The 51,562-nt window shown below is 74.0% G+C and carries 51 protein-coding genes; 29 read left to right on the top strand and 22 right to left on the bottom strand.

What is annotated here, in order from left to right; translation table 11 throughout:
- From ACFP3R_RS33815 to ACFP3R_RS33800, 4 genes are all read left to right on the top strand, one after another.
- Nucleotides 1-1,561: LuxR C-terminal-related transcriptional regulator (locus ACFP3R_RS33815; protein ID WP_380642362.1), on the top strand; the 1,561-nt coding region annotated here is incomplete at its 5' end.
- A 176-nt stretch (nucleotides 1,562-1,737) separates the two neighbouring features.
- A complete protein-coding gene (locus ACFP3R_RS33810) occupies nucleotides 1,738-2,154 on the top strand; it encodes an acyl-CoA thioesterase (protein ID WP_380642360.1) in 417 nt (138 codons plus the stop codon).
- A complete protein-coding gene (locus ACFP3R_RS33805; protein ID WP_380642358.1) occupies nucleotides 2,151-3,251 on the top strand; it encodes a zinc-binding dehydrogenase in 1,101 nt (366 codons plus the stop codon). The genes ACFP3R_RS33810 and ACFP3R_RS33805 overlap by 4 nt, the downstream gene beginning before the upstream one ends.
- Before the next feature lie 30 nt (nucleotides 3,252-3,281).
- Nucleotides 3,282-4,121 (top strand): cyclase family protein, encoded by an 840-nt coding sequence (locus ACFP3R_RS33800; protein WP_380642356.1) that lies wholly within the window; start codon nucleotides 3,282-3,284, stop codon nucleotides 4,119-4,121.
- A gap of 74 nt (nucleotides 4,122-4,195) precedes the next feature.
- Here ACFP3R_RS33800 and ACFP3R_RS33795 read toward each other — a convergent pair whose 3' ends face one another.
- Nucleotides 4,196-5,707 carry a diguanylate cyclase domain-containing protein gene (locus ACFP3R_RS33795; RefSeq protein WP_380642354.1) on the bottom strand — a complete coding sequence of 504 codons (1,512 nt, stop codon included), beginning with the start codon at nucleotides 5,705-5,707 and terminating at the stop codon, nucleotides 4,196-4,198.
- A gap of 59 nt (nucleotides 5,708-5,766) precedes the next feature.
- Between ACFP3R_RS33795 and ACFP3R_RS33790 the strand changes: the two genes are divergently transcribed.
- The gene (locus ACFP3R_RS33790; RefSeq protein ID WP_380642352.1) at nucleotides 5,767-6,285 is read left to right on the top strand and encodes a MarR family winged helix-turn-helix transcriptional regulator; all 519 of its coding nucleotides are present in this window, start codon (nucleotides 5,767-5,769) and stop codon (nucleotides 6,283-6,285) included.
- Between the two features lie 109 nt (nucleotides 6,286-6,394).
- Here ACFP3R_RS33790 and ACFP3R_RS33785 read toward each other — a convergent pair whose 3' ends face one another.
- The 5 genes from ACFP3R_RS33785 to ACFP3R_RS33765 all read right to left on the bottom strand — a co-directional run bounded on the left by ACFP3R_RS33785 (nucleotide 6,395) and on the right by ACFP3R_RS33765 (nucleotide 14,720).
- Nucleotides 6,395-7,846 carry a glutamate synthase subunit beta gene (locus tag ACFP3R_RS33785; protein ID WP_380642350.1) on the bottom strand — a complete coding sequence of 484 codons (1,452 nt, stop codon included), beginning with the start codon at nucleotides 7,844-7,846 and terminating at the stop codon, nucleotides 6,395-6,397.
- Nucleotides 7,839-12,344 (bottom strand): glutamate synthase large subunit, encoded by a 4,506-nt coding sequence (gene gltB / locus ACFP3R_RS33780; protein ID WP_380642348.1) that lies wholly within the window; start codon nucleotides 12,342-12,344, stop codon nucleotides 7,839-7,841. Before gltB ends, ACFP3R_RS33785 begins: the two co-directional genes overlap by 8 nt.
- 388 nt (nucleotides 12,345-12,732) lie before the next feature.
- Entirely contained in the window at nucleotides 12,733-12,945 is a 213-nt protein-coding gene (locus ACFP3R_RS33775; protein ID WP_380642346.1) for a hypothetical protein, read from the bottom strand.
- Nucleotides 12,946-13,086: 141 nt separating this feature from the next.
- On the bottom strand, nucleotides 13,087-13,791 hold the full coding sequence (locus ACFP3R_RS33770; protein ID WP_380642345.1) for a VIT1/CCC1 transporter family protein: 705 nt from the start codon (nucleotides 13,789-13,791) through the stop codon (nucleotides 13,087-13,089).
- Nucleotides 13,792-14,186: 395 nt separating this feature from the next.
- Nucleotides 14,187-14,720, bottom strand: a complete 534-nt coding sequence (locus tag ACFP3R_RS33765; protein ID WP_380642343.1) for a hypothetical protein — start codon at nucleotides 14,718-14,720, stop codon at nucleotides 14,187-14,189.
- 211 nt (nucleotides 14,721-14,931) lie between these two features.
- Here ACFP3R_RS33765 and ACFP3R_RS33760 point away from each other — a divergent pair, with 211 nt between their 5' ends.
- The 3 genes from ACFP3R_RS33760 to ACFP3R_RS33750 all read left to right on the top strand — a co-directional run bounded on the left by ACFP3R_RS33760 (nucleotide 14,932) and on the right by ACFP3R_RS33750 (nucleotide 17,865).
- The gene (locus ACFP3R_RS33760; RefSeq protein ID WP_380642341.1) at nucleotides 14,932-15,612 is read left to right on the top strand and encodes a response regulator transcription factor; all 681 of its coding nucleotides are present in this window, start codon (nucleotides 14,932-14,934) and stop codon (nucleotides 15,610-15,612) included.
- Nucleotides 15,609-16,886, top strand: a complete 1,278-nt coding sequence (locus ACFP3R_RS33755; protein WP_380642339.1) for a HAMP domain-containing sensor histidine kinase — start codon at nucleotides 15,609-15,611, stop codon at nucleotides 16,884-16,886. The genes ACFP3R_RS33760 and ACFP3R_RS33755 overlap by 4 nt, the downstream gene beginning before the upstream one ends.
- A gap of 241 nt (nucleotides 16,887-17,127) precedes the next feature.
- Nucleotides 17,128-17,865, top strand: coding sequence for a CAP domain-containing protein (locus ACFP3R_RS33750; protein WP_380642337.1), 738 nt, complete (start codon nucleotides 17,128-17,130; stop codon nucleotides 17,863-17,865).
- Here ACFP3R_RS33750 and ACFP3R_RS33745 read toward each other — a convergent pair.
- Nucleotides 17,847-18,323 (bottom strand): Lrp/AsnC family transcriptional regulator, encoded by a 477-nt coding sequence (locus tag ACFP3R_RS33745; RefSeq protein ID WP_380642335.1) that lies wholly within the window; start codon nucleotides 18,321-18,323, stop codon nucleotides 17,847-17,849. The genes ACFP3R_RS33750 and ACFP3R_RS33745 overlap by 19 nt on opposite strands.
- Before the next feature lie 132 nt (nucleotides 18,324-18,455).
- Between ACFP3R_RS33745 and ACFP3R_RS33740 the strand changes: the two genes are divergently transcribed.
- Genes ACFP3R_RS33740 through ACFP3R_RS33720 form a run of 5 tightly spaced genes read left to right on the top strand, consistent with a single transcriptional unit; the run spans nucleotide 18,456 to nucleotide 22,699 of the window.
- A complete protein-coding gene (locus ACFP3R_RS33740) occupies nucleotides 18,456-19,529 on the top strand; it encodes a thiamine pyrophosphate-dependent dehydrogenase E1 component subunit alpha (RefSeq protein ID WP_380642333.1) in 1,074 nt (357 codons plus the stop codon).
- Nucleotides 19,526-20,518 carry an alpha-ketoacid dehydrogenase subunit beta gene (locus ACFP3R_RS33735; protein WP_380642331.1) on the top strand — a complete coding sequence of 331 codons (993 nt, stop codon included), beginning with the start codon at nucleotides 19,526-19,528 and terminating at the stop codon, nucleotides 20,516-20,518. Before ACFP3R_RS33740 ends, ACFP3R_RS33735 begins: the two co-directional genes overlap by 4 nt.
- The gene (locus ACFP3R_RS33730) at nucleotides 20,511-21,779 is read left to right on the top strand and encodes a dihydrolipoamide acetyltransferase family protein (protein WP_380642329.1); all 1,269 of its coding nucleotides are present in this window, start codon (nucleotides 20,511-20,513) and stop codon (nucleotides 21,777-21,779) included. The genes ACFP3R_RS33735 and ACFP3R_RS33730 overlap by 8 nt, the downstream gene beginning before the upstream one ends.
- 46 nt (nucleotides 21,780-21,825) lie before the next feature.
- Nucleotides 21,826-22,437, top strand: a complete 612-nt coding sequence (locus ACFP3R_RS33725; protein WP_380642327.1) for a GNAT family N-acetyltransferase — start codon at nucleotides 21,826-21,828, stop codon at nucleotides 22,435-22,437.
- A 7-nt stretch (nucleotides 22,438-22,444) separates the two neighbouring features.
- The gene (locus ACFP3R_RS33720) at nucleotides 22,445-22,699 is read left to right on the top strand and encodes a hypothetical protein (RefSeq protein WP_380642326.1); all 255 of its coding nucleotides are present in this window, start codon (nucleotides 22,445-22,447) and stop codon (nucleotides 22,697-22,699) included.
- Nucleotides 22,700-22,807: 108 nt separating this feature from the next.
- Here the strand turns inward: ACFP3R_RS33720 and ACFP3R_RS33715 are convergent, their stop codons facing one another.
- Genes ACFP3R_RS33715 through ACFP3R_RS33695 form a run of 5 tightly spaced genes read right to left on the bottom strand, consistent with a single transcriptional unit; the run spans nucleotide 22,808 to nucleotide 28,385 of the window.
- Nucleotides 22,808-23,545: a phosphotransferase gene (locus tag ACFP3R_RS33715; protein WP_380642324.1), complete on the bottom strand. Its 738-nt coding sequence runs from the start codon at nucleotides 23,543-23,545 to the stop codon at nucleotides 22,808-22,810.
- Nucleotides 23,546-23,576: 31 nt separating this feature from the next.
- Nucleotides 23,577-24,620 carry a GDSL-type esterase/lipase family protein gene (locus tag ACFP3R_RS33710; protein WP_380642322.1) on the bottom strand — a complete coding sequence of 348 codons (1,044 nt, stop codon included), beginning with the start codon at nucleotides 24,618-24,620 and terminating at the stop codon, nucleotides 23,577-23,579.
- A gap of 6 nt (nucleotides 24,621-24,626) precedes the next feature.
- Nucleotides 24,627-25,271 carry an ABC transporter ATP-binding protein gene (locus tag ACFP3R_RS33705; protein WP_380642320.1) on the bottom strand — a complete coding sequence of 215 codons (645 nt, stop codon included), beginning with the start codon at nucleotides 25,269-25,271 and terminating at the stop codon, nucleotides 24,627-24,629.
- The gene (locus tag ACFP3R_RS33700; protein WP_380642318.1) at nucleotides 25,268-25,933 is read right to left on the bottom strand and encodes an ABC transporter ATP-binding protein; all 666 of its coding nucleotides are present in this window, start codon (nucleotides 25,931-25,933) and stop codon (nucleotides 25,268-25,270) included. Before ACFP3R_RS33700 ends, ACFP3R_RS33705 begins: the two co-directional genes overlap by 4 nt.
- The gene (locus tag ACFP3R_RS33695) at nucleotides 25,926-28,385 is read right to left on the bottom strand and encodes an ABC transporter permease (protein ID WP_380642316.1); all 2,460 of its coding nucleotides are present in this window, start codon (nucleotides 28,383-28,385) and stop codon (nucleotides 25,926-25,928) included. The genes ACFP3R_RS33700 and ACFP3R_RS33695 overlap by 8 nt, the downstream gene beginning before the upstream one ends.
- 172 nt (nucleotides 28,386-28,557) lie before the next feature.
- Here ACFP3R_RS33695 and ACFP3R_RS33690 point away from each other — a divergent pair, with 172 nt between their 5' ends.
- On the top strand, nucleotides 28,558-28,752 hold the full coding sequence (locus ACFP3R_RS33690) for a hypothetical protein (protein WP_380642315.1): 195 nt from the start codon (nucleotides 28,558-28,560) through the stop codon (nucleotides 28,750-28,752).
- A 28-nt stretch (nucleotides 28,753-28,780) separates the two neighbouring features.
- Here ACFP3R_RS33690 and ACFP3R_RS33685 read toward each other — a convergent pair whose 3' ends face one another.
- Entirely contained in the window at nucleotides 28,781-28,915 is a 135-nt protein-coding gene (locus ACFP3R_RS33685) for a DUF3072 domain-containing protein (protein ID WP_380642364.1), read from the bottom strand.
- A 206-nt stretch (nucleotides 28,916-29,121) separates the two neighbouring features.
- On the opposite strand from ACFP3R_RS33685, the gene ACFP3R_RS33680 reads away from it, so the two are divergent.
- Complete coding sequence (locus tag ACFP3R_RS33680; RefSeq protein ID WP_380642313.1) at nucleotides 29,122-30,627, top strand: chitinase; 1,506 nt, start codon at nucleotides 29,122-29,124, stop codon at nucleotides 30,625-30,627.
- Nucleotides 30,628-30,680: 53 nt separating this feature from the next.
- On the opposite strand, the gene ACFP3R_RS33675 is transcribed toward ACFP3R_RS33680, so the two are convergent.
- A complete protein-coding gene (locus ACFP3R_RS33675; RefSeq protein WP_380642311.1) occupies nucleotides 30,681-31,271 on the bottom strand; it encodes a DedA family protein in 591 nt (196 codons plus the stop codon).
- Between the two features lie 83 nt (nucleotides 31,272-31,354).
- On the opposite strand from ACFP3R_RS33675, the gene ACFP3R_RS33670 reads away from it, so the two are divergent.
- Complete coding sequence (locus ACFP3R_RS33670; RefSeq protein ID WP_380642309.1) at nucleotides 31,355-32,146, top strand: hypothetical protein; 792 nt, start codon at nucleotides 31,355-31,357, stop codon at nucleotides 32,144-32,146.
- A gap of 69 nt (nucleotides 32,147-32,215) precedes the next feature.
- On the opposite strand, the gene ACFP3R_RS33665 is transcribed toward ACFP3R_RS33670, so the two are convergent.
- Both ACFP3R_RS33665 and ACFP3R_RS33660 read right to left on the bottom strand, forming a co-directional pair.
- The gene (locus tag ACFP3R_RS33665) at nucleotides 32,216-32,989 is read right to left on the bottom strand and encodes a glycoside hydrolase family 71/99 protein (RefSeq protein ID WP_380642307.1); all 774 of its coding nucleotides are present in this window, start codon (nucleotides 32,987-32,989) and stop codon (nucleotides 32,216-32,218) included.
- 103 nt (nucleotides 32,990-33,092) lie between these two features.
- A complete protein-coding gene (locus ACFP3R_RS33660) occupies nucleotides 33,093-33,713 on the bottom strand; it encodes an L-threonylcarbamoyladenylate synthase (protein ID WP_380642305.1) in 621 nt (206 codons plus the stop codon).
- A gap of 344 nt (nucleotides 33,714-34,057) precedes the next feature.
- On the opposite strand from ACFP3R_RS33660, the gene ACFP3R_RS33655 reads away from it, so the two are divergent.
- Nucleotides 34,058-34,852, top strand: a complete 795-nt coding sequence (locus tag ACFP3R_RS33655) for a beta-propeller fold lactonase family protein (RefSeq protein ID WP_380642303.1) — start codon at nucleotides 34,058-34,060, stop codon at nucleotides 34,850-34,852.
- A 90-nt stretch (nucleotides 34,853-34,942) separates the two neighbouring features.
- Entirely contained in the window at nucleotides 34,943-35,752 is an 810-nt protein-coding gene (locus ACFP3R_RS33650) for a siderophore-interacting protein (protein ID WP_380642301.1), read from the top strand.
- A 13-nt stretch (nucleotides 35,753-35,765) separates the two neighbouring features.
- Here the strand turns inward: ACFP3R_RS33650 and ACFP3R_RS33645 are convergent, their stop codons facing one another.
- A complete protein-coding gene (locus ACFP3R_RS33645) occupies nucleotides 35,766-36,383 on the bottom strand; it encodes a TetR/AcrR family transcriptional regulator (RefSeq protein WP_380642299.1) in 618 nt (205 codons plus the stop codon).
- A gap of 88 nt (nucleotides 36,384-36,471) precedes the next feature.
- On the opposite strand from ACFP3R_RS33645, the gene ACFP3R_RS33640 reads away from it, so the two are divergent.
- Together ACFP3R_RS33640 and ACFP3R_RS33635 are read left to right on the top strand one after the other, a co-directional pair.
- Complete coding sequence (locus ACFP3R_RS33640) at nucleotides 36,472-37,401, top strand: NAD(P)-dependent alcohol dehydrogenase (RefSeq protein WP_380642298.1); 930 nt, start codon at nucleotides 36,472-36,474, stop codon at nucleotides 37,399-37,401.
- Nucleotides 37,402-37,533: 132 nt separating this feature from the next.
- The gene (locus tag ACFP3R_RS33635; RefSeq protein ID WP_380642296.1) at nucleotides 37,534-38,469 is read left to right on the top strand and encodes a hypothetical protein; all 936 of its coding nucleotides are present in this window, start codon (nucleotides 37,534-37,536) and stop codon (nucleotides 38,467-38,469) included.
- A gap of 1 nt (nucleotide 38,470) precedes the next feature.
- On the opposite strand, the gene ACFP3R_RS33630 is transcribed toward ACFP3R_RS33635, so the two are convergent.
- Together ACFP3R_RS33630 and ACFP3R_RS33625 are read right to left on the bottom strand one after the other, a co-directional pair.
- Nucleotides 38,471-39,652, bottom strand: coding sequence for an MFS transporter (locus tag ACFP3R_RS33630; RefSeq protein ID WP_380642294.1), 1,182 nt, complete (start codon nucleotides 39,650-39,652; stop codon nucleotides 38,471-38,473).
- On the bottom strand, nucleotides 39,649-40,428 hold the full coding sequence (locus ACFP3R_RS33625; protein WP_380642292.1) for a DeoR/GlpR family DNA-binding transcription regulator: 780 nt from the start codon (nucleotides 40,426-40,428) through the stop codon (nucleotides 39,649-39,651). The genes ACFP3R_RS33630 and ACFP3R_RS33625 overlap by 4 nt, the downstream gene beginning before the upstream one ends.
- Before the next feature lie 139 nt (nucleotides 40,429-40,567).
- Between ACFP3R_RS33625 and ACFP3R_RS33620 the strand changes: the two genes are divergently transcribed.
- From ACFP3R_RS33620 to ACFP3R_RS33595, 6 genes are all read left to right on the top strand, one after another.
- Nucleotides 40,568-41,041: a SigE family RNA polymerase sigma factor gene (locus ACFP3R_RS33620; protein ID WP_380642290.1), complete on the top strand. Its 474-nt coding sequence runs from the start codon at nucleotides 40,568-40,570 to the stop codon at nucleotides 41,039-41,041.
- Between the two features lie 232 nt (nucleotides 41,042-41,273).
- Complete coding sequence (locus tag ACFP3R_RS33615; protein ID WP_380642288.1) at nucleotides 41,274-43,232, top strand: endo-1,4-beta-xylanase; 1,959 nt, start codon at nucleotides 41,274-41,276, stop codon at nucleotides 43,230-43,232.
- Nucleotides 43,233-43,332: 100 nt separating this feature from the next.
- The gene (locus ACFP3R_RS33610) at nucleotides 43,333-43,902 is read left to right on the top strand and encodes a TetR/AcrR family transcriptional regulator (protein WP_380642286.1); all 570 of its coding nucleotides are present in this window, start codon (nucleotides 43,333-43,335) and stop codon (nucleotides 43,900-43,902) included.
- 50 nt (nucleotides 43,903-43,952) lie between these two features.
- Complete coding sequence (locus ACFP3R_RS33605; RefSeq protein ID WP_380642284.1) at nucleotides 43,953-45,128, top strand: GDSL-type esterase/lipase family protein; 1,176 nt, start codon at nucleotides 43,953-43,955, stop codon at nucleotides 45,126-45,128.
- Between the two features lie 82 nt (nucleotides 45,129-45,210).
- Nucleotides 45,211-46,158, top strand: a complete 948-nt coding sequence (locus ACFP3R_RS33600) for a HAMP domain-containing sensor histidine kinase (RefSeq protein WP_380642282.1) — start codon at nucleotides 45,211-45,213, stop codon at nucleotides 46,156-46,158.
- On the top strand, nucleotides 46,155-46,799 hold the full coding sequence (locus ACFP3R_RS33595; protein WP_380642280.1) for a response regulator: 645 nt from the start codon (nucleotides 46,155-46,157) through the stop codon (nucleotides 46,797-46,799). The genes ACFP3R_RS33600 and ACFP3R_RS33595 overlap by 4 nt, the downstream gene beginning before the upstream one ends.
- A gap of 27 nt (nucleotides 46,800-46,826) precedes the next feature.
- Here ACFP3R_RS33595 and ACFP3R_RS33590 read toward each other — a convergent pair whose 3' ends face one another.
- The 3 genes from ACFP3R_RS33590 to ACFP3R_RS33580 all read right to left on the bottom strand — a co-directional run bounded on the left by ACFP3R_RS33590 (nucleotide 46,827) and on the right by ACFP3R_RS33580 (nucleotide 49,218).
- On the bottom strand, nucleotides 46,827-48,110 hold the full coding sequence (locus tag ACFP3R_RS33590; protein WP_380642278.1) for an ArsB/NhaD family transporter: 1,284 nt from the start codon (nucleotides 48,108-48,110) through the stop codon (nucleotides 46,827-46,829).
- A 179-nt stretch (nucleotides 48,111-48,289) separates the two neighbouring features.
- Nucleotides 48,290-48,748: a CBS domain-containing protein gene (locus ACFP3R_RS33585; protein ID WP_380642276.1), complete on the bottom strand. Its 459-nt coding sequence runs from the start codon at nucleotides 48,746-48,748 to the stop codon at nucleotides 48,290-48,292.
- 170 nt (nucleotides 48,749-48,918) lie between these two features.
- Complete coding sequence (locus tag ACFP3R_RS33580; RefSeq protein ID WP_380642274.1) at nucleotides 48,919-49,218, bottom strand: GNAT family N-acetyltransferase; 300 nt, start codon at nucleotides 49,216-49,218, stop codon at nucleotides 48,919-48,921.
- 155 nt (nucleotides 49,219-49,373) lie between these two features.
- On the opposite strand from ACFP3R_RS33580, the gene ACFP3R_RS33575 reads away from it, so the two are divergent.
- From ACFP3R_RS33575 to ACFP3R_RS33565, 3 genes are read left to right on the top strand one after another with little or no spacing between them, the layout of a single operon-like run.
- Nucleotides 49,374-49,979, top strand: a complete 606-nt coding sequence (locus tag ACFP3R_RS33575; protein ID WP_380642272.1) for a superoxide dismutase — start codon at nucleotides 49,374-49,376, stop codon at nucleotides 49,977-49,979.
- A gap of 32 nt (nucleotides 49,980-50,011) precedes the next feature.
- A complete protein-coding gene (locus ACFP3R_RS33570) occupies nucleotides 50,012-50,458 on the top strand; it encodes a transporter substrate-binding domain-containing protein (protein ID WP_380642270.1) in 447 nt (148 codons plus the stop codon).
- Complete coding sequence (locus ACFP3R_RS33565; protein ID WP_380642268.1) at nucleotides 50,455-51,417, top strand: cation diffusion facilitator family transporter; 963 nt, start codon at nucleotides 50,455-50,457, stop codon at nucleotides 51,415-51,417. The genes ACFP3R_RS33570 and ACFP3R_RS33565 overlap by 4 nt, the downstream gene beginning before the upstream one ends.
- Nucleotides 51,418-51,562: the final 145 nt, after the last annotated feature.

Here is a 51,562-nt window from a genome sequence, read left to right as displayed (position 1 = left end):
CGACGCGCGGGCCCGCGACCTGGTCGCCGCCGCCACCGACCACTGGGCGCACGGCGCGCCCCGCCGGGCCCGAGCCGCCCTGCGCACCGCCGTCCGCCTCACCGACGACCCCGGCCTGCGCGCCCGCGCCGAACTGCTGCGCGGCGGACTGGACCTCGGCCACGGGCTGCCGGACGTGGCCGCCCGCCGCCTGCTGCACGCGGCCGGCGAGCTGGTCGGCACGCACCGCGCGCTGGCCATCACCGCCCTGGGTTTCGCGGGCGAGGCGGCCAGCATCGCCGGCGACCACCGCCGCTACGCCGAGACCGCCGCCTTCGCCGACCGCCTGCGCCTGCCCGACGAGCCCGACGACACGCGCGTCACCCTCGACCACCTCACCGGCATGGCCGCCACGTTCGCCGGCCGCCACCAGGAGGCCCTGCCCGCCCTCCGCTCGGTGGTGGACCTGGCCGAGCGCCTGCCGCACCCGCAGGCCAAGATCTGGGGCGGTCAGGCCGCCTACACCCTGGGCGAGGCGACCAAGGCCCACGAGCTGGCCACCAGCGCGGTCACCGCCGCCCACGAGCACGGCCTGACCGGGCTGGTGCCGTGGGCGCTGGTCTACCGGGCGCTGTCGGCGCTGCTGCTCGACCAGCACTCGGTGGCGCTGTCGGCGGCCTACGAGGGCGTGCACGCGGCCACCTCCATGGGCCAGCACAACGCCGTGGTGGACCACCTGACGATCCTCGCCCTGCTCTCCGCCCTGCGCGGCGACACCGAGACCGCCGTGCACCGCATCGACGCCGCCGCCGAGCAGATCGCCCAGCGCGGCCTCGGCCGGTCCGGCGCGTTCGGCGCGTGGGCGTTCGCCTGCGTCGACCTGGTGCTGGACCGCCCGGCCGACGCGCTGGACCGGCTGCGCCTGATGGCGCCCGGCACGGGCGGCGTGCACGCGGGCATCAAGGTGCTGGCCGCGCCGCACGTGGTGGAGGCCGCGGTCGGCTGCGGCCGCCCCGCCGCCGGGGACCGGGCGCTGCGCCGCTACGAGAAGTGGGCCGGCGCCACCGGCAGCGCCGCCCGGCTCGCGCTGTCGCACCGCTGCCGCGGCATGCTGTCCGACGGCGCCCGCTCCGACGAGCACTTCCGCGAGGCCATCCGGCTGCACCGGGCCAGCGGCACCGCCATGGAGCTGGCCAAGACCGAGCTGTTCTACGGCCACCGGCTGCGGCGCGGGCGCAGCCCCCGGGCCGCGCGGGAGCTGCTGCGCGACGCGGTGAAGATCTTCGAGAGCTACGAGGCCGACCGCTGGGTCGCGCGGGCCCGCGCCGAGCTGCGCGCGGCGGGCGACACCGTCGGCGTCGCCCCCGGCGGTCCGGCCGGCGGGCTGCCCGGCGCGCAGCGGGCCGCCGAGCTGACCGCGCAGCAGGTGCGGATCGCCCGCCTGGTCGACGAGGGCGCGACCAACCGGGAGGTCGCGTCCCGCCTGTTCCTGAGCCACCGCACCGTCGAGCACCACCTGCGCAACATCTTCGCCAAGCTCGGCGTGCGGTCCCGGGTCGAGTTGAGCAGGGTGCTCGACTGAGGACCGGTCCGGCGGGACCGGCCCCGCGACCCGGCCCCGCGACCCGGTCCGGCGGGACCGGCCCCGCGACCCGGCCCCGCGACCCGGCCCCGCGACCCGGCCCCGCGACCCGGCAGCTCGACCAGGCCCCGCGACCCGGCCCGACGACCCGTCAGTTCGACAGGACAGGAGTGCGCGTGCGCGAGGACTACCGCCACTGGCAGCGGATCCCCACCCGGTGGCACGACAACGACGTGTACGGGCACGTCAACAACGTCGTGCACTACGCGTTCATGGACACGGTGATCAACACCTGGCTCATCGGCGAGGGCGGGCTGGACATCCACCGCGGGCGGGCGATCGGGCTGTGCGTGGAGTCGCACTGCGACTACCGCTCGTCCGTCGCCTTCCCCGAGGCCCTCGACGCGGGCCTGCGCATCGGCCACCTGGGTCGCTCCAGCGTCCGCTACGAGCTCGGCTTCTACCCCGAGGGCCGCGACGACGTGGTGGCCGAGGGCCACTTCGTGCACGTGTTCGTCGACCGGGAGACGCGCAAGCCGGTGGAGATCCCGGTCGACCTGCGCGGCGCGATGGCGGGACTGGTGGTCGCGTGAGGACGCGCGGTGCGGTGCTGACCGAGGTCGGCGGGCCGCTGGAGGTCGTCGACCTGGAACTGGACCCGCCGGGTCCCGGCGAGCTGCTGGTGCGGGTGCGCGCCACCGGGCTGTGCCACTCGGACCTGTCGGTCATCGACGGCTCCCGGATCCGGCCGCTGCCCATGGTGCTCGGCCACGAGGCCGCGGGCGAGGTCGTGGGCACCGGGCCCGGCCCGTCGGAGTTCGCGGTGGGCGACCGGGTCGTGCTGTCGTTCGTGCCCGCGTGCGGGTCGTGCCGGTGGTGCGTGGCGGGCAGGCAGGCGCTCTGCGAGCCGGGTGCCGCGGCCAACCGGGCGGGCACGCTGCTCGGCGGCGAGCGGCGGCTGCGGCTGCCCGACGGCACTCGTCCGCACCACCACCTGGGCGTGTCCGGGTTCGCCGAGCACGCCGTGGTGTCGGCGAGGTCCGCCACCCGCGTGCCCGACGACCTGCCGTTCGACGTGGCCGCGCTGTTCGGCTGCGCGGTGCTCACCGGCGCGGGCGCGGCGTTCTACAGCGCGGGCGTCGTGCCGGGGGACCGGGTCGCGGTGTTCGGGCTCGGCGGCGTCGGCCTGGCCGCCCTGCTGGCCGCGCGGGCGGCGGGCGCGACGCAGGTCGTCGCGGTGGACGTGGTGGCGGGCAAGCGGGAACTGGCGCTCGCGCTCGGCGCGACCGACCAGGTGGAGGGCGGCCCGGACGCGGTCGAGGCGGTGCGGTCGCTCACCGGCGGCGGCGCGGACAAGGTCATCGACACGACCGGCGTGGCCGCCGTGCTGGAGCAGGCGTACCTGGCCACCGGCGCGGGCGGCACCACGGTCACGGTCGGCCTGCCGCACCCGGACCGCAGGGTGTCGCTGCCCGCGCTGAGCCTGGTCGCCGAGGAGCGCACGCTCAAGGGCAGCTACCTCGGCTCGTGCGTGCCCCGGCGGGACGTGCCGCGGTTCGTGGCGCTGTACCGGGCGGGGCGGCTGCCCGTGCACGAGCTGCTGTCGGGCCGGTTGGCGCTGGACGAGGTGAACACCGGGTTCACCCGTTTGGCATCCGGGGAAGCCGTCCGACAGGTTGTCGTGCCGTGATCACCCGGCCGGTACGGTTACCCGGATCGGGTGACAGCTGAGCGGATGGAGTGGTCGTCGGTGCGCAGGCGGTCGATGCTCGCGGGTGTGGTTTCGGCGGTGGGCGGCGCGGTGGCCGCGGGCGGTGGTTCGGCTCGGGCCTCGGGCCGGCCGCTGGGCCTGGGCGACTACCGGCTGGTGAACCTGGCGCACGTCAACGACCCGGACCGGACCAACGTCTACCCGGGCGACCCGGAGTTCACCCTCACCACGGTCACCACCGTGCCCGAGCACGGCTTCTACCTCCAGTACGTGTCGCAGGGCGAGCACACCGGCACGCACTGGGGCGCGCCCGCGCACTTCAACGCCGACCAGCCCCACGCCGACGAGCTGGACCCGGAGGACCTGTTCCTGCCCGCGGTCAGGGTCGACGTGCGCGAGCGGGCGGCGCGCGACGCCGACTACGAGGTGACCGTCCAGGACCTCCAGCGCTGGGAGAAGCGGCACGGCCGCATCCCGCGCGAGGCGGCGGTGGTGCTGTGGACCGGCTGGCAGGACCGCTGGGGCACCCCGGCGTTCTACAACTTCGACGAGCACGGGCAGATGCACCAGCCGGGGTTCTCCCCGGCCGCGGTGGAGTGGCTGGTGAGCACCGGCCGGCTGGGCAGGCGCGGGGCGCTCGGCACCGACACGTTCAGCCCGGAGCGGGCGCTGGACGCGGAGTACCGGGTGTCCAAGCTGCTCTACCGGGAGCACCGGATCAGCCTGGAGGTCCTGACCAACCTGGACCGGTTGCCCGAGCAGGGCGCGCACGTCCTGGTCGGCGGTGTGGTCAACCGGCGCGGGTCCGGGTCGCCGGCGAGCGTGTACGCGTTCGTGCCCAGGCGCTGAGGAGTTCCCCCGGCAGCGCGGTGGCCGCCACCGACCTCGGCGGGCGGGTGGGCACCCGGTGACCGCGGCCGCCCTCACCGGTGGACGACCAGCCCGCGCCCGCCCTCCCGCTTGGCCTCGTACATGGCCTTGTCCGCGCGCTTCAGCACCGACGCCGCGGTGGTCTCCGGGTCGCGGTCCGCGCAGACCACCACCCCCACCGACGCGCTGATCTCCTCACCGAGGCTGTCCAGCACCCGGAAGGCCACCTCGCGCGGCTCGCCCACCCCCTCCACCAGCACGCCGAACTCGTCGCCGCCCAGCCGGGCCACCACGTCGGTGTCGCGGACGCACCCGCGCAACCGCCGGGCCACCCGCTCCAGCAGCGCGTCGCCGTGCGCGTGGCCCGACACGTCGTTGACCGCCTTGAAGTCGTCCAGGTCCACGAACAGCAGCCCGAACGGCGTGCCGTCGCGGTGGTGGCGGGCCAGCGCCTCGTCCAGCCTGCCCTCGAACAGCGCCCGGTTGGCCAGGCCGGTGAGCGGGTCGTGGTGCGCCTGGTGGGCCAGCGTGCGCTCGGACTCCCGCAGCATCAGGACCAGCCTCGCGTTGTCCACGATGGTCACCAGCTGCCGCAGGACCACCGCGACGAACACGGTGAAACCGCACCCGATCTCCACCCCGTCCAGCGGCTCCACCTCGCCGATGGCGGTGCGCCGCAGCACCAGCACGGTGCAGACCAGCAGCGGCACGTACGGCATGAGCAGGTAGGCCCACTGCCACGGCCGCCGGCTGCGCCCGGGGCCGCCGACCGGGGTCGGGGTCGGCGCGAGGGCGGCCAGGGCGATCAGCGCGGGACCGAGCACGAAGCCCGCGTTGGCCGCCGGCGGCACCTCCGGCGCCTGGATGCTGACCAGGTAGGCGAACGCCAGGTCCGACGCCGCCAGCGCGGCCAGCCCCAGGCCGAGCAGCCGCAGCTGCGGCCGGAGCACCACCTTGCGGTCGGCGCCGAGCACGACCACGACGACCAGCAGCACCAGGTCGGTGACCGGGTAGGCGACGGCCACCAGGAACGCCGCCGTGCTCGGGTTGCCCACCGCCACGAGGCCGCCCAGCGCCGTGGTCCAGGTGAGCGCGAACAGCGACCCGACCACGATCACGCCGTCCAGCAGCAGCACCAGGCGGGTGCTGCCCGACCGGTGGTCCAGCAGCGCGTCCGGGGTGTCCGACCGCCGGTGGCCGCCGATGACCAGCAGCGCGACGAACGCGAACGGCACGATGCTCAGGTACCCCGCGTCGGCGGGCGACGGCGAGGGCACGGCCCGCTCCTCGGCCAGCTGGTACCAGGTCCACAGCGCCATGCCGACCGTCCAGCCGAACGTGCCGCAGCCCATGGCGACGCGCCACCGGCGGTCCGGCCCGCCGCGCCGGCGCGCCGTCCACCAGCAGCAACCGGTGGCGAGCAGGCCCGCGGCGAGCTGGGCGAGGTTGTCGAGCACGACCGAGGCCCGGCCCTCGACGAGGTCGAGACCGGGCGCCACCCACGCGGCCGCGGCGAGCACCAGCACCGCCGTGGCGGTGACGGCGAAGCGCCTCGTCCCGATCACGCGGCCAAGTGTGCCCGATTTCCGCCCCACCGGCGGGGTGGCCCTGCGAGGATCGGCGGGTGGCAGAGCACGAGGTCCCGGCTGCGGACGACGTGGTGACGGAGCAGGACTACGAGCGCTTCGCGCGGCACCGGATCGCCGGGATGGGCGGTGACGCCGGGGCGTTCAGCCTCTCGTACAACGTGCTGCACCTGGCGTACGTGATGATCACCGACTACGAGGCGCTCGTGCACCGCGAGCAGGGCTGGACGATGCCGGGGTTCCGGCTGATGTTCAAGCTGTGGGTACTCGGCCCCACGCAGCCCGCGCGGCTGGCCGACCTGTCCGGCACCACCAGGTCGGCGATGTCGAACCTGATCAACACGCTGGAGCGGGGCGGGCTGGTCGAGCGCACCAGGGACGGCCAGGACCGGCGCGTGGTGTTCGTCGCGCTGACCGAGGAGGGCCGCGCGGCCGTGGCGGGCGTCTTCCCGGTGCAGAACGCGCGCGAGTCGCGGTGGTTCGACGCCCTGGACGACGAGGAGCGCGCGTACGTGGTGCGGCTGATCCGGCGGGTGGTGGCGGCGCGGCCGCAGTAGCACGCCCCCGGCACCCGGACCACGCTGTCCGGGTGCCGGGGGCGCCGTGCGCGGCGGCGGGAGGACGTCCCCGGTGGCCGGACCACGCTGTCCGGCCACCGGGGACAGCTCAGGTGAGCGGCCGGTCCGTCGGCTCGATCGGCCGGGGCAGCACGTCCCGCCCCATCAGGTAAGCGTCGACACCCGCGGCGGCCGAGCGGCCCTCCGCGATCGCCCACACGATCAGCGACTGCCCGCGCCCCATGTCACCGGCCACGAACACGCCGTCCACCGAGGTGGCGAACGACGCGTCCCGGGCGACGTTGCCCCGCGCGTCCAGCTCCACCCCCAGGTCGGTGACCAGCCCCTCCTTCTCGGGCCCGACGAACCCCATGGCCAGCGTCACCAGCTGCGCCGGGACCTCGCGCTCGCTGCCGGGCACCGGCTCGAAGCGCCCACCGGCCGCCCGCACCTCGACCAGCCGCAGCGCCCGCACCGCGCCGTCGTCGTCGCCCAGGAACTCCGCGGTGGACACCGAGTACAGGCGCTCGCCGCCCTCCTCGTGCGCCGACGTCACCCGGTACAGCATCGGGTAGGTCGGCCACGGGTGGGCCTCCGACCGCAGCTCCGGCGGCCTCGGCATGATCTCCAGCTGCGTCACCGACAGCGCGCCCTGGCGGTGGGCCGTGCCCACGCAGTCCGCGCCCGTGTCACCGCCGCCGATGACCACGACGTGCTTGCCCTCCGCCGTGATCGGCGGCGACGCCAGCTCGCCGCGCGCCACCCGGTTCGCGCCCGGCAGGTACTCCATCGCCTGGTGCACCCCGCGCAGCGACCGGCCGGGGATCGGCAGGTCCCGCCACGCCGTGGCGCCGCCGGCCAGCACCACCGCGTCGAAGGAACCGCGCAGCTCCTCGACCGTGACGTCCGCGCCGACGTCCACGCCCGTCCGGAACTCCGTGCCCTCCGCGCGCATCTGCTCCAGCCGCCGGTCCAGGCGCCACTTCTCCATCTTGAACTCGGGGATGCCGTACCGCAGCAGGCCGCCGATCGCGTCGGCCCGCTCCAGCACCACCACGGAGTGCCCGGCCCGGGTCAGCTGCTGCGCCGCGGCCAGCCCGGCCGGACCGGAGCCGACCACCGCGACCTTCCGGCCGGTCCGGGTGGCGGGCACCTGCGGGGTCACCCAGCCCTCGTCCCAGGCCCGGTCGACGATGGAGATCTCCACCCGCTTGATGGTCACCGGATCGCCGTTGATCCCGACCACGCAGGCGGCCTCGCACGGCGCGGGGCACAGCGTCCCGGTGAACTCCGGGAAGTTGTTGGTGGCGTGCAGCCGCTCCGACGCCTTCCGCCAGTCCTCCCGCCACACCAGGTTGTTCCACTCGGGGATCAGGTTCCCCAGCGGACAGCCCTGGTGGCAGAACGGGATGCCGCAGTCCATGCACCGCCCGGCCTGCTCCTCCAGCCGCGGCCGCTCGAACTCCTCGTAGACCTCGCGCCAGTCGCGCAGCCGCAGGAACACCGGCCTGCTGCGCGGCACCTCGCGCTCGGTGGTGAGGAAGCCCCGGGGGTCAGCCATGAGACGCCTCCATGATCGCTTCGTTGACGTCCCGGCCTTCCCGCTCGGCCAGGGCGCGGGCGGCCAGCACCCGCTTGTAGTCCTTGGGCATGACCTTGGTGAACCGGTCGACCGCGAGGTCCCAGTCCGCCAGCAGCGCGTGCGCCACCGCCGAGCCGGTCTCCGCGTAGTGCTCCTCCACCGCGGACCGCAGGAACTCCCGGTCGGCGGTGTCCAGCGGGTCCAGGTCCACCATCTCGGCGTTCACCCGGCCGACCAGCGCGTCGAGCAGGTAGGCGGTCCCGCCCGACATGCCCGCCGCGAAGTTGCGCCCGGTCGGCCCGAGCACGACCACCCGACCACCGGTCATGTACTCGCACCCGTGGTCGCCCACGCCCTCGACCACGGCCAGCGCGCCGGAGTTGCGCACGCAGAACCGCTCGCCGACGCGCCCGCGCAGGAAGATCTCCCCGGACGTGGCGCCGTAGCCGATCACGTTGCCCGCGACCACCTGCTGCTCGGCCGCGAACTGCGCGTCCGGCACCGGCCGCAGCGTGATCCGGCCGCCGGACAGGCCCTTGCCGAGGTAGTCGTTCGCGTCACCGACGAGCCGCAGCGTGATGCCGCGCGGCACGAACGCGCCGAACGACTGCCCGGCGGTGCCGGTGAACGTGATGTCGATCGTGTCGTCGGGCAGGCCCCGGCCACCCCACTTCCGGGTCACCTCGGACCCGAGCATGGTGCCCACGGTCCGGTTGACGTTGCGCACCGGCAGCTCCAGCCGGACCCGGTCGCCCGAGGCGATGGCGCCCTCGGCCAGCTGGATCAGCGTGTTGTCCAACGCCTTCTCCAGCCCGTGGTCCTGCGCCACCACCCGGTGCCGCGCCGCGCCCTCCGGCAGCTCGGGCACGTGGAAGATCGGCGACAGGTCGAGCCCGGCCGCCTTCCAGTGGTCCACCGCCTTGCGCGTGTCGAGCAGGTCGGCCTGGCCCACGGCCTCGGCCAGGGTGCGGAAACCGAGGCGCGCCAGCAGCTCCCGCACCTCCTGCGCGACGAACTTGAAGAAGTTCACCACGTGCTCGGCCTTGCCCGCGAACTTCGCGCGCAGCACCGGGTTCTGCGTGGCCACGCCCACCGGGCAGGTGTCCAGGTGGCACACCCGCATCATGATGCAGCCCGACACGACCAGGGGAGCGGTGGCGAAGCCGAACTCCTCCGCGCCCAGCAGCGCCGCGATCACCACGTCCCGGCCTGTCTTGAGCTGGCCGTCGGTCTGCACCACGATCCGGTCCCGCAGCCGGTTCGCCAGCAGCGTCTGCTGCGTCTCGGCCAGGCCCAGCTCCCACGGGCCGCCCGCGTGCTTGATCGAGGACAGGGGCGAGGCGCCGGTGCCGCCGTCGTGGCCGGAGATCAGCACGACGTCCGCGTGCGCCTTGGACACGCCCGCCGCGACCGTGCCCACGCCGACCTCGGAGACGAGCTTCACGTGCACGCGCGCCGCCGGGTTGGCGTTCTTCAGGTCGTGGATGAGCTGCGCCAGGTCCTCGATCGAGTAGATGTCGTGGTGCGGCGGCGGCGAGATCAGGCCCACGCCCGGCGTGGAGTGCCGGGTCTTGGCGATCCACGGGTACACCTTCGCGCCGGGCAGCTGGCCGCCCTCGCCGGGCTTCGCGCCCTGCGCCATCTTGATCTGGATGTCGTCGGCGTTGACCAGGTACTCGCTGGTCACGCCGAACCGGCCGGACGCGACCTGCTTGATCGCGGACCGCCGCGAGTCGCCGTTGGCGTCGGGCACGAACCGCTCCGGGTCCTCGCCGCCCTCGCCGGTGTTGGACTTCGCGCCCAACCGGTTCATCGCGATCGCCAGCACCTCGTGCATCTCCTGCGAGATGGACCCGTAGGAGATGGCGCCGGTGGCGAACCGCTTGACGATCGACGAGACCGGCTCGACCTCCTCGACCGGCACCGACGGCCGCACGCCCTCCCGGAACTCGAACAGCCCGCGCAGCGTCATCAGCCGCCCGGCCTGCTCGTCGACCGCGTGCGTGTACTCCTTGAAGACGTCGTAGCGGCCGCTGCGGGTGGAGTGCTGGAGCTTGAACACCGTCTGCGGGTTGAACAGGTGCGCCTCGCCCTCGCGGCGCCACTGGTAGTCGCCGCCGGTCTCCAGCTCCCGGTGGTGCGGCCGGACGCCGTCGGCGGGGAACGCGGTGCGGTGCCGCCGGGCGACCTCCTCGGCGACGACGTCGAACCCGATGCCGCCCAGCCGCGAGGTGGTGCCGGTGAAGCAGGAGTCGACGACCTCGTCACCCAGGCCGATGGCCTCGAAGATCTGCGCGCCCGTGTAGGAGGCGACGGTCGACACGCCCATCTTGGACATGGTCTTGCGCACGCCCTTGCCCAGCGCCTTGATCAGGTTGCGGGCGGCGACCTTCGGCTCGACGTCCGGCAGCTCCTCCACCGAGGCCATCGCCAGGTACGGGTTGACCGCCTTGGCCCCGTAGCCGACCAGCAGCGCGATGTGGTGCACCTCGCGGGCGTCGCCCGCCTCCACGATCAGGTCCACCTGGGTGCGGGTCTTCTCCCGCACCAGGTGGTGGTGCACCGCGCCGGTGAGCAGCAGCGACGGGATCGGCGCGTGGTCGGCGTCGATGCCCCGGTCGGACAGCACGACCAGCCGCGCGCCGTCCCGGATGGCCGCCGACACCTCGGCGCGGACCTCGTCCAGGCGCCGCACCAGGGCCGCGCCGCCGCCCGCCACCTCGTAGAGGCCGCGCACGGTGAAGGTGCGGAACTCCGGCAGGGTGCCGTCGTCGTCGACGTGCACCAGCTTGGCCAGCTCGTCGTTGTCCAGCACCGGGAACGGCAGCGAGATGCGCCGGCAGGAGTTCTCGTCCGAGAGCAGCAGGTTGGGCTCCGCGCCGAGGGTGGCGTGCAGCGAGGTCACCAGCTCCTCGCGGATCGCGTCCAGCGGCGGGTTGGTCACCTGGGCGAACAGCTGGGTGAAGTAGTCGAACAGCTGCCGCGGCCGGTTCGACAGCGGCGCGAACGGGGCGTCGTTGCCCATCGAGCCGATCGGTTCCGCGCCGGTGCGGGCCATCGGGCCCAGCAGCAGCGCCAGCTCCTCCTCGGTGTAGCCGAACGCCTGCTGGCGGCGCACCAGCGACGAGTGCGTGGGCACCTCGCGCGCCCGCACCGGCAGGTCGGCCAGGCGCAGCACGCCCCGGGCGACCCACTCCTGGTACGGGTGCTCCGCGGCCAGCTGCCCCTTGATCTCCTCGTCGTCGATGATCCGCCCCTGGGCGGTGTCGACCAGGAACATCCGGCCCGGCTCCAGCCGGCCCTTGCGCACGATGGTGGTCGGGTCGAGGTCGAGCACGCCCGCCTCGCTGCCGAGCACCACCAGTCCGTCCTCGGTGACCCAGTACCGGGCGGGGCGCAGGCCGTTGCGGTCGAGCACCGCGCCGATCAGCGTGCCGTCGGTGAACGACACCAGCGCCGGGCCGTCCCACGGCTCCATGAGCGTGGAGTGGAACTCGTAGAACGCCCGCCGCGCGGGGTCCATCTCGGTGTGGTTCTCCCACGCCTCGGGGATCATCATCAGCACCGCGTGGGGCAGGCTGCGGCCGCCCAGGTGCAGCAGCTCCAGCACCTCGTCGAAGGTGGCCGAGTCGCTGGCGCCGCGCGTGATGACCGGGAACACCCGGGACAGGTCGCCGGGGATCAGGTCGGTGGCCAGCACCGACTCCCGGGCGTCCATCCAGTTGCGGTTGCCGCGCAGGGTGTTGATCTCGCCGTTGTGCGCCACGTACCGGTACGGGTGGGCCAGCGGCCACGACGGGAACGTGTTGGTGGAGAAGCGCGAGTGCACCAGGCCGATGGAGCTGGTCACCCGCTCGTCGGTGAGGTCCGGGAAGAACCTCTCCACCTGCGGCTCGGTGAGCATCCCCTTGTAGACCACCGTGCGGCCCGACAGGCTCGGGAAGTACGCGTCGGTGGCGTGCTCCACGCGCTTGCGGACCACGAACGCCAGGCGCTCCAGCTCCAGCCCTCCGGTGCCCTCCGGCCCGGCGAGGAAGAGCTGGCGGAACGCCGGCATGGTCGTCCGCGCGGTCGGCCCGACGTGGTCGGTGTCCACGGGCAGCTCGCGCCAGCCCAGGACGGTGGCGCCCTCCTCGGCGGCGATGCGCTCGACCTCGGCCTTGACCTCGTCCTGCCCGTCGTGCGGCAGGAACGCGGTGCCGACGGCGTAGTGGCCCGGTCCGGGCAGCGCGAAGTCGACGACCTCCCGGTAGAACGCGTCGGGCACCTGGATCAGGATGCCCGCGCCGTCGCCGGTTTCGGGCTCCGCACCGCGGGCACCCCGGTGTTCGAGGTTGCGCAACGCGATCAGGGCCTGGCGCACGATCGCGTGGTTCCTACGCCCGGCCAGGTCGGCCACGAACGCGACGCCACAGGCGTCGTGCTCGTACCGCGGGTCGTAGAGGCCGCCTTGCGGCTGGTTGTGGTGGTGGGTCACAACGGGCCCTCCCGTACGTCGTCTGTTCGCCCTGTTTTCGGGCAAACGGATGCGGCCGAGCGCCCGCGCGCGGCTTTACGCGGACAGGTCGGCCTGCAGGTGCTGGCTGGGGAACCACGCCGGGAGATCATCGGCGTGGGGACCGCACTCCGTTGTGCGGGAGAACTGCACTTCCTGGTGCGTGCGTTCCGTGACCGGATGGGGTCGTGGGAGCACGCTGGGCGGTGCACCGGGGTTGCCGGGGTCTTGTGACGATAGTGTGAATTCGGGGTTATGGCGCTAGTCCGAGAGGGCGGCGTGGCGAAGACCACCCCTACTTGACGCCGTTCGGGTCAGCGGAGTGCACCCTTTCGGGTCAGATTTTCGGGGGTTCCGGCCGCGGTGGAGATCAGCCCCTCGCTCCGCGCGCCGCTCTGACGCAGGCGCCGGCGGTGGTCAGGAACAGGATCGCGACGACACCCTGCCACCAGGCGGCCTCGCTCGCGGCCAGGAGCACGTTGACGCTCGCCACCAGTGCGAACAGGGCGGCGAGCAGGGTCCACACCCGGCGTTCGCCCTTCTCCGAACGGGGTACCAGGACGTAGGTCGGCGGGTGGGTCATGGCGGGCACCTCCAGTCGGGCGCTCATCGCGACCGGCGGCGACGAAGCGGTCCGGAGTACCCGCAGTTTGCGTAGATCACACCTCGGCGGGTGGCCTTCTTTCGCCGCCCGACGAACCTCGTGCACGCTGCGTGATAGGGGTTACCCCGCGGTTACGCCGAACAGGAGACCCACGCCGTAGGTGACGGCCATCGTCAGCGACCCGACCACGACGTTGCGGCGCACCGCCCGCCCGGCCGGGCTGCCGCCGAGCCGGGCGCTGACCACGCCGGTGAGCACCAGCCCGACCAGCACCGCCGCCGCGCACGCCCAGACCCGCCACGCCGTCGGCGGCAGCACGATCGCCGCCAGCGGGATCACCGAACCCGCGGCGAACGCCCCCAGCGAGGCCCACGCGGCGTGCCACGGGTTGGTCAGGTGGTCCGGGTCGATCTGGAGCTCGGCCTCGGCGTGGGCGCGCAGGGCGTCCTTCTCGGTCAGCTCGTGCGCGACCCGGGCGGCCAGGTCCTCGGTCAGGCCCTTGTCCCGGTAGATCCCGGCCAGCTCGCGCTCTTCCTCCTCCGGCATCTCCCGCAGCTCCCACGCCTCCCGGCGCAGCGCGGCCCGCTCCGTGTCCCGCTGGGTGCTCACCGAGGCGTACTCGCCGCCCGCCATCGACAGCGAGCCCGCGACCAGGCCGGCCACCCCCGCGGCGAGGATCGCGGTGCCGTCCGCGGTGGCGCCCGCGACGCCCACGACCAGGCCCGCCGTGGACACGATCCCGTCGTTCGCGCCCAGGACGCCCGCCCGGAGCCGGTTCAGCCGGCCGGAGAGGTCGTCGTGGTGCGGTTCACCGGGGTGCGTCATGCCGGAATCGAACCACCCGGCACGCCACCGGGTGGTGCGCGGGCCGCGAACGGGTGAGGGGCTGGACAACGCGCGTCGGGGCTCGCGCGTCTCCGTGGTGGGGCAAGCGGTTGTGACGAATGGGGGAAGCGGTGGTCGGTGGGTGGTGGTGCTCGGTGTCGGTCCGGGGTGGTCGGGTTCGGGCTGTGCGCGCTCCCGGCGCCTGTGGCCCGGTGGTGTCGCGCCGGGTGCGGAGTGGGGCTCGTCGCTCGCGCGGATCTGCCGGTAGTACGAAATTCCACTCGCGGAGATCCGCGGGGGCCGCGACTTTGTGGACGGTGTGGTTCGTCCTGGCCGCGCCCTGCACGCACTGTCGCCGGGCTGCGCGTCGGGGTGACCCCGGTCGTGTGGGCGGGTCAGCCGGACTCGATGATCCGCCACTGCGGACCGTTGACCCAGGTGGCCTCCAGGCGGGAGCGGTGCCCGGCTCCGGTGAACTCGACGACCACCGCGTCGGCCGGTTGCTCGACGGTGGCGGCGAAGCCCTGGTGCGGGGTGGCCGAGATCGGTTGCAGGTCGCGGGGTGCGAAGCGGACGGCGGCCACGCCGCCGTGGAGGCGGAAGCTGCGCAGGTAGACCGGTTCGCCGTCCTGCCTGGTCCAGGTGCCCTCCTCCGAGGGCAGCGGCGGTGGTTCGGCGGTGGTGGTTGTGGTGGTGGTCGTCGTCGTTGTGGTGGTCGTGGGCGCGGTGGTGACGATCGGCGGGGGAGTGGTCGTGGTCGTCGTGGTCGTCGAGGGGACGGCGGAGGACTGCTGGACCGGCCCGGCGACGAAGCGCGGCCGCTCCGGCACGCCCGCGTCGAGGACGGAGCGGATGCCCAGCCAGGACAGCGCCACCGCGGCGGCGGTCGAGGCCGACCACGCCGCGAGGTACCGCAGGCCCCTGCTCACGCCCGTCATCCTGCCGGCGGTGGGGCGCCCGACCTGATGAGGGCCTGGCGCTGTCCCCCTCGGCTGCCCATCGACCCGGCCTGGCTGGCCGAACCCCTGCCGACCTACCGCGTGCCGCTCTGAGCCCAACGCCGCAGCTCTTCAAGCACCTGTCCCAATAGCTCCGGGTCTCGCCGCACCCACCCGACCCCGCCGGGTTACCGTGCGCCCCATGGTCTCCGTGCTTCTCGTCGAGGACGATCCCGTGGTGCGGTCGGCGGTCGGCCGCGCGCTCACCGGGCTCGGGCACGCCGTGCTCCCGGTCGGCACGGCGCTGGAGGCGCTGCGCGAGATCACCAGCTCCACCTTCGACCTCGTGGTGCTCGACCTCGGCCTGCCGGACATGGACGGCGCGGACGCGTTGCGGATGATGCGCGGCGTGTGCGACGTGCCGGTGATCGTGGCCACCGCCCGCGACGACGAGGCCGAGATCGTCCGGGTGCTCAACGCCGGGGCCGACGACTACCTGGTCAAGCCGTTCTCCAGCGAGCACCTCGCGGCCCGGTTGGCGGCGGTGCTGCGGCGGGCCCGCAAGCAGGCGCCCGTGGAGGCCCTGCGGCTCGGCGGGCTGACCGTGGACCTCGACCGGCGGGAGGCCCGGCTCCACGGGCGCGAGCTCAACCTGACCCGCAAGGAGTTCGACCTCCTGGCCTACCTCGCCGCCCGCGAGGGCAAGGTGGTGCCGCGCGCCGAGCTGCTGGCGAACCTGTGGAACCTGCCCGGCCGCCACGACGACCAAACGCTGGACGTCCACCTGTCCTGGCTCCGCCGCAAGCTCGGTGAGCGCGCGGCCGAACCCCGTTTCCTGCACACCGTGCGCGGCGTCGGGTTCAAGCTCACGGCGGCCGGGTGAGGAAGTCCCTCGCGCTGGTCTCCCTCGCGGTCACCTCGATGGTGGCGCTGGCCTTCCTGATCCCGCTCGCCCTGGTGGTCCGCCAGCTGGCCGAGGACCGGGCGATCACCGACGCCGAGCGCCGGGCGGCCGCCTTCGCGCCGGTGCTGGTGATCACCGACGACCCGGTGGCGGTCAACCAGGCCCTGGCCTCCGGCACGGGCGGGGTCGCGGTGCACCTGGCGGACGGTCGGTCCGCCGGCGTGCCGAGGGCTTCGGCGGAGCAGCTCGACGACGCCCGCGACCAGGTGCGCGCGTTCACCGACACCGTCCCGGCGGGGCGCGTCCACCTCCAACCCGTGCTGCTGCCCCAGGGCCGCGTCGCCGTGGTCGAGGCGTTCGTGCCCGAGGCCGAGCTGTCCCGGGGCGTGACCCAGGCGTGGCTGGCGCTCAGCGGCGTCGCGGTGGCCCTGGTGCTGGCCTCGGTGCTGGTGGCCGACCGGCTCGGGGCGCGCGTGGTGCGGGCGGCGACCGCCCTGGCCGACGGGGCCCGCCGGATGGGGCAGGGCGACCTCGCCGCCCGCGTCGCGCCCACCGGGCCGCCCGAACTGGTCGACGCGGGCGGCGCGTTCAACCGCATGGCCGACCGGATCGGCCAGCTGCTGGCGGGGGAGCGCGAGCTGCTGGCCGACCTCTCCCACCGCCTGCGCACGCCGCTCACCGCGCTGCGCCTGGACTCCGAGACCCTCGGTGCGGACCCCGGCGCCAACCGCGTCCGCCAGGCCGTGCACGCGCTGGAGCGCGAGGTCAACGAGCTGATCCGGGCGGCGCGGCGCGAGCTGGACGACCCGGGCGGCGGTCGGTGCGACGCCGCCGGGGTGGTGCACGACCGGCTGGTGTTCTGGTCGGCCCTGGCCGACGACCAGCAGCGGCTGTGGAACCTGCGCGGCACCGAGCGCGGCGCGGTCGTCCCGCTCAGCCGCAGCGACCTGGCCGCCGCCATGGACGCGGTGCTGGGCAACGTCTTCCGGCACACCCCGGAGGGCACCGGGTTCGTGGTGGCGCTGTTCCACCGGCCGGACCGGGTGGTGGTCGTCGTCGAGGACGCCGGACCCGGTATCGAGGACCTGGAGGCGGCGCTGCGGCGGGGCAGCAGCGGCGCGGGCTCCACCGGCCTGGGGCTCGACATCGCCCGCCGGGCCGCGGAGGCCACCGGCGGCTCCCTCGTGGTCGACCGGGGCCCGCTGGGCGGCACCCGCGTCCAGCTGCGGCTGCCGCTGGCCGACCAGGCTTGATCACCGCACCTTTCGCGCGCCTGATGGCACCTTTAAATCTTTCTTAAGAAAATGCCCGGTTGACATTTGTTCGATCGTGGATAGAGTTCTTTTTGGAATTGCGGCCGGCCGTAGCGCTCCCTCCCTTGCCCGGTCCGCCCGGTTCCCCGTCGGTGCGGCGGCCGCAGCGCTTACCCTGCGAAGAAGCGTTCGCGCGGCCGCCGCACCGAAAACACCGCCGAATGCAAACGAGGTTTTTCCCGTGTCGCGCAAGAGTCGTGTGCTGCCCCTCGCCGCCGTCCTGACCGGCCTGGTCCTCACCGGGTGCGAGCACCCCGACGGAACCGCCCTGGTCACGGTGAACGCGACCGCGGAGCTCAAGGCGGCGATCGGCACCCCGACCCGGGCCGCCACCTCGTCGCGCCCGGCCACCCCGTCGAGCGGGACCACGACCACCACCACCGGCACCTCTACGACCGAGGTCCCGCCGACCACCACGACCACGACCACCACGGCCGAACCGGCGGCGCCCCGACCCGAGGACCAGCCCCGCCCCCGGGTCGACACCCCCGCCGCGCCCCCGAAACCCACCGCCCCGGACGCACCCGCCCGGAGCGAGGTGGAGATCGCCGAGGCCCGCGTGGTGGAGCTGACCAACGCCGAGCGCGCCGCCCAGGGCTGCCCCGCCCTGGCCGCCGACGACCGGCTCGCCGCGGCCGCCCGCGCGCACAGCGCCGACATGGCCGCCCGCGACTACTTCGACCACGTCTCCCAGGACGGCCGCTCGTTCGTCGACCGGGTCAAGGCCGCCGGCTACCCCAGCCCCGGCGCGGAGAACATCGCGGCCGGCCAGCGGACCGCCGAAGCCGTGGTCAAGGGCTGGATGGACTCGCCGGGCCACCGCGCGAACATCCTCAACTGCAAGCTCAAGGCGCTGGGCGCGGGCATGGCCCGCGGTGGTTCCTACGGCATCTACTGGACTCAGAACTTCGGTTGGTGACCCTCGGCGGGCAGCTCGTCGAGGATCAGCACGGTGTGGCTGGACGTCACGTCCGGCATCGTCTGCAACCGCGACAGCACCAGGTCGCGCAGGCTGTGCGCGTCCGGCGCGCGCACCAGCAGCACCAGGTCGTAGTCGCCCGACACCAGCGCCCCGTGCCACACCTCGGGGATCTCCAGCACCCGCTGCCGCACCGCCTTCCACGAGTGCTGGCTGATCTTGAGGTAGACGTAGGCGGAGATGCCGAAGCCGTAGCGCTCCGGGTCGACCACCGCCGCGTACCCGGTGACCACGCCGTCCCGGTGCAGCCGCTCCACCCGTGAGTACGCGCTCGCGCGGGAGATGTGGAGCTTCTCGGCGAGCGCCCGCATCGACAGCCGCCCGTCCGCGCGCAGCGCCTCCACGATGCGCCGGTCCAGCTCGTCGAGCGGTGCCGAACGTCCAGCCTTCGCCGTCATGTGGCCGACCCTAACCCGCCCGCGCGGCCGTTCGTCCGGGAAAAGGGCTGTGATCTGGACCTTTGGTCGATGTGACGCGGACCATGCCCCCATCTCGTCACAGGAGACGGCACAGAAGACCCGGAGGCGCCCATGGCCCGCACCCGCGCACCCGAGCGGACGTTGCTGCCCAGCGAGGAACCCCTGTCGCTGCTGCGCAAGGACGGCTCACCGGTCGAGGACCCGCTCCTGGCGATGCCCGGTGACGACGTGCTGGTGGAGCTGCACCGCCGGATGGTGATCGGCCGCCGCTTCGACGCCCAGGCCACCGCGCTGACCAAGCAGGGCAGGCTGGCCGTCTACCCCTCCTCGCGCGGCCAGGAGGCGTGCGAGGTCGGCGCGGTGGTGGCGCTGCGCGAGCAGGACTGGCTGTTCCCCACCTACCGCGACTCGGTCGCCCTGGTGACCAGGGGCGTCGACCCGGGGGAGACGCTGACCCTGCTCCAGGGCGGCTGGCACCTGGGTTACGACCCCTACGAGCACCGCGTCGGCCCGCAGTGCACCCCGCTGGCGACCAACACCCTGCACGCGGTCGGCTTCGCGCACGCGGCCCGGCTGAAGGGCGAGGACACCGCCGCGCTGGTGCTGCTCGGCGACGGCGCCACCTCCGAGGGCGACACGCACGAGGCGCTGAACTTCGCGGGCGTGTGGCGGGCGCCCGTGGTCTTCCTGGTGCAGAACAACGGCTACGCGATCAGCGTGCCCATGTCCAAGCAGACCGCCGCGCCGTCGCTGGCACACAAGGGCATCGGGTACGGCGTGCCGTCCGTGCTGGTGGACGGCAACGACGTGGCCGCCGTGTACGCGGTGGTGCGCGAGGCGCTCAACGCGGACGGGCCCACGCTGATCGAGGCGGTGACCTACCGCATCGAGGCGCACACCAACGCCGACGACGCCAACCGCTACCGGGACGCCGCCGAGGTCGCGGCCTGGCTGGACCGCGACCCGGTGGACCGGATCGAGTCCTACCTGACCTCGCGCGGGCTGCTGGACCCCGCGCGCCGCGACGCCGTGGCGGCCGAGGCCGAGGACTTCGCGGCGGGGGTGCGGGCGCGGCTCAACACCGACGTCGAGCCCTCGCCCGAGGAGCTGTTCGAGCACGTCTACGCGGTCAGGACCACGCACCTGCGGGAGCAGGCCGCCGCGCTGCGGGAGGAACTGGCATGACCGTCTCCCTGGCCGGGGCGCTGAACAAGGCGCTGGCCGACGCGCTGGAGGCCGACCCCGGCGTGCTGGTGTTCGGCGAGGACGTCGGGCCGCTGGGCGGCGTGTTCCGGGTGACCGACGGGTTGTCGGCGCGGTTCGGCGACGCGCGGGTGTTCGACACCCCGCTGGCGGAGGCCGGCATCGTCGGCACCGCCATCGGCATGGCGATGAACGGCCTGCGGCCCGTGGTCGAGATGCAGTTCGACGCGTTCGCCTACCCGGCGTTCGAGCAGATCACCAGCCACCTGGCCAAGATGCGCAACCGCACCAGGGGCCGCGTGGGGCTGCCCGTCGTGATCCGCGTGCCCTACGGCGGCGGCATCGGCGGCGTGGAGCACCACTGCGACTCCTCCGAGGCGTACTACGCGCACACGCCCGGCCTGCGGGTCGTCACGCCGGGCACCCCGGACGACGCCTACCGGCTGCTGCGCGACGCGATCGACTCGCCGGACCCGGTGATCTTCCTGGAGCCCAAGCGGCGGTACTGGGCGAAGGGCGAGCTGGGCGGCGACCCGGTCGGCTTCGACCGGGCGCTGGTCCGGCGGCCCGGCCGGGACGTCACGCTGATCGCCTACGGCCCCATGGTCGTCACCGCCCTGGAGACCGCCGAGGCGGCGGGGGAGGAGGGCTGGGACGTCGAGGTGGTCGACCTGCGGTCGCTGTCCCCGTTCGACGACGAGACCGTGTGCGCGTCGGTGGTGAAGACCGGCCGGGCCGTGGTGGTGCACGAGGCGTCCGGGTTCGGCGGGTACGGCGCGGAGGTCGTCGCCCGGGTCACCGAGCGGTGCTTCCACCACCTGCACGCGCCGGTGCTGCGGGTGACCGGGTTCGACATCCCCTACCCGCCGCCGAAGCTGGAGCGCCACCACCTGCCGTCGGTGGACCGCATCCTGGACGCGATCGCCCGGTTGCAGTGGGACGACGAGGTCGTGGGGGGCCACCGTGCCTGACTTCCGCCTGCCCGACCTCGGCGAGGGCCTGACCGAGGGCGAGATCGTCAACTGGCTGGTGTCCGTGGGCGACCACGTGTCGATCGACCAGCCGGTGGTCGAGGTGGAGACGGCCAAGGCGCTGGTCGAGGTGCCCTGCCCGTTCGAGGGCGTGGTGAGCGCCCGGCACGGCGAACCGGGCGAGAAGCTGGCCGTGGGCTCCGTCCTCCTCTCCGTAGGCGCCCCCACCCCCCTGCCCCCCACCCCCCTCGCCCCCACCCCGGAATCCCCGGTTTCCTCCGAGTACTCCGGCAACGTCCTCATCGGCTACGGCACCACCCACACCCCGCGCCGCCGCCGCTCCCGCCCCGGCACACCCCGCGAGTCGAACGCCCAGGACCACCGTGTCGAACGCTCAGGACCCCCGAGTTCCACATCCGCGCCACCGCGACCCGCGGCCCCGGCCGTCATCTCCCCGATCGTGCGGCAACTGGCCAGGGAGCACGGGCTCGCCCTGGACCGGATCGAGGGCAGCGGCCCCGGCGGCGTGATCCGGCGCGCCGACGTCGAGCGGGAGCTGGCCCGCGTCACCGCCCCGGCCCCCGAACCCCGGTCCGGCCGCCGGATACCGCTGCACGGCCTGCGCGGCGTGGTCGCGCGGAAGCTGGCCACCTCGCGGCGGGAGATCCCCGAGGCGACGGTGTGGGTCGACGTCGACGCCACCGACTTCCTCGCCGCCCGCGCCGCGCTGCCGTCGGTGTCGCTGCTCGCGCTGCTGGCCCGGTTCACCGTGCTGGGCCTCAAGAAGTTCCCCGAGCTGAACTCCCGGGTGGAGGGCGACGAGGTCGTGGTCCTCGACGAGGTCAACCTCGGCTTCGCCGCCCAGACCGACCGCGGCCTGGTCGTGCCCGTGGTCCGGGACGCGCACGCGGCCACCACCGCCGAGCTCGCCACGGCGATCGCCGCCCACACCGCGGCCGCCCGCGAGGGCCGGCTGTCGCCCGCCGCGCTCACCGGCGGCACCTTCACGGTCAACAACTACGGCGTGTTCGGCGTCGACGGCTCGGCCGCGATCATCAACCACCCGGAGGCGGCGATCCTCGGCCTGGGCCGCGTCATCGACCGGCCGTGGGTGGTCGGCGGGCAGCTGGCCGTCCGCAAGGTCGCCCAGCTCACGCTCGCCTTCGACCACCGCGTGTGCGACGGCGGCACGGCGGGCGGGTTCCTGCGGTTCGTCGCCGACTGCGTCGAATCGCCCGTCACCGCCCTGGCCGACCTATAGGTTCGACCTCGTGACGTCCAGGGGCGCGGCAGGAGCGGCAGGAGCGATGGGGTCCGACCGGGGTGGCCCGGTCGGCGCGGGCAGACCCACCTACCCCGTGCGGACGCGCCGCCTCCTCCTGCGCCCGTTCACCTTCGCCGACCACGCCGCCCTGCACTCGTGGCAGGGCCGGGCCGACGTCAACCGCTACCTCTACAGCGAGGCCCGCACGTCCGAGGAGACCGCCGAGAGCCTGGTCAAGAAGGTCACCCTCACGTGGCCGGAGCAGGACGGCGACGCCCTCTCGCTGGCGATCGAGAAAGACGGCGAGGTCGTCGGCGAGGCGGTGCTCAAGTACCTCAGCGAGCACCACCGCCAGGGCGAGGTGGGCTACGTCCTGCACCCCGACCACCACGGCCGCGGCTACGCCACCGAGGCGACCGCCGCGGTGCTCGACCTCGCCTTCGACCACCTGGGGCTGCACCGGGTCCGGGCGTCGTGCGACGCGTTCAACGAACCGTCGTGGCGGGTCATGGAGCGGTTGGGGATGCGCCGCGAAGCGCATTTCCGCCACAACGAGGTGTTCAAGGGCGCGTGGGGCGAGGAGTTCGTCTACGCGGTCCTCGACGACGAGTGGCACCGAATGGCGGACAGCCGACCGGGGGCCGACGGCGGATGATGGCTCGATGATCGAGAGGTTCGTCGTGGACAGCGGCGCCTACGAGACCTGGTTGGCCGGCCACCAGGACCAGTACGTGATCAACGCCGAGCGCATCCTGAACCCGGACAACCTCGTCCTGCACCGGGCGACCTGCCGCACCATCAACGGCACACCGGCGCACGGGGCGACGTGGGTGGGCAGCTACGTCAAGCTCGTCGGCACCCGGGAGGAGCTGGAGACCGCCCACCCGGCCGCCCGCCCGTGCCGGCAGTGCCTGTGACCGCTCGTCCGGTCGGGCACGTCGGCTCCGACCCGCACGCGGACCGCGTCGCCCGCCACCTCGCGGACGCCACGCCGTCCCGGACCTCCGGGGAGGTGGCGGAACCGCTCAGGGGCTGAGCCGGTCGAGGACCGCCGCCAGCCCCTCCGCCGGGGACGTGCCGGTGTCGAACGCGTGGGTGACCTCGTGCCACGGCCCCAGCCGGTGCCACAGCAGGGCCCGCGCCCGCTGCTCCCCGGTCACGCCGTAGGACTCCGCCACGGCGTCCGCGAACGGGCGGGCGGTCCCGTGCAGCGCCCACGCCAGGTCGAGGGCCGGGTCACCGAGGTGCGCGTCGCCGAAGTCGATGACCCCGGTCAGGCCGGTGTCGTCGGCCAGCACGTGCTCCGGGCCCACGTCACCGTGCACCACCGCGTCGGCGGGCAGGTCGCGCACGGCGTCGAGCAGGGCCCCGGCCCGCGCCCGCACCGCCGCGGGCAGCAGCGGCACGACCTGGGCGGTGTCGCGGTCCAGGGCGCCGGCGCGGTCGGCCGGCGCCACGCCCAGCGGCGCGGCCCCGGCCGGCGGCGTCGCGTGCAGCGCCCGCAGGAACGCGCCGAGGGCCCGGCCGTGCGCGGGGTCCACGCCCCCGGTCGGCTCACCGGGCACCAGCACGTGCCGCACCACCAGCGGGTCGTCGGACACCAGCTCCGGCACCGGGACGGGCATCGGCAGGCGCGGTGCCAGCCACGGCATCAGCCGCACCTCGCGCCGCAGCTGCGGTTCGACGTCCGGTCGCCGCGGGCGGCGCTCCACCCGGTCCCCGACCAGCACGGCCACGCTGTCCCACCCGCCCGCGAACTCCACGCGACCAGTCTGCCGGAGCACCCCGAGCCGGTCAGTCGGGGTCCGGCACCGCGTCGAGGTCCCCGTCCCCGCCCGCCACGCAGGACGCCGACCGCGCGGACGTCGCCAGGAACCGGCTCATGCACCGGCCGAACTGCGCGTAGCCGCGCGCGTTGGGGTGGAACGACTCCTGGAGCGCGTGCTTGGCCCGCTCGGAGTCGCGCAGGCCCTCGAAGTCCACGGTCAGCCGGGTGAACCACTCCTCCTCCGGCCGCGAGCCGCCCACGCACGCCTCGCGCCGGTCGCCCGCCCGGGACAGGTCGAGGAACCTGGCGTCGACCTCGACGGCGGTCCGGCGCAGGGCCGCCGACAGCTCGGCCACCGCCCGGTCGCGCACCCACTCCAGGTCACCGGTGCGCAGCGGGCAGCCGGCGAGGTTCTGGAGGTCGAACGGCAGGCCGGGCGCGACCGGCGCGGCGTAGGACTGGAGCACCAGCGTGTAGGAGCGGGGCGTGTACCCCTCGTCCTGCAACACCTGCCGGATGTCGCGCAGGGCCTGCTCGACCTTCGGCGCCATCCGCGCCACGCGGGCCTTCCACTCCTCCTCCAGGGTCCCGGCGCAGTCCGCGCGGCGCTCGACCCACGCCCGCAGGCACGCGCCCAGCACGTCGGCGAACCGCGGGTCGTCGTTCGCGCCGACGGCCACCACGACGACCGACACCCGGTCCCGGCGGGCGATCTCGGCCAGCCGCACCGCCTGCGAGCCCTCGGTGTTGCGGACCTGGTCGGTGATGCCGACCTGCTCGGCGTTCGCGCCCGAGCAGGCCAGGTTGAACACCCGGTCCACGCCCTCGACGCGGGTGTGGTGGACCGACGCCTCGGTGGACCGGTGGCACCAGTTGCCGTTCTCGCCGTCGGTGCCCGGCTCGTAGGACCCGGCGCCCTCGCCGGACATGGTGCTGTCGCCCATGGCCACGAGCGCCCTGGGCGCGTCGCGCGGCGGGCCGGGCAGGGGCGGGTAGGGGGAGTCGCTGACCACCAGCAGCAGGGCCAGCAGCGGGAACACCAGGGCGACGGCCACGAGTCGACGCAACATCGACACCTATCCTACGGACACCCGTCCGCCGGCCAGCACCACCGTGCGGTCCGCCGCCCGGCGCACCTCCTCGTGGTGCGTGGCGATCAGCACCGCCGCGCCCTCGTCGGCGGCCCGGCGCAGCACCCGCACGGCCGCCGGCGCGCTGTCCCGGTCGAGGTGCGCGGTGGGCTCGTCGGCCAGCAGCACGGCGGGGGAGCAGACCACGGCCCGCGCCAGGGCGGCGCGCTGCTGCTGCCCGAACGACACCTCGCCCGGGTAGCGGTCGGCCAGCCGCGCGACGCCCAGCTCCGCCAGCAGCGCGGTCACCCGGCCGAGGTCGCCGCCGGCGCGGCCGAGCCGCAGGGGCAGGGCGACGTTCTCGGCCAGGGTCAGCTCGCCCGCCAGGCCCAGCGCCTGCGGCAGCAGGGCGCACACCTCCCACGACGGCGGCGAGGTCAGCACCTCGCCGCACATCTCGACCGCCCCCGCGTCGGCCCGGTCGAACCCGGCCAGCACGCTCAGCAGCGCGCTCTTGCCCGACCCGGACGGCCCCGACAGCGTCACCAGCTCACCGGCCGCCACCTCCAGGTCGACCCCGCGCAGCACCCGCACCGGACCACTGGCGTGCACGAACGTCCGCTCGACGCCCACCACCCGCAACACCGTCACGCCGCCAGCACCCCGTTCTCCAGCTCGAACCTGGTGTGCGCCAGGGCGATCAGCCGGGGGTCGTGCGAGGCGACCACCACCGGGACCCCGCGCGCGGCCAGGTCGGTCAACGTCTCCAGCACCAGGTCGGCCGAGGCCGGGTCCAGCTGCGAGGTCGGCTCGTCGGCCAGCACCACCGACGCCCGCCGCGCCAGCGCGCACCCGAACGCCAGCCGCTGCTGCTGCCCGCCGGACAGCGACGGGACCCGCCAGCCGGCCGTGCCGGGCAGGCCCAGCCGCGCCAGCAGCTCGTCCACCTCCACCTCCCGGCCCGCCGCCTGCGCCGCGGCCCGCAGGTTGTCGCGCACGTCCAGGTGCGCCACCAGGTTGTCGGCCGGGTCCTGGAACACCAGGGCGACCTCGCGCCGCCGCAGGGCCCGCCGCGCCCGGTTGGACAGCCGCGCCGTGCCCGCGCCGCGCAGCTCCACCCCGCCGGTCGTGGGCCGCTCCACCAGGCTCAGCACCCGCAGCAGCGTCGACTTGCCCGACCCGGACGGCCCGGCCAGCACGGTGATCCCGGTGGGTGGCACCTCCAGCGACACGTCCGACACGGCGGTCACCTCGCCCGCCGGCGTGCGGTAGCGCACGCCGACCCCGGTCAGCCGCAACACGGAGTCAGCCACGGATCAACTCCCCGATCTTCGCCGTGCGCACCGAGCGCACCGCGATCCACGCCGCCACCAGCACCACCAGCACCCCGCCCAGGACCGTGACCACCAGCAGCGGCACCGGGTCCGGCACCTCGGGCACGGGGGTCAGCCGCGGCGCGGGGTCCAGCCTGGGCACGGTGAAGCCGCTGCTCACCGCGCTGGCGGTGAGGCCGATCGCGACCGCGGCCGCGGCGAGGGCGCCCAGCTCCAGCAGGTGGCTGCGCAGCAGCGCCGCCGGGCGCAGGCCCATCCGGGTGCTGAACGCGCCGGACACCGCGTTCTGCCGCCGCCGCACCTCCACCGCCATCAGCAGCGCGATCGAGGCCACCGCGGCGAGCACCACGCCGATGGCGGTGACGAACCCGAACGTCCACTGGATGGTCAGGAACGGCAGGCCCTGCACCGCCTTGGCCTTCTCGGTGACGTTGCGGTACGGCACGCCCGCCGCCGCCAGCGCCCCGGTCAGCTCGCCCAGCGGCCTGCTCGACCACACGTACCAGGAGCCGATCTCCCGGCGGTTCTCGACCAGGTCGACCGGCACCACCCAGCCCGAGGTGCCGAGCTTCGGGAACGAGGGCACGTGCGCGCTCGGGTCGAGCGGCGGCAGCCCGCGCAGGGTGACCTCGCGGCGGGGCGCGTCGCCGACGCGCAGCGGTTCGGCCAGCAGCGCCGGGTCGAGGCCGAACGGGGCCGGGAACGCGCCGTCCCGGAACGTCCGCGGGTCCACCACCAGCGCGGTCCGGTCCTGGACCTTGACGAAGCCGACGACGGTGGCGCTGCCGCGCAGCGGTTCGGGCACCTCGGTGAGGTCCGCGTGGACCTGGGCGACGCTGTTCGCGCCGGTGAACATGCCGGACTTGTCCTCCAGCGCGGTGCGCTGCGAGTCGGCGATGGCGGTGCCGACCGCGATCGTGCCGACGGCCAGCACGCCGACCAGCAGCACGCCCGTCACCGGTCCGGCCGCGGCGGCGAGCCGGCGGATCGCCAGCTGCGCGGTCGGCCTGGACCACAGCGACACGCGGTGCGACGCGGCCAGCGCCCAGCGCGCCAGGCGGGTCGCCAGCAGCGCCGCGGTGAGCACGACCAGCAGCGGGAACGCCAGCGCGGCCGCGTCGACGCGGGGCAGGGCGCCGACCGAGTCGGTGGTGGCCAGGCCGCTGTTCCGCACCCGGCCCCACGCCCACACCGCGAACCCCGCGGTGACCAGCTCCCACGGCAGCGCGGTGAGCACCCGGCGCACCCGGTGCCCGCGCGTCGCGGCCTGGAACGACCGGTGCGCGCGCAGGGCGGCGGTGACCGCGGTGACGGCCAGGGCGAGCACGACGACCGCCAGCACGGCCAGCGCCGCGCCGGTCGCGGTGCCGGGCGGCAGCACGTCCGACGGCGCGTAGACCGGCAGCAGCAGCCGGGCCGCGCCGAGCCCGGCCACGCCGCCGACCACCAGCGGCAGGCCCAGCTCCAGCACCGCGCGCCCGCCCAGGGCGGCCGGGCCCGAGCCCCGCACCCACAGCAGGCGCAGTTCCCGGTGGCGCCGCTGCGCCCACTGCACGGCGACCGTGGCCACGCCCGCCAGGCCGATGAGCACGCTGATCAGCACCAGGCCCAGGATCGCCGAGCGCACGTTGACCGCGGTCTGCTCGGCGTTGCGCACGGGCAGCGCGAGGTGCGAGACCACGCGGCCGAGGCCCTCGAACGGTGCGACGCGTGCGGTGCCCTCGGCGAGCAGGGCGCGCGCCTCGTCGACGGTGCGGGGCTGGGCGGTGGGGAAGCGGATGGTGATGTCGGTGCGCCCGCCGACCTCCTCGGGCAGCGCGGTGAACGACTCGAAGTCGGGCACCCACACCACCGCGGTGGCCAGCTCGTCGCGGTCGAGCGCGTTGGGCACCACGAAGTGGCGCTCCGAGCACCACCACGCGGGCAGCGGGTCGCGCACGTCCTCGTAGATCGCGGTCACCGGGGGCAGCCGCCCGCCCAGGCCGCGCCCGCCCACCCGGACCCCGACGGTGTCGGCGATGCTCTTGGGCACCCACAGGCCGTCCCGGGCGCCACCTTCGAGGACCTTGAGGTGGTCGGTCGCGCCCTCGCGGTAGCCGAACTTGGCCAGGGTCGTGGCGCCGCCGAAGTCGGTCCGCCGCTCCCTGGTGTAGGTGCCGATGAGCGTCGGGTGGCCCTGCGCGAGGTCGGTGAACGCGGTGATCGCCCTCGCGACCTCGCGGAGGTCGGTGTCGGTCTCCACCGACGGGTGCAGCGCCTCCGCGCACAGCCGGCCCTGCTGGTGGTCGACGGCCGCGCTCCCGGAGGCGGCCGAGTGCATGACGGCCGCCGCGACCACGAAGCCGAGCAGCAGCGCCGTCACCAGGCTGACCAGCAGCGTCAGCGGGCTCGACAGCGCGGCGCGGGGGGCGGCTCTCCACGGTACCTGCACGACCAGGACGTTAGCCGCCGCCCGATCGGCGCAGGAGGCGTTTCGTGAACGGTGTTCACGAGCCGGACAACGTCCGGACAACGGTGCGTGTTGTCCGCGTCACGGCTCGTGTGCGGGACCAGGGTTCGCCCGCCGGCGACGCGGGTACTGGCAGGTCATGAGGCTGAACGCGGTGAAGAGGTCGTTGGCGGTGCTGGTGAGCGGCGGGGCCCTGTTCCTGACGCTGGGCGCCGGCTGCGAGGGCGGTGGTGGCGACGGCGACGACAACCCCGGTGTCGAGAACACCCAGGACAACGAGGGCGACAACGGCGGCGACGAGCAGGACGGCGACCAGGGGGACGACCAGGACGGCGACGAGGGGAACTGAGTCCCCGCGTCGCCCGTCCCGGCCGCGGTCACCGACCGCGGCCGGTCTCCTCCTGCAACTTGTCGATGAGCTGGGACGCCTCGACCTTCGTCAGGTCCTCCGGCACCTCTTCGCCGGCCTCCTGCGCCAGCGTGTTCAGGTAGGACTCCTGCGGGCCGGTCATCGGCTCGTCGCCCGTGGTCCAGTCACTCGGGTCCTTCTCCGGCGTGCGGTTCACGTCGAGTCTCCCTTCGTTCGAACGCGAGTTCGAGGTACCCACTGCGCGGACGGCCCAACCGTCGCGGCCGATCGTCGGAACTGTTGACACGCACCGGTGTGGTCCAGTCCAATTCCGGCACCTGGAGGCCGCCACCGCTGGGAGGTACGACGATGTCGCGCAGGGTCTTGTTCGCCAGGGTGGCGACGGTGGCGGCGTTGGTGGTGGGAGCGGCGGCGGTGAGCTTCGCGCCCGCCTACGCCGCCTCGGTCACCGCCACGTTCACCAAGACCGCGAGCTGGGACACCGGCTACACCGCGCAGTTCTCCGTCAAGAACGGGACGAGCGCGGCGGTGACGGGCTGGCGGGTCGAGTTCGACCTGCCGGCCGGTACCTCGGTCGGCGCCTACTGGGACGCGTTGCAGACCAACGCGAGCGGGCGGTACACCTTCACCAACCGCGACTACAACGGCACCCTCGCGCCCGGCGCCGCGGTGACGTTCGGCTTCAACGCCTCGGGCACCGCGAGCCCGGCCAACTGCCGGATCAACGGCGCGTCGTGCGCCGGTGCCCCGACGACCACCACCACGACAACGACGACCACGACGACGACTACCACCACGACGACGGGCCCCACGACGACCACCACGGCACCGCCGCAGAGCGGCCTGCCCAAGCGCGTCCTGGTCGGCTACCTGCACGCGAGCTTCGCCAACGGCTCCGGCTACATCCGGATGAAGGACGTCTCCGACGACTGGGACATCATCAACCTGTCCTTCGCCGAGCCCACCTCCGCCACCTCCGGCGACCTGCGCTTCGCCCAGTGCCCGGTGGCCGAGTGCCCCAACGTCGAGTCCGAGGCCGAGTTCATCGCGGGCATCCGGGAGAAGCAGGCCAAGGGCAAGAAGGTGCTGATCTCCATCGGCGGCGCGAACGGGCAGGTGCAGCTGGCCACCGCGGCGGCGCGCGACGCGTTCGTCCGCTCGGCCTCGGCCATCATCGACCGGTACGGCCTGGACGGCCTGGACGTCGACTTCGAGGGCCACTCGCTCTCGCTCAACGCGGGCGACACGGACTTCCGCGCGCCCACCACGCCGGTGATCGTCAACCTGATCCAGGCGCTGAAGACCCTGAAGGCCCGCTACGGCAGCCGGTTCGTGCTGACCATGGCCCCGGAGACGTTCTTCGTCCAGGTGGGCTACCAGCACTACGGCGGCGGCAGCGGCGCGGACCCCCGGGCGGGCGCGTACCTGCCGGTGATCCACGCGCTGCGCGACGACCTGACGCTGCTGCACGTCCAGCACTACAACTCGGGACCGATCATGGGCCTGGACAACCAGTACCACTTCATGGGCGGCCACGACTTCCACGTCAGCATGGCCGACATGGTGCTGGCCGGGTTCCCGGTGCGCGGTGACGCCACGCGGGTCTTCCCGGGCCTGCGGCAGGACCAGGTCGCCATCGGCCTGCCCGCCGGCGTCAACGCGGGCAACGGGTTCACCTCCGTGGCCGAGGTGCACCGCACGCTCGACTGCCTGGTGAAGGGCTCGAACTGCGGCACCTACAAGCCCCGGGCGGTCTACCCGAACCTGCGCGGGCTGATGACGTGGTCGGTCAACTGGGACCGGCACAACCAGTTCGAGTTCTCCCGGTCCCACCGGGCCTACCTGTCCCGGTGACCGGCCTGTCCCGGTGACCGATCGGCGCGACCCCGCCCGGCGGCGGGGCCGCGTCACCCCCGGTGGCGCGGCCACACGACCACGGCCCCCGCCGCCACCAGGGCCAGCAGAACCTCGCTCGCCAGGCCCAACCGGTGCTCCACCACCCCGAGGCCCGCGCCCGCGCCGTACCCCAGCAGCACCACCCCGCTCGCCCACAGCAGCCCGCCCGCCGCGTTCCACGTGGCGAAGGCGCGCAGCGGCAGGCCGCTCATCCCGGCCAGGCCCGGCACCAGGGCCCGCAGCAGCGCGGTGAACCGGCCGAGGAACACCGCGGGGCCGCCGCGGCGGCGGATCAGCGCCGTGGCCCGCTCCACCGCCGCCGGGCGCACCAGCCGCCGCGGCAGGCGGCGCAGCAGGGCGTGCCCCCAGCGCCTGCCCACGAAGTAGCCCGCCAGGTCACCCAGCACCGCGCCCGCCGTGCCGGCGACCAGCACCGCCCACAGCGGCGCGCCGCCCGCGTGCGCCGCCGCGCCCGCGACCAGCAGCGCCACCTCGCCGGGGAAGACCACCCCCAGCATGGTGGACGCCTCCAGGGCGGGCAGCAGGAAGGCCAGGGCGAGCACCGGGGCCGGGGGCAGGTCGCGCAGCGCGTCGAGGACCACCGACCGATCCTCCGCCGGTCCACAGTGGACTTCAAGCTAACGCGCCGGGTCCGCCGCCGATCCCAGGGTGAGGAGGTGGGCCCATGACCACCGCGATCCGCCTGTCCGCCGGCCCGGCGCGCCTGTTGCCGCCCGTCCTGCCCGCGCTGCTCCTGCTGCTCGCCGTGCTCCTCGCGCCGGTCGCGCCCGCGAAGGCGTCGAACGGCCTCTACCGGGTCGACACCCCGGAGTTCTCGATCGTCGAGGGCTTCGAGTGCGCGCCGGGCGGCCACTCGTGCTCGGTCGTCGTGGCCGGTCGGGTGCTGACCGTCCGGGCCGAGCTGCTCGGCCCCTGCTCCGCCGAGTACGACGGCCGGTCGGTGAGCTGCCGGTCCGTCTCCGAGTACGGGCCGGCCGAACCGTGGGTGGAGATCGGCTCGCTGGGCGTGTCGCCGGACCAGGCGCCCCGCACGCCGCCGTGGCGGGACGCGATCGACCGGTGGTGGACGATCTGGTGGCTCGGCGGGGCGCTGGGCCTGGGGCTGCTGATGGCCCTGGCGACCGCCGTGCTGTACCGGGGGCCGCGGCTGCCGGACGAGAACCAGGCGGTCCGGACGCTGGTGACCGGGGTGGTGTGCTGGTTGGTGCCCGCCGCGGCCACGCTGATCGTGGAACCGGCGGGTCGGGAGAGCATGGTGGTGCTCGTGCTGGTGGCCCCGCACTTCGTGCTGCTGCCCGCCGCGGTGATGGCGGTGTGGCAGCACCTGGCCGGTGGTCCGCAGAGCGGTCGGCTGCGCGGTCGGTTGGGGCAGGCCGCGATGGCGGCGGTGGCCACCACCCTGTACTTCGGCGGCGGGGTCATCGGGTTCGCGATGGCGGCCGGGCTGCCGGACTAGGTGGTCCGGCAGCCCGGCCGTTCAGCGGTTCGGTCTTCGGGTCTTTCGGTCTTCTGGTCGTCTCGCGGGTCAGCAGCCGATCCGCTTGGTGCCCAGCGCGATGTCGTCGAACCAGAGGTCGTAGGAGCCCTCGTTCGGCTGGTACAGCTGCCAGCCGATCTTGACCGTGTCGAACCGGGGGAACAGGAAGTCGACCTGGTTGCCGCCGTGCTCGCGGGTCGACACGGTCAGGTCCGGCTTGGGCTTGCCGTCGAACCACAGCTCGACCCGGTTGTCCGAGGCGTCCATCCGCCACTCGACGCACTGCCACCGGCCCGCCTCGGAGGGGGCCGACTCGCGCCAGTTCGTCCAGTCGCCGGTGGGCCCGCCGTCCGCGCCGACACCCCACAGGGTCCGGTCCAGGGTCGGCACGTACTGGCCGCCCAGCGGGCGGACGACCTCCGGGCCGTCGCCGGTGGCCTCGATCAGCGTGTAGTGCGCCCAGTCCGGGGCGGTGGGGAACGCCTCGACCTTCACCCGGACCCGGCCGTAGAAGCTGTTGCCGGGCGCGGCGAAGCCGTCGACCTTGAGGAACGCCCGGCCGTTGCGCTCGGTGCGCACGTGCAGGACCTTCTGGCCGCGGCGGTCGCGCTCGACCTCCAGCGAGCCGTTCCTGGTGTCCACGCCCCAGTTCAGGCTGGTGCCCGCGCCGGTGGGCACGCGCTGGAAGTCCTCGCAGAACAGCAGGTCGGTCTTGGCGCACGTGGTGAGCCGCTGGTGGGTCGGGCCGGAGGCGGCGGCGACCGGCAGGGCGATGACCGACAGCAGGGCGGCGAGGACCGCCGAGGACAACCGTTTCCGCACGTCTGGCTCCTTCTGCGCTGAGGGGGCAGGAGAGGAAGTTAGCCGTTCTGGGAACGCTCCCATACCTCCGGGCGGCGGAACCGGGGTGGACGGGCTCCGGGGGCTACTCGAAGCGCGAGGGGTCGCCCGCACCGCGCCGGACGATCTCCGGCTCACCCTGCGAGAAGTCCACCACGGTGGTCGGCTCGGTGCCGCAGTCGCCGGAGTCCAGCACCGCGTCCACCACGTGGTCCAGGCGCTCCTTGATCTCCCAGCCCTGCACCAGCGGCTCGTCCTGGTCCGGCAGCAGCAGCGTGCTGGACAGCAGCGGCTCGCCCAGCTCCGCCAGCAGCGCCTGCGCCACCGCGTGGTTCGGGATGCGCGCGCCCACCGTCTTCTTCTTCGGGTGCAGCAGGCGGCGCGGCACCTCGGTGGTGGCCGGGAGGATGAACGTGTAGCTGCCCGGCGTGGCCGCCTTGATCGCCCGGAACACCGCGTTGTCCACGTGCACGAACTGGCCCAGCTGCGCGAAGTCCCGGCACATCAGGGTGAAGTGGTGCTTGTCGTCGAGGTGGCGGATCTGCCGGATGCGGTCCAGGCCGTCCTTGTTGCCCAGCCGGCTGCCCAGCGCGTAGCAGGAGTCGGTGGGGTAGGCGACGAGCCCGTCGTCCTTGATCAGCGCAACCACCTGGTCGATGGCCCTGCGCTGGGGGTTGACCGGGTGCACGTCGAAGTACCTCGCCATGCCGGGAGCCTAGTCCCCCGAACGGTCGAGCACGGGAGGGCCCGGCCGGCTCGTCCGCCAGGGACTGCCTGCTCCCGCCCGTGATCGGCTCCGCTCGCGCCGACCAAACCCGATCGCCACTTTCGCGCGAAACATGCGCCCGCCGAGGTGACCACGCCCGTTCTCACTCTGCGACATCTATTGCTAGGCCGTTAGTGTCCGGCGTTGGGCTGTATCAGTGAAAGGCATCGAGGGAACGCGACATGTTTTCGCAGATGAGCGCAATCACCTTCTACTCAAAGTTTTCCACTCGACTTTCCGCACGAGGTTGTCTCACTCGAACAGGTGTAGTCGCATTGCTCCTCATGTCGCTCTTGACACCGGCGTCGGCCGCTGAGGACCGGTGGCCGGCCCGCGTCCAGGTGTTCGTCGCCAACAGCGCCTCGAACACCGTCACCGCCTACGACACCCGGCTCGGGCAGGTGGTGGCGACCGTGCCGGTCGGGCAGTACCCCTTCGGCGTGGCGGCCACGCCGACCCGCGCCTACGTGACCAACTTCGGCTCCGACACGGTCACCGTCGTCGACACCGCCACGAACAGGCCGCTGCGGGACATCCCGGTCGGCCGGTTCCCGCACACCCCGGCGGTGAGCCCGAACGGCAAGCTCGTCTACGTCACCAACAACGGCGGCCAGAGCGTGACCGTGATCAGCACGCGCAACGACGAACCGGTGGCCACCATCCCGGTCGGCCGCTTCCCGGCGGGCGTCGCCTTCAGCCCGGACGGCGAACGGGCCTACGTGGCGAACACCGGCTCGAACACCGTGACCGTCATCGACGTCGACCGCGGCCGGGCGATCGACACCGACGCGGTGGGCCGCGCGCCGATGGGCGTCTCGGTCACGCCGCGCGGCCGGGTGTACGTGGCCAACGCCGGCGACGACACGGTGTCGGTGCTCACCCGGTCCGGTGAGCCGGTCGGCCCGGCCGTGCCCGTCGGCAAGCAGCCCGAGGGCTCCGCGGCCAGCCCCGACGACAGCTTCGTCTACGTGACCAACTCCAGGTCGGACTCGATGTCGGTCATCGACGCGTCCAGCGGGTCGGTGGTGGCGACCGTGCCCGTGGGGAAGGAATCGGAGGGCCTCGTCGTGACGTCCTGAGGCGGCGCGGGGGCGTCCCGGCTCACTTAGGCGACCCTAACGTACCGTGGGGGTGAATTGCGCTGACCGAGTGAACCGAGGAGTGCGCGGATGGCCCATCACGGCCAGGTGGTGCGGACCGAGTGGATCGCGCCCGGGATGATCCGGGTCGTGCTCGGCGGGAACGGGCTCGCGGACTTCGCGACCGGTCCGCACACCGACAGCTACGTCAAGCTGATCTTCCCGCAGGAGGGCGTGACCTACCCGGAGCCGTTCGACCTCGCGGCCGCCCGGGAGTCCCTGCCGCGCGACCGGTGGCCCCGCACGCGCACCTACACGGTCCGCCGGTGGGACCCCGACGCCCGCGAGCTGTGGATCGACTTCGTGGTGCACGGGGACTCGGGGATCGCCGGGCCGTGGGCGGCTCGGGCCCGGCCCGGCGACGTGCTGCGCTTCGCCGGGCCCGGCGGCGCCTACGCGCCCGACCCGGCCACCGACTGGCACCTGCTGGCCGGTGACGAGAGCGCCTGGCCCGCCATCGCGGCGGCCGTGGAGGCCCTGCCGGCGGGCGCGCGGGCCACGGTGCTCGTCGAGGTCGACGGACCCGCGGACCGGCAGGTCGTGTCCACGGCGGGCGACGTGGACCTGGTGTGGCTGCACCGGGCCGGCCGGCCGCGCGGTCGGGCGGTCGTCGAGGCGGTCGGCAAGCTGGACTTCCCGGCCGGCGCGGTGCAGGTGTTCGTGCACGGCGAGGCGACCATGGTCAAGGAGCTGCGCGGTCACCTGCGGCTGGACCGGGGCGTGCCGCGCGAGCGGATGTCGATCTCCGGCTACTGGCGGTTGGGCGCGGACGAGGACGGGTGGCAGTCGTCCAAGCGCGAGTGGAACCAGCAGGTCGAGCAGGAGCAGGAGCGGGAGTAGGCCGGGGGGCGGGTCAGCCCAGCGCGTCCGCCAGGCCCAGGGGCGTGGAGGGCGGCAGCGGCCCGTCCGCCTGGAACGCCTGGAGGAAGTAGGCCACCAGCCGTCGCGAGGCGATGAGGGTCGCCTCCACCGTGCCGGCCACGATGCCGCCGTTGGCCATCATCAGCAGCACGAGGTCGTCGGTCACGAAGTCGGCGCGCAGCCGCCCGGCGGCCTTGGCGCGCCGCGCCAGCTCGGCGAACGCCTCCTCGGCCCGGGTGCGCTCCCGCGCCACCGGGAGGGCGTCCGGGAACGCCGACAGGAAGGCCGCGCTGAACCCCCGGTCCACCGCCTGCATCGCGCACAGCTCGCCGACCACGACGCAGAACCCGCGCCACGGGTCGGGGTCCTCCAGTGCGTCGTGCACGACCGAGGTGCACGAGGCGAACTGGTCCGCGAACACCGCGGTGACCAGGGCCTCCTTGGTGGGGAAGCGCCGGTAGAGGGTCGCCGCGCCGACGCCGGCGCGCCGCGCGATGGTGGTCATCGGCACGTCCAGGCCCTCGGCCGCGAACGCCTCGCGGGCCACGGCGAGCACCCGGTTCCGGTTGGCCAGCGCGTCCACGCGCAACTGAGTCGGTTCACCGGCCACGGCTCTCACTTTAGCCCGCGCGCAAGACATCCCCCGGTGCCCGGTGCTAGAAGTGGAAGGTAGTTTCCACTTAGTGCGGAGGGTGACGATGCGCGCAGCGCTCTACGACCGGTTCGGCCCGCCGGAGGTGCTCCACGAGGGCACCGTGCCGGAACCGGCCGTCCCGCCGGGCCACGTGCTGGTCCGGGTGCACGGGGCCAGCGTGAACGGCGGTGAGATGCTGCTGAGGTCCGGCCGGTTGGGGCCGCTGCTCGGCCGGCGCTTCCCGAAGCTGGTCGGCGTGGACTTCGCGGGCGAGGTCGTCCGAGGCCCCGGCTACGAGCCCGGCGCCCTCGTGTGGGGCGGGCTGCCGCGCGGGAGGTTCGGCGCCGCCGCCGAGTACGTCGCCGTCCACCCGAGGCAGCTCGCCCTCGCCCCGGCCGGGCTCGACCCGGTGCGCGCCGCCGCACTGCCGGCCGTCGGCACCACCGCCATCACCGCCCTGCGCGATCAAGCGCGCCTGCGCGCGGGTGAGCGACTGCTGGTGCGCGGCGCGAGCGGCGGCGTGGGCAGCGTCGCGGTCCAGCTGGGCAAGGCTTACGGCGCGCACGTCACGGCGCTGGCGAGCGCGCGCAACCTCGACGCGGTGCGCGACCTGGGCGCCGACGAGGTGGTGGACTACGCGGCCGACCCGGCCGGGCTGGGCCGGTTCGACGTCGTCCTCGACACCTACGGCGGCTCGCCGCGCGCCTACCGCCGGCTGCTCGCGCCGGGCGGCCGCATGGTGGGCATCGCCTTCCGCTCGGCGGGCGACCTCGCCTACGTGCTGGCGTCCGCGGTGTTCGGGTCGCGGCGGGTGCGGTTCTTCAGCGGCAACCCGCGGCACGAGCTGTTCGCCGACCTGACCGCGCTGGTCGAGCGCGGCGCGGTCCGGCCCGTGATCGAGGCGGTGCACCCGCTCTCGCGCATCGCCGACGCCCACCGCGCGCTGGAGGCGGGCGGCGGGCACGGCAAGCACGTCATCCGGGTGAGCGGCTGACCACGCTGCGCTCACGGGGGTAACGCCGAACGGGGCCGGCCGATGGTCAGGCATACACCCGTTCGGCACCTGGAGTGGGCAGTGATCGAGAACTCGTCGGCCGGCTTGGTGATGTTGCCGGGAGAGGCCACCGTGACGGTGACCCGGGAGGAGCACCACCAGGCCGCCTTGAGCCGGTACGACGTCGTCCCCGGCGCGCACCGCCGCGTCGCGGTCGAGCTGGGGTGGTGCACGGTCGGCACGGGCAAGCACCGCGGCCGGCGCGTGGTCGAGGTCCTGCTGGACGGCCGGCGGGTCGGCGAGCTGACGCACCTGATGTCCCAGCGCTACGCCGGGTTGGTGAGCCAGGTGGCCGACCGGGGCGGTCGGCCCGGGTGCGAGGCGGTGGTGCAGCGGGGGCCCCGCGGGCTGGAGGTCCTGCTGCGCCTGCCGCGCGACGCGGAGGGCGTGCTCCCGCTGGTGCCGCCGCAGCCGACCACCGCGTTCGGGGCGGTGCCGCCGCTTCCGCCTGTGTCGACCGCCGCGTTCGGTGAGGTGCCGCCGCAGCACACCGCCGCGTTCGCCGCCGGGCCGCCGCTCCCGCCCGTGCCGAAGAAGTCCCGCCGTCCGGTGTGGATCGCGGTGGGGATCGTCGCCCTGCTGTTCGCCTTCATCGGCGCCCTGACCGACGACGACGAGCCGACGAGCACGGCGGCCGACCTGAGCACCGCGGCGGCCGCGACGACCACCACGACCACGGCCCGGCCGACCACCACGCCGCCGCCGAGCACCACGACCACCACGACCACCACCACGACAACGACCACTGTGGCGCCGGCCCCGCAGCCCCAGCCCCAGCCGCAACCTCAGCCGCAACCCAAACCTCAGCCCCAGCCCCAGCCACAGCCGCAGCCCGCGCCCAACAACGGCTGCCACGCCAGCTACACGCCGTGCGTGCCGATCTCCAGCGACGTCGACTGCGCGGGCGGCAGCGGCAACGGGCCCGCCTACGTCAGCGGGCCGGTCACCGTCATCGGTCCCGACGTCTACGGCCTGGACCACGACAAGGACGGAACGGGCTGCGAGTAGGTCAGCCGACGGGCTCCTCGGCCGGCGCCGACCGAGGGGCCAGCACGTCCGCGAACACCGCCGCCACCACGCACAGCACCACGGGCACGGCGAACGCGGCGTTCAGCGGGATCCAGTGCGCCAGGCCGCCGATCAGCGCCGGGCCGGCCAGCAGGCCCACGTAACCCAGCCCGACGACCCGCGCCATCAGCGCCCCGGACGCCCGCGGGTCGAGGTTGCCCGCCGCGCTGAACAGCTGCGGCACGCTGCCCGACAGGCCCAGGCCGAACAGCGCCCAGCCGGCCAGGGCCAGCGGCAACCACGGCGTGAACACCACGAGGGTCAGGCCGAGCGCGGCGAGCGCCGACCCGTACCGGACGATGGCCACCGGGCCGACCCGCGCGGCGACCCGGTCGGTGGCGAACCGGCCGGCGGTCATCGCGACCGCGAACGAGCCGTAGGCGAACGCGGCGGTGCTCGTGGACGTGCCGAGGACGTCCTCGGAGTGCAGCGCCGCCCAGTCGTTGGCCACGCCCTCGGCGAGCATCATCGCGAACGCGATGGCGCCCAGCAGCCAGACGAGCTTGCGCGACGGCCTGGCCGACGGCGCGGCCTCGGTGCTCCCGGGCCGCTCGGGCTCGGGCGTCGCGTCGATCACGAACCGGGCGGCGGCCAGCGAGACGACCACGCAGACCGCGCCGACCGAGCCGAGCGTCACCGCGGTCGGCACCGCGGCGGCCAGCGTGCCCGCGCCGACCAGGGCGGCCAGCGCGCCGCCGATCGACCACATCGCGTGGAACGCCGCCATGATCGGGCGCGGGTAGGCGCGTTCCACCACCACGGCGTGGGAGTTCATCGCCACGTCGATGGTGCCGTTGCCGAAGCCGAGGCAGAACAGCGCGATCCCGAGCGTCCACCAGGAGTCGGCCAGGCCGGGACCGACCAGCGCCAGGCCCAGCAGCACGCCCGCCGCGGGCAGCAGGCGGCGCTGGCCGAAGCGGTCGGCCAGGGGGCCGGCGACCTGCATCCCCAGGAACGCGGCGGCGCCCAGCACGAGCAGCAGCCCGCCCAGCGCGCTGTGGGTGATGCCGGTGGCGCGTTCGACGTTGGGGATGTGCACCACCCACATCCCGACGGCGAACCCGTTGAGGGTGAAGTAGGTCCAGGTCGCGACGCGCGCGGCACGGGGCAGGGGGTGGGTCACGGGTTCTCCTGTGCGGGTTGGGCTACGTGCACCAGCACACCGCGCGCGGCCAGCTCGGCGCGCTGGTCCTCCGGCGCGGTGGTGTCGGTGACGAGCACGTCGGGCCGGTCGGCCGGGCAGACGTGGGCCATGGCGGTGCGGTCCCACTTGCTGCCGTCGGCCAGCGCGATGGTGCGGGCGGACACCGCGAGCGCCTGCTGCTTGACCTCCGCGTCGGCCAGGTCGTGGGCGGTGAGCCCGCCGGTGGTGCTCAGCGCGCAGGGGCTGAGCACGGCCACGTCGAAGCGCAGCGCCCGCAGCGAGGCCAGCGCCAGCGGGCCGACCAGGGCCAGCTCGCCGGGCCGGGGCTCGCCGCCGGGCAGCAGCAGCCGCACCCCGGGCGCGTCCAGCAGCTCGCGGACCGCGTGCAGCGACAGCGGCATGACCGCGAGCGACCGCTCGCGCAGCAGCCGCGCCACCTCCAGGGTCGTGGTGCCGCTGTCGAGCAGGACGGTCTCGCCGTCCCGGATCAGCTCGACCGCGGCGGCGGCGATCGCGCGCTTGGCGGCGGCGGCCGAGGTGGCGCGGGCGGCGAACGGCGGTTCGACGCCCGAGGGGGTGGCGGGCACCGCGCCGCCGTGCACCCGGCGCAGCACGCCGCTCGCGGCGAGCAGGTCGAGGTCGCGGCGGATGGTCATCTCCGACGCCCCGGTGGCCGCCGCCAGCTCCACCACGGCGACCTGGGCCGACGTGCGGAGCCGTTCCACGATCACCCGGTGCCGGTCGGCGCTCTTCACCCGGTGATGGTGACAAGGGATGTGCGTTCGAACAAGTTGTTTGTTGGAACGCTCATAGTGGCGTGGTGGGAAGTGGGTGTTCGGGGCAGTGTGACGCGGACCACGGGGACGCCCGGCGCGGCCGCGGCCAACCGGTGGGGTGACCGACCACGAGTTCCAGGCGTACGTGGACGCGAGCGCCGCGCCGCTGCGCCGCGCCGCCCTCCGCCTGTGCGGCGACCGGCACGACGCCGACGACCTGGCGCAGACCACGCTGGTGAAGTTGTACGCGGTGTGGCCGCGGTTGGGGAGCGACGTGCGCCTGGACGCCTACGCGCGGAAGGTGCTGGTGCGCACGGCGATCGACGAGGTGCGGCGGTCGTCCCGCAGGCACGAGACCGCGGTGGACGAGCCGCCCCCGGTGCCCGTCGCGCCGGCGCGGGTGGAGGACGTGCTCGACGTGCGCGCCGCACTGGCGCGGTTGCCGCCGGGGCAGCGGGCGGTGGTGGTGCTGCGGTACTGCGAGGACCTGAGCCTGGCCGAGACGGCGCGGAGGTTGGGGTGCGCGGAGGGGACGGTGAAGAGCCAGGCGGCGAAGGGGTTGGCCGCGCTGCGCGGCCTGCTGGTGGCATGAGGGTCCGGTGCCCGGCTGTCCGGCTGCCTGCCCGGCTACCGGCTGCCCGGCTGCCTGCCCGGCGCCGCGCCAATGGGCCACCGCAGCCCAGCCGGCCCTCGCCGCCCACCCGCACCCGTCCCCGCCAACCGGCCGGTTGGTCTGAACGGGGCCTGGCCGGCGATTGATCGCCTCCCTATCGTTCGAACCGGCTGGGAGCGCTCCCAGCCGGTTCACGGGAGAGGGATTCTCGATGAGGAGAGTTCTCGCCGGTGCGCTCGCCGCCTCCGTCGTCGCCGCGCTGGTCGCGGTCGCGCAGGTCGGTTCGGGCGCCGCCGCGGCGGATGACCCGGTCGTGGTCGTCACCAGCACGTTCGAGGACGCCACGACGCAGGGCTGGGCGCCGCGCGGCGGTCACGCCGTCGAGGTCGGCACCGCCGTCGCCCACGGCGGCACGCACAGCCTCGCCGCCACCGGCCGCACCCAGAACTGGGAGGGCCCGACGCTCGACCTGCTCGACGAGGTCGACCCGGGCACCAGATACGAGCTGTCGGTCTGGGTCCGGCTCGCGGTGGGCGAGGCGGCCACGCAGGCGCGGCTGTCCGTCGAGCGCCGCACCGCCGGCACCCCGTCCTACGACCAGGTGGTGGGCGACACCGCCGTCACCGCCGACGGCTGGGTGAACCTCCGGGGTGGCTACACCCTCGCCGCCGACGTCGACTTCCTCGCCGCCTACGTCGAGCTGACCAGCGCCACCGCGTCGCTGCACATCGACGACTTCACCCTCTCCTACACGCCGCTGCCCCCGATCCAGACCGACATCCCGTCGGTGAAGGACGCGCTGGCCGACCACTTCGAGGCCGTCGGCGCGGCGGTCGAGCCCGCGCAGCTCCTGGGCAACCACGGCCAACTGCTCGCCAAGCACTTCAACTCCCTCACCCCGGGCAACCAGCTCAAGTGGGACGCCACCGAGCTCACCGAGGGGACGTTCCGGTTCACCGACGCCGACGCGCTGGTGGCGTTCGCGCGGGCCAACGGCATGGCGGTGCGCGGCCACACCCTCGTCTGGCACCAGCAGACGCCCGCCTGGGTGTTCCGGGACGCCGCGGGCGCGGACATGACCGCCACCCCGGCGAACAAGGCGCTGCTGCTGGCCCGCTTGGAGGCGCACATCCGCGCCGTGGTCGGCCACTTCGGCGACGACATCGGCGTGTGGGACGTGGTCAACGAGGTCATCGACGAGACCCAGGCCGACGGCCTGCGCCGCAGCCGGTGGTTCGAGATCGCCGGGCTCGACTACGTCCGCACGGCCTTCCGGGTGGCCCGCGAGGTCGCGCCGGACGCGGTGCTGGTGATCAACGACTACAACACCAACGTCCCGGCCAAGCGGGACAGGTTGCACGACCTGGTGGCGCGGCTGCGGGCCGAGGGCGTGCCGGTGGACGCGGTCGGGCACCAGATGCACGTCAACGTGCAGTGGCCGTCGGTCGCCGAGACCGAGGCGATGATCACCAAGTTCGCGCCGCTCGGGGTGGACCAGCAGATCACCGAGATGGACGTCTCCGTCTACACGGACAACAGCCAGTCCTACCCGACCCCGCCGGCCGAGGTGCTGCTGGCGCAGGCGCACCGCTACCGCGACCTGTTCGAGGTCTTCAAGCGGCACTCCGGCGAGATCAGCTCGGTGACCCTGTGGGGCCTGGCCGACGACAACACCTGGCTCGACAGCTTCCCGGTGACCCGCAAGGACCACCCGCTGCTGTTCGACACCCGCCTCCAGGCCAAGGACGCCTACTGGGGCGTGGTGGACCCGAGCCAGATCGGCGGCCCGACCACCACGACGACGACCACCACGACGACCACCACGACCACGACGGACTCCCCGCCGCCCGCGAGCTGCGCGGTGTCCTACGACATCGCGGGCCAGTGGCAGAACGGCTTCCAGGGCTCGGTCCGCGTCACCAACCGCGGCACCGCGCCCATCGACAGGTGGACGCTCACCTGGAACTACGCCAACGGCCAGCGGGTCACCCAGCTCTGGAACGGCGCCTTCCGCCAGTCCGGCGGGCAGGTCACCGTGGACCACGTCGGGTGGAACCACCTGATCCCGGCCGGCGGCTCGACGTCGATCGGCTTCCTCGGCACCTGGTCGGGCGTGAACGCCAAGCCGACCGCGTTCACCCTCAACGGCCTGGCCTGCCGGCTCGGCTAGCACGGGCCCCTCGGTGGGATCGACTTCCGATCCCACCGAGGGATTTGCCTAAACAGCTTAGGCAAGCGCATAATCCCTTCAGGGAACAGGAGGGATGACCGTGGCACGCGCAGGACTCACCCCGGAACGCCTGACCCGAGCGGGCGCGGAGCTGGCGGACGAGGTCGGCTTCGACCAGGTGACCGTCACCGAGCTGGCCAGGCGGTTCGACGTCAAGGTCGCGAGCCTGTACTCGCACCTGAAGAACTCCCACGACCTCAAGACCCGGATCGCCCTGCTCGCCCTGGAGGAGCTCGCCGACCGGGGCGCCGCCGCGCTGGCCGGCCGCGCGGGCCGGGACGCCCTGGCCGCGCTGGGCGACGTCTACCGCGACTACGCCCGCGAGCACCCCGGCCGCTACGCCGCCACCCAGCTCAGGCTCGACCCGGCCACGGCCGCCGCCAGTGCGGGCGGCAGGCACTCGCGGATGACGCGGGCGATCCTGCGCGGCTACGACCTCGCCGAGCCGGACCAGACGCACGCGGTCCGGCTGCTGGGCAGCGTCTTCCACGGCTACGTGAGCCTGGAGCTGGCCGGTGGGTTCAGCCACAGCGCGCCCGACAGCCAGGAGAGCTGGACGCGCGTCCTGGACGCCCTGGACGCCCTGCTGCGCAACTGGCCCGCCCCGTGACCGGGGCCCGCGCCGAACACCCGAACACCCCGACCGAGCAGGCGAGAGCGATGCGCGACCCCATCACCACACCCGTCACCCCGGACCTCCTGCGCGGCGCCCTCGACGTCGAGCGCACCGAGCGCGGCCTGCTGCCGCACCGGCTGCCCGCGCGGGCCCGCGCCCAGTTCTCCGACGGCCAGCTGGCCGCGGTCGAGGCCCAGCCCTCCGGCGTGCGGCTGGTCTTCCGCACCCGCGCCACCACCGTCGAGCTGGACACCCTGCCCACCAAGCGGGTCTACCGGGGCGTCCCGCCGCGCCCGGACGGCGTGTACGACCTGGTCGTCGACAACCGCCTGGTCGGGCAGGCGAGCGTGCCCGGCGGGAACACCCTGGTCGTCGACCTGGCCACCGGCGCCGCCGAGCGGCGGTCCGGGCCGGCGGGCACCCTCCGCTTCACCGGCCTGCCCGACGGCGCCAAGGACGTCGAGATCTGGCTGCCGCACAACGAGGTGGCCGAACTCGTCGCCCTGCGCACCGACGCGCCCGTCGAGCCCGCGCCCGACCGGGGCCGCCGGGTGTGGCTGCACCACGGCAGCTCGATCAGCCAGGGCTCCGACGCCGCGAGCCCCAGCACCACGTGGCCCGCGCTGGCCGCCTCCCTCGGCGGCGTGGACCTGGTCAACCTCGGCCTGGGCGGCAGCGCCCTGCTCGACCCGTTCACCGCCCGCGCGCTGCGGGACGCGTCCGCCGACCTGATCAGCGTCAAGATCGGCATCAACCTGGTCAACGCCGACCTGATGCGCCTGCGCGCCTTCACCCCGGCCGTCCACGGCTTCCTCGACACCGTCCGCGAGGGCCACCCGACCACGCCGCTGCTGGTCGTCTCGCCCATCCTGTGCCCCATCCACGAGGACACGCCCGGTCCCGGCGCCCTGGACACCGCCGAGCTGGCCCGGGGGCGGGTGCGGTTCCTGGCCACGGGCGACCCGGCGGAACGGGAGAGGGGGAAGCTGACCCTGGGCGTCATCCGGGAGGAGCTGGCCCGGATCGTGGCGCGGCGGGCGGCCGACGACCCGAACCTGCACCACCTCGACGGCCGCGAGCTCTACGGCGAGGCGGACGCCGCCGCGCTGCCGCTGCCCGACCGGCTCCACCCGGACGCCGCCACCCACCGGCTCATGGGCGAGCGCTTCGCCGGGCTGGTCTTCGCCGACGGCGCGTTCGCGGGGCGCCGGGCGGGGTGACCGCCGCCGGGGCAACATGGGTGCCACCACGGATGGACGTCCCGGAGCGCGTCCGGGCAGCCTGGTGGACCGGAGGCGGTGCGTGTTCCTGTTCTGGCGGATCTTCCTGCTCAACGCGGCGGTGCTGGTGACGGCCACCGGCGTGCTGACGCTCGGCCCCGTCACCGTGTCCACGCCCGTCCTGCTGACCGAGGCGCTGGTGGTGACCGGGGGCCTGGGCGCGATGCTCGTCATCGACGCCGTGCTGCTGCGCGTCGGCCTCGCCCCGCTGGACCGGCTGGCCCACGCCATGACGACCACCGACCTGCTCAAGCCGCACCCCAGGCCCGCGGTGTCCGGTCGCGGCCACATCCCGGAGCTGATCAGGGCGTTCAACCGGATGCTCGACCGGCTGGAGGCCGAGCGCGGCCTGAGCGCCGCGCGGGCGCTGTCCGCGCAGGAGGCCGAGCGCAGCCGCATCGCCCGGGAGCTGCACGACGAGGTCGGCCAGACGCTCACCGCGGTGCTGCTCGACCTCAAGCGGGTCGCCGACCAGGCACCCGAGGACGTGCGCGCCGAGCTGCGCCAGGTGCAGGAGACCACGCGCGCCGGCCTGGACGAGATCCGCCGCATCGCCCGCCGCCTGCGGCCCGGCGTGCTGGAGGAGCTGGGCCTGACGAGCGCGCTCAAGGCCCTCACCGCCGAGATGTCCGCCCACGACGGGCCGACCGCGCGCAGCAGGTTCGACCAGGACCTGCCGGCGCTGGGGGAGGAGAAGGAACTGGTCGTCTACCGGGTCGCCCAGGAGTGCCTGACCAACACCGCGCGCCACGCCCGCGCCACGCACGCCGAGCTGTCGCTGCGGCGCACCGGCGCGGGCGTGGAGCTGCTGGTGCGCGACAACGGCCGCGGCCTGCGCGGCGCCGAGGAGGGGGCGGGCATCACCGGCATGAGGGAACGGGCGCTGCTCATCGGGGCGGACCTGGAGATCGGACCGGCCGAGGGCGGCGGCACGGTCGTGCGCCTGGGCGTCCCGGTGGGTGCGCCGTGACCGTCCGCATCCTGCTCGCCGACGACCACTCGCTGGTCCGCCGCGGCGTCCGGCTCATCCTCGACAACGAGCCGGACCTGGAGGTGGTGGCCGAGGCGGGCGACGGCGCGGAGGCCGTCGCCGCGGCCCGGCGCGAGGAGCCCGACCTCGCCATCCTGGACATCGCCATGCCCCGGATGACCGGCCTCCAGGCGGCGCGCGAGCTGTCCCGGCTGCTGCCGGCGCTGCGCATCCTCATCCTGACCATGTACGACAACGAGCAGTACTTCTTCGAGTCGCTCAAGGTCGGCGCGTCCGGCTACGTGCTCAAGTCCGTGGCCGACCGCGACCTGGTGGAGGCGTGCCGGGCCACCATGCGCGGCGAGCCGTTCCTGTACCCGGGCGCGGTGACCGCGCTGATCCGCGACTACCTCGACCGCGCCCGGGAGGGCTCCCTGCCCGCGCGGCCCATCACCGACCGCGAGGAGGAGATCCTCAAGCTGGTCGCGGAGGGCCACTCCTCGAAGGAGATCGCGGACCTGCTGTTCATCAGCGCCAAGACCGTCGAGCGGCACCGCGCCAACCTGCTCCAGAAGCTCGGCCTGCGCGACCGCCTGGAGCTCACCCGCTACGCGATCAGGGTCGGTCTGATCGAGCCCTGATCGCGTGGCGGGCGGGTGCGCCGGGGGTCAGAAGTACCGCAGCCACACGTAGCCCCACGCCATCAGGATGGTCAGCGCGGTGACCAGCGCGCCGTACTTGGTGAACTGCCAGAACGAGATCCGGTGCCCGGCCCGCGCGGCGATGCCGATGGCCACCACGTTCGCGCTGGCCGCCACCGCGGTGCCGTTGCCGCCGAAGTCCGCGCCCAGCGCGAACGCCCACCACAGGGACTCGCCGGTCTCCGGGTCCGGCGCCTCCGCCACCAGGCCCTCGACCACCGGCGCCATGGTCGCCACGTACGGGATGTTGTCGAAGAACGCGCCCAGCACGCCCGAGCCGAACAGCAGCGCGGTGGCGGCGAGGAAGTAGTTGTCGCCGACCGCGTCGATCGACCACTCGCCGATGGCCCCGATCACCCCGGTGTGCAGCAGGCCCGACACCATCACGAACAGGCCCATGAAGAACACCAGCGTGGGCCACTCGACCTCGCGCAGCACCTCGCCGACGTCCATCTTGGACACCAGCACCATCGCGCCCGCGCCCAGCAGGGCCACGATCGCGGGTTCCACGTGCAGCACGGAGTGCAGGCCGAACCCGAGGACCACCACCGCCAGCACCACCAGGCAGCGGACCAGCAGGCGGGTGTCGGTGATGGCGCGCCTCTCCTGCAACGCCATCACCGACTCGACGTGTTCCGGGTTGTACCGGAACGACTTGCGGAACAGCACCCTGGTGAACAGCACGAAGAACACGAACACCACGATCGTGATCGGGGCCATGTGCACCAGGAAGTCGTTGAAGCTCAGGCCCGCGCGGCTGCCGATGATGATGTTCGGCGGGTCGCCGATCAGGGTCGCCGCGCCGCCGATGTTGGAGGCCAGGATCTCGGCGATCAGGTAGGGCTGCGCCGGGATGCGCAGCCGGTTGCACACCACGATCGTGACCGGCGCGACCAGCATGATGGTGGTGACGTTGTCCAGGAACGGCGAGGCGATCGCGGTGATCGCCATGAGCAGCACCATCAGCCGGTAGGGCTTGCCGCGCGACCGCTTGGCGGCCCAGATGCCGAGGTAGTCGAACACGCCGGTCTGCTTGATCACGCCGACGATCACCATCATGCCGAACAGCAGGAAGATGACGTTCCAGTCGATGCCCTCGTGCTCGGAGAAGAACACCTCGCTGCCGGGCACGATCCCGACCAGGGCCATCACACCGGACGCGATGAGCACGACCTTGACCTTGTCGGCCTTCTCGGTCGCGATGAAGAAGAAGGCGACGGCGAAGACGCCGATGGCGAGGAACGGGCTCATGGCTGCGGCCAAGGGCAGGGCAAGGACGACCTCCGGGCACGGTGAACTCCCGGTGGCCGCGCGGGGCGGTCGCCGGGGCGGGGGACGGGCACAGGCGGTGGCCGCGCGGGGCGGTCGCCACCGGCGAGGGGGGTGCGGCGCGGGTCTGGCGAAAAAAGGGGGGTGCGGCGTCGGCCGGGTCAGGCGTCGGGGCGCGACACCGCGAGGCTGGTCAGCAGCCGTTCCAGGGTGATGACCCCGGCCAGCGCGCCGTCTTCGGCGAGGACCGCGACCAGCGGGCTGTGCACGCGGCACATCAGCGCCGCGACCTCCAGGATGGTCGAGTCGGCCGCGACCGTGACGGGTTTGGCGCGTTTGGGCGGCAGGCAGTCACCGACCGTCAGGTCGGCCAGCTCCTCCCAGAACAGGTCGGCGTGCGCCTCGTCGATCGTGCGGGCCAGTGCCGGGTCGTCCTGGAACGACGCCGGCACGGCGAGGCGCAGCACCTGGGTGCCGGGCAGCACGGTCAGCGGTCGCCCGGCCTCGTCCACCACGACCAGCCCCGGCAACCGGCTCACCGCCATCACGCGCAACGCCCACGACACGGGGTCGTGGACGGTCACCGTCGGCACGTGGGCGGCGATGTCGGACGCTCGCATGGCACCGTTCCGTGGGGCTCCGTGGTGGACCGGTCGGAGCACGGTGAAGGCGTTCACGGCTCCCCCTCCCACTGCGCTTGGGGTTTCGGACACCTGGAGTGTTGTCGACCGTCGCGGCCGCCACCATCGGGTGTGACACCCATTCGGGGAGGGGGAGAACGTGCACGCGGTCAGCCGGCGGGCTCCGACCGGCGGTAGACGATGTCGACGTACTCGGGGTGGCGCGCGATGTAGCTCGCGATGAACGGGCACTGCGGCATCACCGGCAGCTCCCACGCGCGGGCCTGGTCCAGCGCGGCCTTGGCCAGGGCGCTGCCCACGCCCTTGCCCTCGAACGCCGGGTCGACCTCGGTGTGGGTGAACACGATCAGCCCCGCGGTCCGCAGGTACTCGGCCCGACCGGCCGGCACCCCGTCCACGACGGCGGCGAAGTGCTTCTCGTCGGGGACGTCGTGCACCTCGATGGCCATGCGGTTCCTCCTGGTTGGACGAACCCCGAACCTAACACCGCCCACCCGCGAGGGGTGGCGCGACCACGCGGGACCCGTCCTCGTGCGACGTTTTCACGGGGAGTGACGAGGGTAGTCGTTCGGTGACACACCGGGGTAGTCGAAGGGGAAACGCCATGCGCATCGGCATCGTGCTGGTGGCCGCGCTCTGCACCACCGTCGGTTGCGGTGGGTCGGGCTCGGACGCCGCCGGACCCGAGTCCACCACCACGTCCGAGTCCGCGGTCACGAACCGGCAGGTCGGGGTGCTGGCCGAGGTGAGCGACGCGGACACCGCCTTCACCTACGACACCACCGCCGCGCCGCCAGGGGGCGAACTGGAGCTGGAGGTGGTCGAGGGGGAGGGCACGACGACCGTGCGCCTGATCGTCTCGGGGCTCCAGCCCGACCGCGGCTACGCCGCCCACGCCCACACCGACCCGTGCGGGCAGACCGGCGCGGACGCCGGACCGCACTTCCAGAACGAGCCCGACCCCGCCGCGACGCCGGACAAGCCGTCGACCGACCCGGCCTACGCCAACCCGCAGAACGAGATCTGGCTCGACCTGACCACCGACGGCGAGGGCAACGGCACGGCGGAGACCGCGGTGCCGTTCGACTTCGCCGACCGCGTGCCCGCCTCGGTCGTGCTGCACGAGCAGCCGGCCACGGCCACCGAACCGGGCAAGGCCGGCAGCGCGGGCGGCCGGGTCGCCTGCTTCACCGCCCCGTTCCGGGGTTGAGCCGGTCGGGGTGGACGAGGCGGGCGGCCTGGTTGCCCGTCCTCGTCCTGGCCCTGGTGACGGCGGGGTGCGGGCTGCCGCGCGACGTGGACGGCACCCTGGACCGCGTCCGGGGCGGCGCGCTGCGCGCCGGCGTGACCGACAACCCGCCGTGGACCGAGGCGGGGGACGGGGAGCCGGCGGGTGCGGAGGTGGAGCTGGTGGAGCGGTTCGCGGAAGGGGTGGGCGCCCGCGTCGAGTGGCGGCGGGGCTCGGAGTCGGCGCTGATGACGGCGCTGGGCAACGGTGAGCTGGACGTGGTCGTCGGTGGGTTCGAGGAGCAGTCGCCCTGGGTCGAGCACGCCTCGTTGACCCTCCCGTACGTGGACGGGCACGTGTGGGCGCTGCCGCTGGGGGAGAACGCGTGGCAGGTCGAGGTGGAGCGGTTCCTGCTGGACCTGCCGGACGACGAGGTCGACCGGCTGCCAGGGCGCCGGTGAGGGTGCAGGACAGGTTCGAGCTGCCGCCGGACAAGGCGGCCCTGCACCGGCGCGCGGTGCGGCTGGAGTGGTGGACCATCGCGTTCTTCGCGGCGGCCGTCGCCCTGCTGGCGGTCACCCTGGGGCAGTCGCAGGCGATGAAGGCCGCCTGGATCGAGGACATGCTGGGGCTGGTCCCGCCCGCCGCGTTCCTGATCGCCGCCCGCTACCGCAACCGGCCGCCGAACGCGCGGTTCCCCTACGGCTACCACCGGTCGGTCAGCGTGGCGTTCCTGGCAGGCTCGGTGGCGCTGCTGGGGCTGGGCGGCTACGTCGTCCACGACTCGCTGACGCGGCTGCTGGCGGGTGAGCGCGCGCCCATCGGGCTGGTGGAGGTGTTCGGCGTCCAGCTGTGGCTGGGCTGGCTGATGATCGCGGTGCTGCTGGTGACCATGGCGCCCGCCGTCCTGCTGGGCCGCGCCAAGCTGAAGATCGCCCGGCAGCTGCACGACAAGGTGCTCTACGCGGACGCGGAGATGAACCGCGCCGACTGGCTCACCGCCGGGGCGGCGGTGCTGGGCGTGCTCGGCATCGGCTTCGGCCTGTGGTGGGCCGACGCGGTGGCCGCGCTGGTCATCGGCGCCGACATCGTCCGCGACGGGGTGAACACCACGCGGAGCGCGGTGGGGAACCTGATGGACAGCCGCCCGCAGGTGGTCGGGAGCCACGACCCGCACCCGCTGCCGGGCCGGTTGCTGGCCGCCGTGCTCGACCACGACTGGGTGGCCGACGCGTGGCTGCGCGTCCGCGAGGAGGGCCACGTGTTCGTGGGCGAGCTGCTGGTCGTGCCGACGGGCGAGGAGGGGCTCCCGGCGCGCCTGGCGGAGCTGGGCGAGTGGGCCAGGGACTTCGACTGGCGCGTGCACGACCTGGTCGTGGTGCCCGTCACCCGCATCGAGCGGGGTCCGGCGGACGGCTGAGGACCCGTTGGTGGGGTCTCGCGGCGGGTTCGCGCGCACCGGCGGTTGTGACTTGGGTCACAACGTAGTTCGGTAATCCGCAATCGACTCGGATTCACCCGTTCGCCACGTTTCGGCTAGGCCGGTCACCGAGTGCGCAGGATCG

This window comes from Saccharothrix lopnurensis (assembly GCF_042658445.1).
Classification (GTDB): domain Bacteria; phylum Actinomycetota; class Actinomycetes; order Mycobacteriales; family Pseudonocardiaceae; genus Actinosynnema; species Actinosynnema lopnurensis.
The sequence above is the reverse complement of the archived record's forward strand: the minus strand, read 5'-3'. Positions and strand labels throughout refer to the sequence as shown.

What these genes read in the sequence shown, in the direction of transcription:
- ACFP3R_RS33785 (WP_380642350.1), bottom strand. Translation starts at nt 7,846, where the DNA reads ATGGCTGACCCCCGGGGCTTCCTCACCACCGAGCGCGAGGTGCCGCGC.
- ACFP3R_RS33775 (WP_380642346.1), bottom strand. Translation starts at nt 12,945, where the DNA reads ATGACCCACCCGCCGACCTACGTCCTGGTACCCCGTTCGGAGAAGGGC.
- ACFP3R_RS33770 (WP_380642345.1), bottom strand. Translation starts at nt 13,791, where the DNA reads ATGACGCACCCCGGTGAACCGCACCACGACGACCTCTCCGGCCGGCTG.
- ACFP3R_RS33760 (WP_380642341.1), top strand. Translation starts at nt 14,932, where the DNA reads ATGGTCTCCGTGCTTCTCGTCGAGGACGATCCCGTGGTGCGGTCGGCG.
- ACFP3R_RS33745 (WP_380642335.1), bottom strand. Translation starts at nt 18,323, where the DNA reads ATGACGGCGAAGGCTGGACGTTCGGCACCGCTCGACGAGCTGGACCGG.
- ACFP3R_RS33740 (WP_380642333.1), top strand. Translation starts at nt 18,456, where the DNA reads ATGGCCCGCACCCGCGCACCCGAGCGGACGTTGCTGCCCAGCGAGGAA.
- ACFP3R_RS33735 (WP_380642331.1), top strand. Translation starts at nt 19,526, where the DNA reads ATGACCGTCTCCCTGGCCGGGGCGCTGAACAAGGCGCTGGCCGACGCG.
- ACFP3R_RS33725 (WP_380642327.1), top strand. Translation starts at nt 21,826, where the DNA reads ATGGGGTCCGACCGGGGTGGCCCGGTCGGCGCGGGCAGACCCACCTAC.
- ACFP3R_RS33720 (WP_380642326.1), top strand. Translation starts at nt 22,445, where the DNA reads ATGATCGAGAGGTTCGTCGTGGACAGCGGCGCCTACGAGACCTGGTTG.
- ACFP3R_RS33710 (WP_380642322.1), bottom strand. Translation starts at nt 24,620, where the DNA reads ATGTTGCGTCGACTCGTGGCCGTCGCCCTGGTGTTCCCGCTGCTGGCC.
- ACFP3R_RS33685 (WP_380642364.1), bottom strand. Translation starts at nt 28,915, where the DNA reads ATGACCGGCCCGCAGGAGTCCTACCTGAACACGCTGGCGCAGGAGGCC.
- ACFP3R_RS33680 (WP_380642313.1), top strand. Translation starts at nt 29,122, where the DNA reads ATGTCGCGCAGGGTCTTGTTCGCCAGGGTGGCGACGGTGGCGGCGTTG.
- ACFP3R_RS33670 (WP_380642309.1), top strand. Translation starts at nt 31,355, where the DNA reads ATGACCACCGCGATCCGCCTGTCCGCCGGCCCGGCGCGCCTGTTGCCG.
- ACFP3R_RS33660 (WP_380642305.1), bottom strand. Translation starts at nt 33,713, where the DNA reads ATGGCGAGGTACTTCGACGTGCACCCGGTCAACCCCCAGCGCAGGGCC.
- ACFP3R_RS33655 (WP_380642303.1), top strand. Translation starts at nt 34,058, where the DNA reads ATGTCGCTCTTGACACCGGCGTCGGCCGCTGAGGACCGGTGGCCGGCC.
- ACFP3R_RS33650 (WP_380642301.1), top strand. Translation starts at nt 34,943, where the DNA reads ATGGCCCATCACGGCCAGGTGGTGCGGACCGAGTGGATCGCGCCCGGG.
- ACFP3R_RS33640 (WP_380642298.1), top strand. Translation starts at nt 36,472, where the DNA reads ATGCGCGCAGCGCTCTACGACCGGTTCGGCCCGCCGGAGGTGCTCCAC.
- ACFP3R_RS33615 (WP_380642288.1), top strand. Translation starts at nt 41,274, where the DNA reads ATGAGGAGAGTTCTCGCCGGTGCGCTCGCCGCCTCCGTCGTCGCCGCG.
- ACFP3R_RS33605 (WP_380642284.1), top strand. Translation starts at nt 43,953, where the DNA reads ATGCGCGACCCCATCACCACACCCGTCACCCCGGACCTCCTGCGCGGC.
- ACFP3R_RS33590 (WP_380642278.1), bottom strand. Translation starts at nt 48,110, where the DNA reads ATGAGCCCGTTCCTCGCCATCGGCGTCTTCGCCGTCGCCTTCTTCTTC.
- ACFP3R_RS33585 (WP_380642276.1), bottom strand. Translation starts at nt 48,748, where the DNA reads ATGCGAGCGTCCGACATCGCCGCCCACGTGCCGACGGTGACCGTCCAC.
- ACFP3R_RS33580 (WP_380642274.1), bottom strand. Translation starts at nt 49,218, where the DNA reads ATGGCCATCGAGGTGCACGACGTCCCCGACGAGAAGCACTTCGCCGCC.
- ACFP3R_RS33575 (WP_380642272.1), top strand. Translation starts at nt 49,374, where the DNA reads ATGCGCATCGGCATCGTGCTGGTGGCCGCGCTCTGCACCACCGTCGGT.